We start from the raw sequence: 51,729 nt of genomic DNA on the forward strand, positions 1-51,729 counted from the left end.
TTCTCTCAGGATTTCAAGACGGTTGGGCCCGTCCAGAGAGATAATACCTTCTTCGTCAAACGCGTTGGTAACATGTGTATTATGAACGATCATTCCCAGAATATAAATGGGTCTTGGCAGGTCAGAACTGTTGGCAGCCCGTTTTGCAATTACCATTGCATCCACGACACCGTAGCAGTATCCTCTTGGGGCGATCTTAATTACTTCCATAACAGCCTCCTCTGAAACTGATTCTATTTCATCCATATTTTCTGTGATTTTAAACGCAGACCATCACACATAAAACTACATTACTACATTGGTATGCTAAGCTTATTATACTATCTCACAAGTTGAATGTAAAAGAGGAGGCAGTTCCGGATTTGTTACACATAAAGTTTCGGCGGAGGGGTCATTTCTTTTTCTTCTTCCTCGCTGTCCCGGTGCTGACTTGTTTCGTACGGAAATTGTGATGTTTTTGACGGTGCTCTTGATCCGGTTGAAGCAGGGGCTGCGGATAACATTTTCAGAAAGAAAGGAAGCTGCCGTACGAGCGGATAATACTGTTTAATATAGGGCGCAGCTGTCTGTGCAAGGCGAAGCGCCTGCTGAACCCGTGGCAGAAGAGTCTCCAGTGCCGGCATTCTTTGGGTGAACTGCTGAGGAAGAGCATCCGGAGCTCCTCCGGCATATGGATAACGATGCGGTGGAGGTGGAGGAGCAGGCGGGTGGTGCGTTAACGGTGCATGTGGATACTCATGAAAAAAATCAGACATACTGTTCATCCTTTCTATTATTGTACAAAAAGCTGCGGCTGTGTTTTTGCCCTGTTTATGATAAAATATGAAGGCATAAAGACAGTTGTGCAAAAGAAGAAACGAAGAACATTTTGTATCATGGAAGGCGGTAAGACATGAAAGGATTTAAAAGGTTTGAACTGCCCCCGTTTTTATTGGAGGCGCTCGAAAAACAGCATATCCATCAGCCGGCCGATATTCAGGAAAGGCTGATCCCGGCTGTTTTGAATAAAAGGGATGTTATAGGACAATCCCAGACTGGAACAGGAAAGACGCTGGCCTTTCTGCTGCCGGTTGCAGCCCGTATCGATCCAAAGAAACATCATGTGCAGGCCGTCATTCTTGCTCCGACAAGGGAACTGGCCTCTCAGCTTCATCAGGAACTCAAGAAACTGCTGGAGGTTGGAGAAGGCAGCGATATTTCCGCCAAAACGCTTATTGGAGGGACGGACCGCCAGAAAACAGTAGAACAGTTTCAGCATCCGCCTCATATCGTGACTGCGACGCCTGGACGGCTGAAAGATATGACAGACAGCGGCGTGGTGGATGTCAGTAAAACGGAAATGCTTGTCGTGGATGAAGCCGACCAGATGCTCGACATGGGATTTATTGAAGAAATTGATCCGGTAGCTTCTAAAATGCCGGAAACCCTTCAGATGTTGGTGTTTTCCGCCACCATTCCGGAGGCACTGCAGCCATTTCTGAAAAAATATATGAGCTCGCCCCGGCATGTCCATGTACATCCGGAAGAAGCGTCGCCGGCTGTCATCGACCATTATTTCATCCCCGTCAGGCATCGAAACCGGACGGAGCTCACGATTGAGCTGGCTCTCAGGCTGCAGCCTTATTTTGCGATTATATTCACTTCCACGAAAGAAGAAGCGGATGAAATGGCCGAAGCAATGAGCATGAAGGGCATTCATGCAGACACGCTGCACGGAGATATCAGCCCGCGCCGACGTAAACAGGTGATGCGCAATGTCGATAAGCTCGACGTGCAGTATCTGGTAGCAACAGACCTGGCGGCAAGAGGGATGGATATTGAAGGAGTTTCCCACATTATTAATCATTCCCTTCCCAAAGAACTCGGTTACTACGTGCACCGGGCAGGCCGGACCGGACGAGCCGGGGCGGACGGAGAAGTGTACACGCTCGTAGATGAACAGTCCGAATATCCCCGCGTGTCGAAATTACAGGATCAGGGTATTTCGTGTACCTTTATTGATTTTAAAAAAGGAGAATTCACCCTGCTCGACAATCCGTTGAAAAAGGCTGCGAAAAAGAAAAACAAGTCGTCAGACACAGATGCTGCGGTGAAGAAACCGAAAAAAGTGAAACCAGGGTACAAAAAGAAAGCAGCACAGCAGCCCGCAGGCAGACAAAATAAAAAACGCAGAAAATAAGGAGGACAATCACGGTGTTACTAGGATCCCACGTGTCCATGAATGGAAAGAAGATGCTTCTCGGGTCAAGTGAAGAAGCATATTCCTACAATGCTTCGGCCATGATGATTTATACCGGGGCCCCGCAGAATACTCGTAGAAAAGCAATTGAGGATTTAAACATTGAAAAAGGCAGGGAGCACATGGCTGAACACGGCATTAAAGAGGTTGTCGTACATGCTCCCTACATTATAAATATAGCCAATACCACTAAGCCGGAGACCTTTCAGCTGGGTGTGGACTTTTTACGATCGGAGATAGAACGGACAGAAGCGCTTGGGGCAGCGCAGATTGTGCTTCATCCTGGATCCCATGTCGGAGAAGGGGCGGATAAAGGAATCGCAAAAATCATTGAGGGATTGAATGAAGTAATTGACCCTTCCCAGAATGTTCAGATTGCGCTGGAGACAATGGCTGGTAAAGGTTCTGAATGCGGTCGTACATTTGAAGAACTGGCGGCGATTATAGACGGAGTAACCCATAATGAAAAGTTATCCGTCTGCTTTGACACTTGTCACACCCATGATGCCGGTTATGACATTGTTCATGATTTCGACGGTGTATTGACATCGTTTGATAAACATATCGGTATGGACCGCCTTAAAGTGCTGCATGTGAACGACAGTAAAAATGAAAAAGGGGCAGCTAAAGACCGTCACGAAAACATAGGTTTTGGCTATATCGGTTTTGAAGCACTGAAAGATATCGTGCATCATTCCGAGTTCGACAGCATCCCAAAAATACTGGAAACACCATATGTCGGCACGGACAAGAAAAATAAAAAGCCGCCTTATAAGCACGAGATTGAAATGCTCACTGCGAAATCGTTTGACGAAACGATGAAAGATGAACTTCTTTCACAGTAAGCACAAAGAGCCGGGGCGTCCCCCTCCCGATAAGGAATACCCTTCCTATTGGGAGCTTTTTTTATCAAAAATTACATCTGCCTGCCCTCTAAAGCAGAGCGGCACAGGGCAGCTGATGTTGTGCTGTTTGTAGATAGGACTTTTACTGATTGTACGAAAAATACGACTGTGTTTTACGTCATATACTGATGATAAAGCTGTTTCACGGCCTGAAAGGTTTCAGGTGAAACATTCTTCTGAATGGCGTTGAAAACAGGCTGGTGGGTTGATGCATCATCGATACTCCATGGATGGGTCTGGACTGTATGAAGTATGACGGCCGCCTCTTTTGGCGTCATGGGGACACCGTACACACGGGCATATTGAAGAATGTCTTCCGGGCGCATCTCAGCTATTTTATACTTGATCCACTGCTCTTTGAAAGCATTCATGTTTTACATCCTTCCTGCATAAAATCTGATAAAGAACTGCTTCTATATCTATGCAGAATTCTCGTGAATGTCACCGTATAAGTGAACCATCCATGAAAGCAGAAGTTTTTCCGATATAGGAACAAGAAAAAAATGACCAAAAAATGTAGCAATTATTGAAAATTTTAGTATAATTGAAAATAGGATCAAACATGGAGGGGCACCAGGGGAAGCATAGATGGTATGGAACTGGTTTAATCAAGGAGGGGTACCATGAATCAATCACTGCAGACCGTTGCTACAAGTGATTTTCAGGAAAAATTTCAGGCACTCAGGTCGGATGTAATGGAACTTCTATTGTCAGAGAGTGGAATGATTCTGTCCGTTAATGAAACAGCAGCCGCGTATTTTTCAGAGTACGATTCTTTTTTCCGTTATGTACCAACGAAACGCCGGCAGCAGGCAAAACAATTTCTTGAAGAAGTCAAATACCGGGGATGGTGCGAGGAAGTCCCGGTGTGTCACTCTTTCCGGCAGGACAAGCAGTATATTCAATACAATGGGGAATGGTCGGAAGGTTATATCCTGCTCAGCGGACGAAATATATCCAGAACCAGATTTTCCATTGAAACGTCAGAGTTACTGCAGCAGTTTGAGCATGCAGGGGCCATTATTAATGCGGATATGTATATTGAAATGTACAATGAAGCTTTTAATCACTACATTCATCCTGAACCGGAAGTGGGAACTGTTTCTGAGCGAAAGGCGGGGCATGAAAGTCCATTGCATCCATTGGCAAAACTGGAGGTCGTGCCTAAGCTCGTCGAAGAAGTCCTCGAGAAACAGAAGCCTCTCGAACTGGAAGTGAAAAATGACCAGGCGGAAAACTGGCTTTATTTAAAAGGAATCTATTTAGCGGAAACAGACACTGTGCTTCTTATGATATATGACCTGACATATGAGAAAAAGTACCACCGCCTGCTTACGTATCAAGATCAAATGGAATCGGTTTCCTACTTGTCAGCCGGAGTGGCACATGAACTCCGCAATCCCTTATCCGTCATAAAAGGATTCCTCCAGTTATCATCTCTGACGGAAAGTTTTTATAAGTATTCGGACACGATATTATCTGAAGTGGAGCGGATGAATGAAATTATAGACAATTTTCTTTCAGTCGCCCGCAAAAAGGTTCAAAAAGAATGGAAACTTCCATCTGACCTTCTCGATAGTGTCATTGACATGATGCGCTCGGAATGCTTGATGCAGGGAGTGCTGTTTCATTACGAGGTCGAGCCGGTTGAAGGGGTTATAGAGGTGAACGAGTCCTCTTTTAAACAGATTATTCTGAATGCTCTTCGAAATTCAATGGACGCGTTTCCGGAAGGGCAGAAAAATAATGAATTCTCTTTAAACAGCTTCGAAGAAAACGGCCATTTGATTATTCAGCTGAAAGACAATGGCTCCGGTATTCCGGATCATGTTCTTGAAAATATCGGAAAACCATTCTTCACAACCAAAGAAAAGGGAACCGGAGTGGGTATTCCGTTATGTAAAAAGATTATGGAGGAACATAACGGCACGTTCGAGGTGGAGAGCGGGCCTGGAAAAGGAACGAACATAAATCTGTCTTTCCCTCTTTATCACAGGGAATAAAAGAAGAGCTGTCCCTTCAGTGTCCGGGACAGCTCTTCTTTTGTATTTGATAAAAACAGACAGCAGGGAGGGGACACCGTTAAAACGTTTCAAACAGGCAGGAGCCGGTTTTGTTGACGAAGTCGTAAAAAGATAGCACAATCAAAAATTCCGGCTTCCGCAGGACCTCCATGTTTAGGACATAAAATGTGGGGGTAATACGGGCAGGGTCGGCTTCAAAGCACTTGTAAAATGAAACGGAGGTGGCATCACTGAAACACGTATCTTTAACATGGACAACCTTTCTGCTTCTCCTTCTTTTTCTGATGACTGGATTTGATCAATCCCATTTGAAAGAACTGAAGGGGAAGAGTGCGGAACTGGAGAAGGCACAAATGTTGAACGATAAAGCGTCATTTCTGACTAAATCCGAAGAGCTGTCCTGGGATGCAGGATACCACGAGTGGAATGATGCGAGACAGGCGGCGGAAATACTGAAAGAAGAGAGTGGTGGATCTTTCCAAATCGATTGGGGAACTTATATGGTATATCAAGCAGAAAAGAAAGACATCCCGCCGTCTCTTGTGTTTGAACTGCTGAAAGTGGAAACCGGCGGCACGTTCGATCCAAAACTGACAGGCCCACCTACAAAATACGGACATGCCTATGGTCTGGCGCAGTTTATGAAAAATACCGGGCCGTGGATCGCGGACATGGCTGATCTGCCGTATTCGCATTCGATGTTATTTGACCCATTTTATTCCATTCAGCTTTCCGTTGAATATCTTCATTATCTGCACGGAGAATACAGAAACTGGAACCAGGCACTCACGGCCTACCACCGCGGAGTCGGCGGTCTTGAGGAGTATGAAGAAAAACACGGCCATGCCCGGAGTTGGTACGCAGAAGAAATTCAAAATAAAGCAGACCAGCTTGGAGACCTCACAGAAAAGGGGCAGCCGTAATGCAAAAAGGACCAGCAGTCATTGAAACTGCTGGTCCTTTTTGATTATAATCTGTATCTATTCGTCTTGATGATCAATAAAACGGGCGGCGTGTTCAAACAGCCTGAGCTGGCTGTTGACAGCCTCCTCATTTTCTTCCCGGGCCACGTAACGGTACTTGCCGTTACTATCTTGAATCCGGGCTTTTTCATTGTCATTTAAGGTAATCTCAAGTACAGTTTTCAGCCGCGCTTTCAGTCTGTCATCCAGTATCGGAAACATGATTTCAATACGTTTTTCCATGTTTCTTGTCATCCAGTCTGCCGAAGAGAGGTAATAGGACTCTGTCCCGTTATGATGAAAATAAAAGATGCGGCTGTGTTCGAGAAATCTTCCGACAATACTGCGGACATTAATGTTGTCGCTGATGCCTTTGATACCCGGCCGCAGGCAGCAGATTCCGCGAACAATCAGATCGATTTTCACACCGGCGCGGGAAGCTTCATACAGCTTAAGAATGAGCGGCTTATCGGTAAGAGAATTCATTTTGGCAATGATGCGTCCTTCGCCGTTTTTTTCGTGAAAAGCAATTTCTTCATCCATATGCCGCAAAAGCTCGTCACGGATCTCCATCGGGGAAGTGGAAATATGGTTCCATTCCGGCTTCGTACGATAACCACTCAGGTAGTTGAAGAAGTTTGTCGCATCTTCCCCGACATCTTCTCTTGATGTAATCCATCCCATATCAGTATACAACTTGGCGGTGGAATCGTTGTAATTTCCGGTTCCTAAATGGACGAAGCGTTCAATGCCGTGGGACTGTCTGACAACAAGTGTAATCTTGCTGTGGGTTTTCAGCCCGGTTATCCCGTAGATAACATGCACGCCTGATTTTTCCAGCTTTTTGGCCCATTGGATGTTATTTTCTTCATCGAACCGGGCTTTTAGTTCCACCAGCACTGTTACCTGCTTGCCGTTTTCTGCAGCTTCGGTGAGGGCATGGACAACCGGGGAATCCCCGCTCACCCGGTAAAGCGTCTGCTTAATGGCGAGAACAGCCGGATCTTTTGCTGCAGCGGTGATAAAGTCAATAACGCCCTGAAACGACTCATACGGGTGATGCAGAAGAATATCCTTGTTTCTCGCAACATTCAAGACGTCCTCTGTCTCATCTATCAAATCTTCGGGAGGCTGTGGAATTAATGTTTCGTAAACGAGGTGTTCCGATTCTTCAGCCATTTGACTGTACAACTGAAAAAGGAACGTTTGATCGAGCGGACCTCTCAGCCTGTACACGTCGTTTGGGTGAATTTCAAGTTCCTCTGTCAGATAGTGGAGAATTCTTTCGTCCATTAAACCGATTTGGTATTCAAAGCGGACGGCAGCTCCCCATTTTCTTTTTTTCAGTTCTTTTTCAATTTCGACGAGCAGATCCCGGGCTCCTTCCTCATGAATGGTGAGATCAGCGTTTCTGGTAATGCGGAACGGAGAAACAGAAATTACTTTATAACCTACAAACAGTTCCCCGATAAATTCGCTGATCACATGTTCAAGCATAATTAACTGTTTCCGGTTGGGGGAAGTGCCGGGCATTTCAATATAACGGCTCAACACGGCAGGAACCTGAACGATGGCGATCTGTTCATTATGTACCTGATTGGTTTCCTTTAACAGCACAGCCAAGTTTATGGACTTGCTCAGCAGGATAGGAAACGGGCGGTACGCATCCACTGCGAGAGGAGTGAGTACAGGAAAAATATACTCCCGGAAATAATTGCGGAGATACCCCATCTGTTCCGCGCTTAATTCTTCCATTGTCAGAAATTCAATGTGCTCCTGATGAAGAAGAGATGTCAACGTTTCTGTAAAAAAATTGTCCTGAAGATGGGTTAGTTCCCTTGTTTTTTCGGTGATTTTTTTCAGCTGCTGTTTCGGCGTCAGACCCGCCTTGTTTTCCGGTTTATTGTAGCCGGCTGCCACTTGATCTTTCAGACCGGCAACCCGGACCATAAAAAATTCATCCAGGTTGGAACTGAAAATAGCGGAGAACTTCAAACGTTCAAGCAGGGGATTTGTCTCATCCAGTGCTTCTTCCAGCACTCTTTCATTAAAAGCAAGCCAGCTCAGTTCCCGGTTATTATAGTAAGCAGGGTTATTCAAATCCGGTTCCAGCTGTGTATCAGAAGTCATCATTTGTTCACCTATCCTTACCATACATCGTTCAAGTTTATTTTAACATTAAAATGTAAAGGATTTATTAAGCTCACTTATAGGATAGAAATGAAGTGTAATTTTTCGTTTTAAAATTTTCTCCACGTGCTTTTTGTACTTCTGGCTTTTCATTTCTTCAAAGTAGCTGTAAGTCCCTTCCCTGCATCCTATGTATAGATCGATCGATTTACTATCATTTTGTACTGCTGAAACTTCCTGGACGACCTGGCGTTTTGTCCGGTCCAGGGCATACGACAATTTCAGAATACTTCCGAGAAGTTCATAACGCTTAAATTCTTTTTTGGAGACATAGTTCTGAAAAGGGGGGGACAGGCGTTTCATCCACGATTTTGATTTAAAAGAAGCAATGAATGCCATAGCGAGCCTTTCAGAATGGGGGATACCGTCAATAGAGCGGTTCGTCAACACGTAAAATGTATGCTGGCTGCTCGTCTCGTTACTGATGAAATCCCCGATATACAGCACCCGCGCACTTTTTTTCAGAAGGGGAACATTATCTGGGCATTTCAGTTGTTCAGGGATGCTTTCTTCAAGTTGAGCATACAACGTACGGGCGAGACTTCCCACTTCCTGGACGTACTCTTCGTTCATCTCAAACTCCCGGCTCAGTTGAAAAAAGCTTTCTTCCGCCACTTCCGGAAGTGCGTGCAATGCATGTTCGCGCAGCAGTTCTTCAAAGAACAATCCTTCACGCAGCCCCTTGCTGCTCATCATGAAATATTCAGACTGGAGATAGGAAATCAATTCATGAATGACCCGCACGGCTGGAATAATGACGTCTGCCCGGTCTTTAGAAAGACCTTCCATATTTTCCCGCTGCTTAAACCCGGATTTTTCGAAGTTCTGCAAAACATCCTTGATATCAACAGCTGTCATTTCATACTGGTGCAGCCCGGAGAGAGGGTAGTCACATTGCGCTTGATGAACAAGCGCCATGTTTCTGGCACTTCCGCCTATTCCGATGACAGGAAGGCCGGACGCATCCTGAAGCCAGGGCAGGGATTTAAACTGCTCGAAGAGAAACTCGGAAAGCTGTTTTAAGTCTTCTTTCTGTGGATCCCGGCCGGGGAAAAAGTTTTGTTTTAACGTCAGGGCACCAAATGGGAAGCTGTGTGTGTGGATCAGGGTTTTATTTTTAAAAAAAGTGATTTCGCTGCTTCCGCCACCGATGTCTATGGAGATTCCATCTTCTACAGCAGTGGAATTAACAACGGCAAGGTACCCGTAATACGCTTCTTCATCTTCTGTCAGAACGCGGATGTTCATCGAGGTGCCGGCGTGTATGTAATCCAGAATGTCCTGTTGATTGGAAGCATTCCGCACCGCTGCCGTCGCCACCGCTTTGACACGATCTACACCATGGTGGGTGATGACTTCTTCGAATTGACGAAGAGATTCTTTCAGAATATTCATACCTTCTTCGGTAAGATTGTTAAAGCTGTCGATATGGTTATTCAATCTTGCTACCAGTTTCAGGTTCTGCAGTTCTCTTGTTCCTTTTTTTTCATCCAGTTCATTAATCACAAGGCGGATGGAGTTGGAGCCAATATCAATCACCGCTACTTTTTCTTTCGTTGTCATCATATGTCCGAAATCGCTCCCTATTATTTAGATCATTGTAATTTTATGATAAACGGTGCAAAGAAAAAGAACAAGCACGATAAATGTGATATAGTTTACAATGAAAGCACGATAATGTATACTTACCTTTATGTAAATCGTAATAATTACGATTGTTATAATAAGGGAGGATTCCCGCTCATGGACGATAATCGTATCAATAATATGATAAATATGAACAATATAACATTTCAAAGAGGATATCAAACGATTTTAAACGGTATTGATTTATCTGTGGATAAGGGAGAATTTTTAGGACTTGTAGGGCCGAATGGTTCAGGAAAATCGACCCTGATTAACATTATGCTCGGACTGGTTGAGCCTGATGCAGGGACCATATCGTTGTTTGAGCAGCCGCTGACAAAATTCAGGCACTGGGAGAGGATTGGTTATGTACCGCAGAAAGCAGCCTCCGTTAACCTGGGATTTCCCGCAACGGTTTATGAAGTCGTCTCCATGGGGTTGTTTTCTAAAGTTGGTCTTTTCCATTTTTTAAAACGGCACCATAAAAAGAAAATTGATGAAACGTTGGAGCAGGTTGGGATGCTGGAGTACAAACACCGTAATATTGGAGAATTATCGGGGGGGCAGCAGCAAAGAGTGTTCATCGCCCGTGCATTAGTCAGTGATCCGGACGTTTTAATTCTGGACGAGCCGACAGTTGGTGTAGATGCTGCTGCCGTGCAGCATTTTTATCAGCTGTTGTCACGTTTAAACCGGGAACAGGACCTTACGCTGTTACTGGTAACTCATGATGTAGGGGTCATGACAAAGTACGTAAGTCATGTGGCCTGCCTGCAGCAGACTCTTCATTTTCACGGTTCAGCAGAAGATTTTGAAGATAGTGACCTACAGTCAATGTATGGAGACAATATTGAGGTACTGTCCCATCAGCACGGGGGGCACGGTTAAAAATGGAGGTCTTTATACAATATGATTTTCTTCGGTATGCGCTGATTGCTGGAATATTGATTGGATTCACGGCACCGGTTTTAGGGGTTTTAATCGTGGTGCGCCGGCTTGCCCTGCTTACAGATGCCTTGTCGCATATCACCTTGACCGGTATTGCTTTTCATCTGTTTTTGTCTCAGACGCTTTCCATTCTAACAGGGATCAGCCCGGTATATATGGGTATGGTTTTTGCAGCTTTTGGTTCTATTCTGGTGGAAAAACTCCGCACGGCATACACCGCTTACCAGGAACTGGCTGTTCCGATTATTTTATCAAGTGCTATCGGACTCGGCGTTATTTTCATTTCTTTGGCTGACGGGTTCAATCAGGATTTATTCTCGTATTTATTTGGAAGCATCATTGCTGTCAGCAAAGGAGATCTTGGAGCGGTTACAGGGATCACCATTTTTGTAACGATTGTGCTGATTCTGTTCTATAAACAATTTCTTTTTATCGCATTTGATGAAAATCAGGCGCGTGTCAGCGGCATTCCGGTGAAAAGCATGAATCTGCTGTTCATCATTATGACAGCGCTCGTTATTGCCACGTCCATGCAGCTTGTCGGAATTCTTCTCGTCTCGTCTTTGATGACGCTTCCTGTAGCAGCCGCGCTTCAGGTGGCTGAAAGCTTCCGGCAGATGTTTGTATATTCCGTTATTGTCGGTGAAGCAGCTGTTTTGAGCGGCATGGTTTCAGCATTTTATCTGGATGTTTCATCCGGCGGAATGATCGTATTGGCCGCCCTTGTGCTTCTTTTTGTTTCCATGATGTACCGTAAGGCATCTGGCAGAGCTGTTTTTCATCCGGGACGTCAAAAGGAAGCAGCGGTGGAATAAGTTGCAGTTACAGAGACTTTTCTTATACAATAATGACAATGAAGATGTGATAACATGATGGACCTTACATTTTTGGAACGGGGAATGATTGCGGCTCTTTGTATCGGAATGATTGCACCGCTTCTTGGCACACTGCTTGTGGTACGGCGCTCTTCGATTATTGCCGATTCCCTTTCGCACGTGACGCTGACCGGTATTTCCGCGGGAGTGCTGATTGGTGGAACATTTGAATTTTTACCTGTACATCCGCTTTATGCAGGATTTGCTTTTTCTCTTGCAGGTTCGCTTTTTATCGAGAAATTAAGACAGGAATATGCATCGTTTCAGGAGCTGGCCGCCCCGATTATTTTATCTGCGGGTATTGGATTGAGTGCGGTTTTTATGAGTATGGCACCTTCGGGGCAGAATGAGTGGTATGATTATTTATTCGGAAGCGTTGTATCGGTCGGGGAAGGAGATCTTCTTTTTATACTCATCACCTTCCTCGTCTCGGTTGTATTGTTTGTCGTTTTCTTCAAAGAGCTGGTTTTTGTTTCTTTCGACCAGGAAGGAGCCGCGGTATCCGGAATCCATATGAAAACCATCAATTTTCTGTTCTCATTTTTGACGGCATTGGTTATCTCCATGTCCATGAAAGTTGTTGGAATTCTGCTGGTTGGAGCACTTATTTCACTTCCGGCCGCTGCGGCGCTGCAACTGGCTAAGAGCTTCCGGGCCCTTGTTCTGTGGAGTATTATTATCGGTGAGACGGCCGTTATATCAGGCGTCATTGGTTCGTATCATTTAAGTCTTGCGACCGGCGGATCCATCGTCGTATCTGCAGCTCTGATTCTTGGAGCTGTTCTTCTATGGAAGCCGCTGTCACGTATTTTCAGCAGGAGGAATCCATTATGAATGTAGATCAGGCACTTTCCCTTTTAAAGGAAGAAGGATATAAATTCACCGGCAAACGCGAGCAGATGCTTTCTGTTTTTGCTGAAGAAAAACGTTATCTGTCCGCCAAAGAAATTCTTGCCGCTCTACAGGCTGACTATCCCAATGTAAGTTTTGACACAGTGTATCGTAACCTGTCCCTTTTTGAAGAGATGGAGATTCTGGAAGTGACAGAGCTTGATGGAGAGAGACGTTTTCGGTTTCACTGCTCCACAGATCATCATCACCATCATCTGATTTGTCTTGACTGCGGAAAGACCAAACAGGTTCATGCCTGTCCGATGGAATGGATTAGTGGCAGAAATGACGAAGAATTCGAAGTGACTGGTCATAAGTTTGAAGTATATGGCTATTGTGCAATGTGCTCTGATAACAAATCTGTGACATCCTGATAAATAGGGATGAAATGGTTTATTGAAGTAAAGAGAACGAAAAGAGAAAAGGGAATGACCACGATTTGACCACCAAAGGGTGTTGTGGTCATTTTTGATTCATCGCTCGTTCGAATTCATTGGCGGATTCTTCTTGTAAATTTTCCGTGACATGGCTGTATAAATCGAGCGTGATATCTATGCTTTTATGGCCAAGTCTTTCCGATACAACTTTTGGATGCTGCTTTAATTCCAGGCTGATTGTGGCATGAGTGTGGCGTAAATCGTGCATCCGGATACGGGGGAGTCCCAATTCTTTGGATAGCTGGACGAGACGCTCCCCGGCGTGCCTCATGGACATAGGTTTACCGTTATAGCTAAGGAATACAAGGTTATCGTCTTGGTGTCGTTCTCCTAACTTCATCATAATCTGTTTCTGCTTCAATAATTGACTGTTCAAAACGCTCATTACGTGGTCAGATGCCTTGATGGTTCGCCGGGATCCGTCTGTTTTAGCATCTTGCAGTATATGACCTTGACCACGTGCCCACGCCATTGTTCGATTGACCTGTATGCGATTGTTTTCAAAATCAATGTCTTTCCACTTCAAGCCATATATCTCACCTTTACGCATGCCTGTCCATATCGCGAGGACGAAAACAGGGTAGATAATGGTGTTTTCTTTGGCGTGGTCAAGAAACTGTTTGGATTGTTCGAGCGTCCAAGTCTGCATTTCCTTTCGCTTTCCTTTCGGTGGCGTCACTTTGTCCATGACATTTTTGGATGCGACCTCCCACGTGACGGATTTACTGATCAAAGCTCGTAACACATTGTGGATGGATAAAATGTACTTAGGAGTGAGCCCTTCTTTCAGCATACGATTGTAATACTTCTGTATGTCGATGGGCTTTAACTCATCGACATAAGCATGTCCAAAAGCCGGGATCAACCTATTATTAATAATGCTTTTGTACACGGAGAAAGTAGAAGGGCGGTAGTTCATTTCCTCCATTTCAATCCAATCTTCCACAAAATCCTTTAACATCATCTTTTTGGTGTCTACAAATTCATCATGCTGCAACAAGTGAATCATGTCATTCATGGCTTTTTCGCAGTCTTTGCTGTTCTTAAATCCGCCTTTGGTCTTTTGCTTTCGCTGGCCGGTAGAGGGATCCCGCCCGATATCAATAGTGAACGAGTATGATTTCCCACGTTTCCGTACGTAACCGCGCATATTATTCCTCCTATAGTAATTTTTCACGGACGTCTAATTGCATCACCTCCTCCAAAGCGTCCATATACACGGCCAGATAATCAATATCCTGCAACTGATCATCCGGGATTTCTAAATCATCGCACAATTTCAGTACGTTTTTGGTGCTGACGCCGAAACTGTTATCCTCGCAGGGGTCTCGAATCAATTCTCCAATGGTTATCGTCAATACTTTCAAATCTTCATGCAAATCTTCTGGCGGTATTTCTTCAAAAGGCCCTTGCAGCTTAAACCACGTGGCGTGATCGCTTAAGTCAGCAGGGAGAAACACCATCTGAGGATACTTCCCTCCGTCAATTTCTTCATAGAAGACTTTCATAATCAATGACCTCCTGCCCCGTTTGCTTTTTCAGTTTATTCATAATCCGCCAGGTCTCGCTTGTCCATTTATCAGGATCGTAGCTTGTCCGACGGCTCTTCTTTTGATTGCTGACATAAGACTGTACCTGCATGTCCTTACGTCGCAACTGCTGCAGACGGTCTTTGACAATCAAAATAGGGAGCTCAAAAGCACGGGAAGCCTCGTGTATATTATCATACTGACGTATTAATGGCTCTGGCATGGAGGCGTACAGGCTAAACCAAAAAACCTGTTCTTCCTGCAGGCGTTTTAAACCAAATGGAATGTCACGTTGATCCCCTACATGCTGAAAGATGTGCCCTAACTCGTGAAAGAAATCCTTCCGTCGATACTCAATAGGCATGTTTTCTTTTAGGAAAATGATAGCACAGTCATCCTCATACACAGCTTTACTACGGTACTTGGTAGGGACGATGTGGATATCAAACACCTCGCACATCCCCTCTATCGACAAATCTTCTACTGCAGTAATCCCCTTTGCTGCATACATCTCATTAACCCATGATTCCAGCCTCGTTTCAAACATATATCCCCCTCCTTAAAAACATATGTTCTCCTTTTATTTGAAAGAAAAAACCCTTTGCGGGTTATTCCTTTTTAAACTGTTCTTTCATTTTTCGGTACTTTGCCAATTCCTCTTTTAAATATTCTTCTTCGTCATCAGACAGACTGTCGCCGCCATCGCTAAACATAATGTTAGGCTTGGATTCCATACCCAGTAGATAATCACTTGTGACCTCCAAGAAATTAGCAATCTTAGTGATCTCTTCATCAGAAACTGGTCGCCTTCCATTTTCTATTCGATTCATAACACTTTGGTTTATATCAACTTTGTCAGCGAATTGCTTTTGCGTTAGACCTTTAACTTCTCTCAATTGTCTAATCCGTTCGCTTGTGTCCATAACGTTACCTACCTTTTCTGATATAGCAACTTCATCTTAGCACGTTTCTAAAACAGAAATAAATATTAATTTCTAAAATAGCAATAAAAGTTATTGACATTGCTGAAATAGCAATATATAATGAAATTAATCAATTGCTGAAACAGCAATAAAAAAGGAGGGTGACAATGAATTATTTCAACCTACCGGGTATTAAATCCCGTCGCGAACACCTAAACATTTCGATGCAGGAAATGGCTCGCGAACTGGGATACAAGAACGCTTCAACGTACATGAAATATGAAAACGGGACGTATTCCTTTCGTGCACATCATGTCCCTATTCTATCGAAAAAACTGGATATGTCTATAGATAATCTCTATTTTTTTAATCAAGAAATTGCTAAAACAGAAATTTAATAAAGGAGGATCGTTCATGAATAAACAAGATTTCCCGCTGGTCATGGGGACGAAAGATGTTCAGGAAGTATTGGGCGTGGGCTACACCAAAGCAAAAGAAGTGATGCGGCAGCGTGATGTACCTTCTTTCCGTGTAGGCCGGTACAACAAGATTTACCGCGAGGACTTTTTCGCTTGGCTGGAAAATCAAAAGGAGGAATCCCCATGTATGTAGTCCACCGCGTCGCAGAACTCTTGGTCCTATCCCAGCACCGCCCTTTGACCGAGCACGAGCAGAAGGAATGGCGCGAATCCGAGCAATTCCTCATCAACCGCGAATGGAACCTTGCCAAGCTGAAAAACTTCTCGGAAATGGCGCACATGACGGATGACACGGAATGGCAACACGAGATTTGCGAAAAACTCGAACGAATGGAGGAAGCGCAATGAATATGGAGCAGAAAGTTGAAGCGCTACAGAAGGAAATTGAAGAACTGACGGGGCAACATCCGCACATCGAAGTTATCTTTCACGATATCAAGAGCGAGGAATCGGCGCAAAAGGCAGCTGAAATCATCGAAAACGAAACCGGGAGAACAAAAGAAAGGCTGAGCAGAGGCGGATACAACTGGTTCGATTTTGAAAACAGCGTTTTAGATGATATTCACTACACTGCATTTTTCAAGGAGGGATACCATGCTGGAAAACCCGATGCTCCAACCACTCCCGTGGGAACACGAGCCGATTGAATGCTACTGGTGCCAGCAGCACTACGACCGCGAGCTGATTGACCGCGACGGGCTGTGCGTCCATTGCGCGGAAGATGACGTTGACCCTGTGCTACACATTTTGAATGGAGGAATGAATCAATGAAATTGTACGAATTAACTGACAGCTACACTCAGATACTGGACATGATCGAGGAAGGCGCTGACCGAGAATCTTTGAAAGACACACTGGATTCTATCGAGGAAGCGGTAGAGGAAAAAGTAGACCGCATCGGTATGGTGATGAAAACACTGGAAGCCAGTGAAAAAGCCATCAAAGAGGAAGAACAGCGACTCTCTCAGCGAAAAAAGCATTACCAAAGCGAACGAGAGCACTTAAAAGACTACTTGGAACACCAACTCACCACCATGGGAAAAACGAAGGTGAAAGGCACGATGTTCACCGCAGGTATCCAAAAGAATCCGCCGTCGGTAGATGTCATGGAAGAAGAACACATCCCGAAAAAGTACTACATTGAGAAGCCGCCGCAACTGGACAGAAAAGCGCTGCTGGATGCGGTCAAAGGCGGCGAGGATATCAAAGGCGTGGCGATCAAGCAAACAGAAGGGATGCGGTTACGATGAAAGTAGAATTTCCCAAATTGATAAATAACAAAAATCAATTAATCGACTTGCTTGAAGAAATATTCGATGAATCAAGGTATTTAATGTCAGAGAACAAGGATTTAAAAGAAGAAAACGAGATCATCCAGCAAGCGAATGAAGAATTGAGACAGCGATTGGAGGAAGAAGAATGAGTGAAGAAAAGAAGCTATTCGAAAAACTACTAAACGTGCAAAAAGAATTAAAGGCTCCTAAAGCTCATTTCAACTCTTTTGGAAAATACAAATATCGCTCTGCAGAGGACATATTGGAGTCTGTGAAGCCTCTGAACGCTGAAAATGAACTGCTGCTCACAATCACAGATGAACCTCTATTAGTCGGAGACTGGCACTATATCAAGGCGACAGCTACGATTACAGACGGCGTAGAAACACACACAGTCACTGCTTATGCCAGGGAGTCGCTAACTAAAAAAGGGATGGATGAAAGTCAAATCACCGGAACAGCTTCGTCTTATGCAAGGAAATACGCATTGAATGGATTGTATCTCATTGATGACACAAAGGATGCAGATACAGACGAGTATCAGAATCAAAACAATAAATCGAAAACGAATAACTCAGCTCCAATGATAACAGCCGAACAACGCAAAGAACTTGTGACCAACATCAACTGGCTCGTCGAAAACCGGGGTGAAACGCAAGAGAAATGGATCCAAGCACTCGGCGTGTCAGAGTTGAACAAACTAACGGAATCGCAGGCGAAAGAGGCAATTGAGAAAGTGAACAATTGGGTTGAGCAGGCGAAGAAATCAGCATAAAAAGAGAGCTGCGCACAACAGCCCTCCACACACCTAAAAAGGAGCGATATAAATGATTGTAACACAAAGTGGACTGACTGGATATGAGGCAATTAAAGCAGCAGTCGAGGAAGGTAAGAAGATAAAACAAAGCTATTGGAATGACGGCGTGTACATTGCACACGAGGAAGAAGATAGTGAAATTATCGCCTTTTCCCTCAGCGGAAGGTTAATGCACAGTTTAAAACTGGATGCGCTGAACGAGAAAAACTGGCAGGTTGTCGAAGAAGAACCATCATTCCAAATTGACGATTGGGTTGTCTATGACGGCTCGCTACAAAAGTATATCGGAAAAGTCATGAATATTGAAGCTAATTTTGATGTACTGACTGACTACAGATCAGCTGGCGGAGCACCGCAATATTTTGGATATAGCGAGCTACGCCACGCCAGCGAAGAAGAAATCGAGAAGGAGAAAGAACGGCGGAAGTGGAGAGGTGTTGGAAGAGAAAAAGACGAGTATAAAGTAGGCGATATTGTTATTAATCTCATTTCCGGTAGCGTGGACGAAATAACAAGCAAGTATGTATCTGGGGGATGGGGTATACGACGAACTTTTGGGCCTATGTACAATGATTCTATCACTCTCGTAACTCCAGTAGAACATCGCTTCGATAAGGCAGGTGACAGCCAATGATCCCCCAACTCTACCTTGTCAGCATCCGTCTCATCGACCGCATCGAACAAAGCTGCGTAGACTACCAGCATTACTACATCACGTATGCGCTCACACGCCAATCTGCGGAAGAAGAAATACGCAGCCGTCACATCTTACCACCGCATCAAGCCATCTACATCAACGTGCAGGAGTCACAGATCCCTGCCGATATATCACCGGACATGGAAGGGGCGCGATACCATGAAGCACCTTTCTAAAATCAGCGGCACAGAGTGGGCGGTGCTGGCTGCATTCATCGCCTCTCTCACCTTCCTCATACTTGTGATCGAATGGACATCTTGAAGCTATACACGACGCTGAATATAGGATCTGTGTTGATATTTCTAGCAATCTACTTTTTAGCGAGAAGATAAAACGAAAGGATGAACAAAATGATTCACAAAGAGGATTTAAAGGATTATCTTGCGGAAAGCGAGAGGAAAGAACACGAAAAGAAACTAGAAGAATTCATAGACAAAGCAATAAAAAGAAACGCCTTGGCAGGGAACACGACTTTTCATATAAGCACAGGAGAGTACACACAAGACGGCAGTAGAAAAACGCCATTCTATGATATATGGAATACAAAAGGGCTATCTATGGAGAACAGGAGAATTGTTCAAACTAGGATCATCAGTAAATACAGAGAAAATGGCTTCGAAGTGGTAGAAACGTCTATTGACTGTGGGTGGCACAACCAATATGAAGCCCTGAAATTTAATAATATAGACAAACTTGTCACTGACGAATAGCGAGGCGATAGCATGGGACGAATACAGCAGGCTGACCGTGAATTCTCGGCGCACAAAGACAAGCTGCGGCAACTCTTTGAATCCGGCGCCCTCACGATAGACAACATGCAAAGCTTTGAATACCACGCTCACCACTGGTTTAAATGGGGCGCGGAATGCAAGAAGGCTGGACTGTTTGAGGATGAGAAGCAGCAGGATGATGTCGGCGAAATGGACTTGATTGAGCTGCTTAGTAGCGAATAGGACGGAATATGTGAACGGAGGTAAAGATATGCGGGCGACATCATTATGGAATGACTCTTTTACTATTGAGTACGCCGATAAAGGCAAAGTGATTGAGAAAATTACATTCAAAGGGAGTCTTAGAGGAGCTATGCGCCACGTATTACACAAATATGACTATGGATGCGCTGATTTTTATACCTCTGACGGAAAATGGCTGAAAGAAATAATGTGGTGAACATTTCGACCATTATGCAAAGGAGTTGTGGAACTATGGATTGGGATATCATTTGTCCACATTGTCACCAAACCAACCCGCCTTTTCTTGATGAAAACAGCGAGCAGGAAAATGTGAAGTGTGTCTGCAAAGATTGTGAAAATCCCTTTTATGTAACGTTGAAAATACACTTGGATTATCGAACAGGGAAGAACCCGCTATAACGTAAATCTATGATTACACGCACAAAACAGGGGCACACGCTGCCCCTTTTCTATAAGGAGGCCACTATGACACCACTCGAACAAATCCAGCGCCAAGCCGAGGACATCGACACGTACCGCACCCTGCTGCATGACATCCTTGCGTGGATGAAGACGATGCCGTCACCGCCGCCCGTGCTGTATATGAGAATCCGGAATGAATTGGAGGATGACACATGAAGCGTTACTTCTACATCACCCCGGAAGACTATGAGACAGCCGCGTCCAATGGCATCAAGACAGCCACCCTGCACACCCGCGTACACCTCAACGGCTGGGATATTGACCGCGCTGTCACCCAGCCGGTGCGCCGAAAACGAAGTCATGGCGACTGGCCTAAAATAGCGGAGGCAAACGGGATATCCAAGCACCGGTATTACACCCGTGTCTATCATGGCTACGCGCCGGAACGTGCAGCTACCATGCCGCCCCTCACTTTGGAAGAGAGAGTGGACAAAATGACGAGAGACCGCCGCCGATTTACGGACGAGCAAATCAGACGAGCGAGGGAACATGGCGTGTCACGCCGATTACTGCAACAGCGTGTGGTCAAGCAGCACTGGGACGTAGAGCGAGCTATCACAGAGCCTGTAAATATGAGGAGGGAGAAAGTATGAGAACGCACGAATACTGCGCCATCTGCGGCGAAGAATTAGAAGCTGAATACGTGGACGTCGGCATAGGCTTTCAGCAAGTGACGGAAGCCGATTGCCCGCGTGGGTGTATAGATGAATAGGAGGGATAGCATGAACGTCTATGACATGTCTTCGACAGAAGCAGAGATATTGCTTGGTATCAAAGTAGGGTAGCTTAGCTGCCCTTTTCTCAGCACCTTAAAGCGAACACACGTGCTTCCACAAAATGGTTTTACGACAAAAATAAGGAGGGTAACCGACTATGATGTGTCGATCACCCCCGACTGCTGCTTATCCATGATTTAGTCCTCCAGATGATTGTCTTAGGTGTTGTCGTCATCACCTTCCAGATCATCAAGTTTGTTTTCTAGTAAATGTTCAATTTCCTTTGCTACAGAGCGTTTGTTTCTTTCAGCTTGTTCTTCGATTTTTTCAAACAGATTTTCGTCCATCCGCAGTGTAAATCGTTTTCTATCAGCCATTGTCTCTTACTCCTTTTTTCGTTTATGTGGTGTCTGTTTGATACCATGTTACATCAAAAATATTATTTTGTAAACAGGTTGACGTCAGATTTATGACATGGTACATTATCAATACAGGAGGTGACGTCACATTGAAGACAAATGATGACCGCATCAAGTTCTCTCTTCGTCTCAACCAAGAGATTAGTCAGAAGGTTGAGGAAGCAGCCAAACGAGAGGGTGTTTCCAAGAACGTTCTGATTAACCGTCTCCTGCTAGAAGAGGTTCAACAAGATCAAAAAGATGCCGGTGCATAGATTGTACTGGCATCGCCCCATAGGAGGGAGGTGGTACATCATTTAATTCGGACGTTCTTCTGTTTGATTGGACAAGCTGAAAGATTACTAACTAAAGGAGGGTTGAACATGGAAAAGCAGGTTGTGGAATTGGACGACATGCCAGCAGGTACGGTCATTGAGACCAGTGACATGATGATTGTGGGGAAGGGACAATAAAAAATCCCGCTGCGGCAAACAGCGAGATCATGCGCTCGTTAAATAATTGGTAACCCTATTATATCACGGGTTCATAGCGGGCGCAACCCTTTTTCAGAGGGGAGGAGAACATGAAAGAGGCATATTATTTTTCACACGACCAGAACGCACGAAGAGACCCTAAGATATTAGCCATGAGAAGCGATTACGGCAGCGAAGGTTACGGACGGTATTGGATGATAATCGAAATGCTGTCAGAGCAAGAAGATTACAAACTAAAGCATGCCAAATGGGTAACCAATGCCATTGCCATGGAGTTGCTATGCGATGCCAATAGCGCCGAACAATTTCTAAATGACTGTGTTAATGAGTACGAATTGCTTCAATCTGACGGTGAGTTTTTCTGGAGCGATTCCCTTATAAGACGCATGGAAGTGAAGGAAGAGAAGCGACAAAAGAAAGTGGAAGCTGGCAAGAAGGGCGCAGAAAAACGTTGGCACAACAGTGATTCAGAAGGCAAAGGAAAGGAAAGCGATGGCAGTGCCATAGCAGATGATGGCGGCGCCATAGCACAAGATGGCAAAGGAAAGGAAAGTAAAGGAAAGGAAAGTAAAAGAAAATATAGAGATTACGTCTATCTCACCGACACGGAATACGGAAGACTCGTCAAAGACTATGGGGAAGAATTAACGAACAAAAAGATCCGGGATTTAGATGATTATATCGCTATGAAGAAACCTGGTTACAAAGATCACAACAGAGCTATTCGTAACTTCATAAGGAGAGATCAAGAGGACGGCGTCCTCCCGAAAGACTTAAAGGAACAGAAAACAGACAAACCCAAAACCGAAAAAGAAGTTCTAGAGAATCGGTATCGGGAAGTGCAGGAGGAATTGAACAAAGGATACGATTACTTTTTCGATCGCGCCATAACCGATCATTGGGATGACTTGAAACAGGAGGCGGCAGAGATTGAACAACAACTTCGATCTAATTAAAAGCGCAGTCAGTCTCCTTGACCTTATCGGGGAGGATGTGGCTTTAAAGAAATCCGGGCGGATATATAAAGGTGCTTGCCCTTTTCACGATGACAACACGCCTAGTTTTGCGGTGTACGAGCAGGATAACCGATTCCATTGCTTTGGGTGTGGGGAAACCGGTGATGCGGTGGACTACGTGATGAAAAGCCGCAGCTACCCTTCGCATCTCGAAGCCATGCAGGAACTGGCGCAGCGGTACAACCTTCAACTACAAGACGTAGACACCGAAAGCATCAAGCGCAAGAACGCCAAGAAGAAAGAGGAAAAGGACGAATTTATCGGTTACTATCGTCGCCGTGCGGAAGCAGCGCGCTACCTCGAATCAAGAGGATTCACAGACGGCGAGTTGAACAGCAAAACATTCGCCCTCGGCTATGACGATCAGGAAAATGCTCTTGTCATTCCGTTCATGAACGCATATGGCGAGGTTGTCGGACGGGTTCACCGGTATCTGGAAGAGGACGCGCAGCCGAAATACAAAAACAGCGCCGAATCCGAGGTTTTCCAGAAAAATGAGATGCTTTTCGGATTTGATAAAGCGCGGAAAGAAGTTGCCCAACAGGACGATGCGCTGTATTTGGTAGAGGGCTACTTTGACTGCATGGCGATGTATCAGATGGGGGTCGGCAAAACTGCCGCCTATGCGTCCGCACATATCACAGACGGGCAAGCCCATTTAATTAAGCGCCATATCAAGTCGGATGTGAAGATTTACCTTATACCGGACAACGACGACAGCGGCTGGAAGTCCGTGCGGAAGAACCTGCGCACATTGCGGAAACAAGTAAAAAACCGTGTATCGGTCGTGACTCTGCCGGACGGTATCAAAGATGCGAATGACCTTCTGCTATCGGACTATGAATTGAAAGATGCGCAGATAGAGTCTTTTGAAAAATACTTGCTGCGCGAGGACTTGGAGAACTGCCTTGAAATTGAAGATGAATACGATGTTGCTTTCGATTGGGCGAAAAAAACCCCGAACGCCATGATACGCGGCGATATGGCCGAGTACCTGGCTGAACGGTGGGATAAGCCGATAGCGACCGTCAATGACTTCATGAAAGGGCAGGTAAAGCTGAATCATGCCAGTAAGCTAAAGACCGGAACAGAGGCATATATCAACCTTGTCGAGCGCACGCAGGATAAGACACCGAAAATCAAGACAGGGTTAAAGCCTATCGACATGATGACATCCGGCATGATGAAAAAGGAAGTCTGCTTCATTCAAGGAAAATCTGGATCCGGGAAAACGACCATGCTGCTGAATTGGATTTACCACGCGATTATGCATGAAGGGCGCAATGTCTTGTTCAGCACTCTTGAAATGCCGGCGGAGTCCATTATCGGGCAGTTGATTCAACGCCATAACAGCGAAACTAAAGGCAAAATGGAACAGCGAGCCGATGAAGGCAGTTTTGATGAAGGCGTGGCGGAGTTGCTAGATACCATTGACAAGCGCATGCGGATGGTGGACGAGGACAGCCAGAGCGTGGAAGACATCGAGCATTTCACCAATGAAGCCAACGTAAACGCCTTTGACGAACCAGCGGACATTATATTCATCGACTATTTCCAATATCTGAAGATGAATGAAGGAGCAAACAGTTACGAGCGCACGTCCGAAACCGCAAGGGCGATGAAAGGGCTGGCGAAGCGCCTGAATGTACTGGTTGTGGTTTTAACACAGGTGAACCGTATGTCCGGCGGTGGCGGATCCGGTAAGACGACGAAAGAAAGCAGCAAGGACACCAGTTCCATCGAGGACACCAGCGATTACTTGTTAGGCATATACCGACCAGCCAGCGACCCGAACCTGACAGAAGATGAAAAACAGGCCATTCAACATGAAATGTACTGCCAAGTACTGAAAAATCGGTTCGGCGCAGAAGCAGATGTGAAACTTTGGTTCGACGGAATGACGAAAAAAATAGAAGACGGAAAGGGGCGCTTTTGATGGAATTTTATTCGCTCGAGAAGTCATATGTTCATTTCTTTATGAGAACTGTCCTTCGTTCACATAGAGAGAGTGCAACAGAACGGATACAGGCCATGGATCAACTGGATAAACTCACCGAAATGATAGGTCATTTCGATAGCATAGAAGAATTGCAAAAATATTTAGGAACTAATAACGGGAAGATGCAGCGTGAGATTGAGGCAATGACAGATGAGGAATGGGAAGAATTCTTGCTTAGGTGAGAAAGGGGCGGTTCTAATGCACGACATAGCAGCGCACAAAGAAAAGATACTCCTGCAACGGATTCTCTTGAATAAATTACGCGCCGGAGAGTTGGATGAATCCATCGTCCTCCGGTTGACAGACCGCATCGGGCATGAGTGCTACGAAGCCGGAAGGAGGGTGCGACGGTGACCAAACAAGAGCGAGTGGACGAAGCCATCGACGACACGCTGTACCAATTCTACGCCGGTACGCTGACAGAAGAAACGCTGGAAGAAAACCTACAGACGGCGAAGAACCTTTCCTATGAAATGGGGTGCGACGAGTATGAAGCTAGTTGACTACATCAACGCACAGGAGGATGGCTACACCGACGAGCAGATAGCCGAGGCAGCGGGGATGACGCTGAAAGAATTGCATGACTGGAAAATTCAGCAGGGCTTTGAAGTACCCCAATCGCCTGCAGAAGAACGCCTGCCGAAAGAAGATTATCTGGCTCACAAAGACGACGGATGGCTTGACGGGGATATCGCCAAGAAGTACGGCATGGCACGCACCACCATCAGCAACCTGAAAGCAAGGTGGGGTATCCGGCCGGGGAACCGGGAATCGACACGAATCAAGCGGGGCAATCCCCTGACGGAAAAAGAGAAAAAGGCGACGCTGACACGCGAGAAATACCTGAGTGGCAAAGCGTACGGCAAGACCGATGCCGCCATAGCACGAGAATACAAAATCAGGCCCAAGAGCCTGCACGAGAAGAAGAAAAAGTGGATGGCAGAAGAACCGCTGGCAGACGAGAAACGCCGATACGCTGTCAAGAGTGAGCGAGCGCATGTTTGACGGCATCCGCAATCCGAAAGTGGAGCATCAGGACTATGTGAGCGGAGAGGTGACGACATGGTACATGACGGAGGAACAGATGAAAGAAAAATGGGGCGAGCGTTTGGAAGCGACGGAAGAAAACTATAACACGTTGAAAGAAAAAGGATTGCTCGACAAGGATATTGCAGAAAGGTTCGCGATAAAACCGCCGATTCTATCGCAGAAAAAGAAGCAGTGGCGCGAAGAAAGATGGGCGAGAGAGGACGCCGAGAAGGAAGACCCAGTGGCAGAGAAAGTCGATGAACGAGAGGTAGAGAGCGTGGACGAGACGGCGGAGGGATCGACGGACGATACGGATTGGGTGCAACGGTATGAGGATATGAAAAAAGAACGTGACGAATGGATGGAAAAGCACGAATCAACCGTGCAGGACTATGACTTGCTGAATCAGGAGTTTAGCGACATGGAAGTACGAGCGTTGCAAGCAGAGGACGAACTCGAACGCTACAAAGAAGCAGCTGAGGGGCAGACGGAAGTATTCAACCGCACCGGGCAGGCGTACAAGGAATTAGAGAAAGAACGGGACGAGTGGAAGCGAGAGGCGGAAGCGAAAGACAAACTGTACACAGATGCGCTGACAGATTATGCGTTAGTAGCCGAAGAACGGAAAAAGGAACTTACCTTCCGTCAAGCGCTGGAAGAAAAGGTGGAGTATTACGAGAACGGCAACGCCAGCCGGATGCAGAAGGAGAACGACAACTTCCGTCAAATCATACGCAGCATGGCTGAGGTGATATGAGTGATACCCAAGCCGAGCCAGCAAAAGAAACCGCGCATCGTGCCCAAGCGAAAAGACCGAGCGCAGATTGACTCCAAGAATTACAACCGCGCTCTTGAAGAATACGGAGCGTACTGCCAAGTGTGCGGCGACCCCAATATCGACATGCACCACCGCACGTTCCGGTCGCAGGGAGGGCGCAAAGGATACCGTAATCTTGTTCCGTTATGCCCTACCCACCACAGAGAGGCGCACCAAAGCAGAGAATCAGCAGACTACTGGCGAGAGAAGGCAAGGCAAAAATACGGCGAGTATTACGACTGCGATAAATACGACTTGTGGGAAATGGATGAAATCGAGCAGCCGAAAGACGACTTGTTTGAGCGATTTATGCAGAGGGAGGAAACAGCCAATGGGCATTAAAATGGAACTACACCATGACCATTTTCAAAATTTTAAGAGGTACAACATTCCGAGGGCACAACTTGTTATAGCGGATATTCCTTACAATTTAGGAAAGGACGCTTACGCCTCGAGCAACCAATGGTATGTCGATGGAGATAACAAAAACGGAGAAAGCGAGCTGGCAAACACCTCTTTTTTTAAAACAGATGAAGATTTCAATATTGCTGAATATATGCACTTCTGTTCCAAGTTGCTGAAGAAAGAGCCGAAAGAGAGAAATCAAGCGCCGGCCATGATTGTTTTTTGCTCATTCCAACAGATACCAATGGTTCAACAATACGGGGAAAGATATGGGTTCAAAAAATCATACCCGTTGCACTTCATCAAGAATACGAGTTCGCAAGTGTTGAAAGCAAACATGAAAATCGTAGGAGCTACAGAACATGCCGTAGTTTTGTATCGTGATAAGCTACCGAAATTTAGAAACGGGAAGACAGAAACAACAAAAGGTCAAATGATTAAAAATTGGTTTGAGTGGAAGCGAGACAGCGCCAAAGAGTACCCCAAAGCGCACCCTACACAAAAGCCTGTAAGCATATTAAAAGAGTTAATTGAGATTTTTACAGACGAGGGTGATGTAGTAGTTGACCCATGCGCAGGAAGTGGAACGACTTTAAGAGCTGCGTACGAACTGAATCGAAATAGCTTTGGTTTTGAAATTGAAAGAGAGTTTTATAACGCGGCGCTGGAAACAATTATGAACCCCAATAAAATAAATAAGACGGAGCAGTTAAGCCTTGAAAATCTGCTTGCTGCAGAACAAGCGAAGTGAGGCGATTGAATGAGTTACGTACTGCAAGTGAAAGAGCCTTATATCGTAAAAGAAGCAATGCTGAAAAACCAAACACACCAGTCTTTTAGGTGGAAAGATGTTGCTATTTGCGATGGAAAAGAAGAGTTGATAGCTTTTGCTGGACATCATTACAAAGATCCTCGTGAAGAATGGAGAATTGAAGAAAGACATTGGTGAGGAGTGATCCGATGAAACGCTACGTCCAGGAGAAAACGGAAACCCGACCGGACGGAGAACGGCTGCAGGTCGTGGAAGTACACAAGAGCCAGCCGAAACACTTTTCTTATATCGTATTTGAGCGAAAGTAAAACTCACCCATCATCTATCATACAGCAAGGAGGGCTTACATGCTACACGCAGAGCCATTGGACACTCAGCGCTTCAAATTGACCGAGAACGGTGCTTACGTCGGTATGCTGTTCCCGATGCTCGGACGGTGGGGCTACAAGCTGTACGACGGGTACGAAGGCACAGCGCAGACGGAGTTTGAGGCACGCAGCCATATTCAGGAGAGATTAAGGAGGACGAGAGGATGAACAACGTCAGCATGACGGGGCGAGCCGTCCGCGATATAGAGCTTAGGTACACCGGTCAAGGCAAGCCAGTAGCCAACGGAACGATGGCGGTACAACGGAATTTCAAGAATCAGAATGGCGAGTATGAGGCTGATTTCGTGGACATTCAGATTTGGGGCAAAACCGCAGAAGTAGCAGCTAACTATATTTCCAAAGGGCAGAAGTTTGCGGTAACAGGAAGAATTCAGACGCGCATGTACGAGAATAAATACGGGCGCAATGTGAAGTCTACAGAAGTCAATGTGAATGATTTAGACCTGCCGGAGAGGAATAATTCGAGCGACAATCAAAACAGCACACAGCAGTCGCAGGGTGGCTCAGATGACCCATTCGCTGGCGAGCAAACGGATATAAGCGACTCAGACCTTCCTTTCTAAAATATGGAAATTACGAGGTGGGGAAATGGATAAATGGGAAACGCTCCGCATGGTCGTACAGGAAAACAAAGAGCGCACATTCAGCGCCGACATGCAAGAAACGATGAAAGACAAGCCGGACAAGAAGCGACAAGACGCACTTAAAGCCTCGTATCAAGCCTTCGACACAATAGCCAAGAGCATGGATGAAATAGACGAATATGCGGAAGGGGAGGAACAATGAATCCCTGCAAACGAATGGAAGTACACATTACTGCTTATGCCGACAATGGCGAAATCATTGACTTTGCGGAAAACGGAAACGAAGGGGAGTGCACAGGCGAAGAAGGAAATTGCGGGTGTGACGGAGTGAAGGGAGTGGGGAGATGAAAGAGATCAGATTGACACAGGGGAAAAGCACAATTGTAGATGATGCGGATTACCCTTATCTCTCTCAATTTAAGTGGCACTATTGTTATGGATATGCCCTTAGGTATGATAAAGACCATTATGCCAAGACAGGGGTGAGTAAAAATATCTTTATGCACCGTGAACTCGTTAATACACCAGAAGGGTTAAAAACAGATCATATTAACGGGGATAAATTGGATAACAGAAAGGAAAATCTTCGAATTTGCAACTCTGCCCAAAACGCCGCAAATAAATTGACAACGAAACACAAGTCTACAAGCAGTAAATATAGAGGGGTTATGCTCCCTAAAGGAAGAAGGAAATGGGAGTCTTATATATATTCGAAGAGAAAAAGAACAAGACTAGGTTTCTTTGAAACAGAAGAAGAAGCGGCACTTTCTTATAACTTGGCTGCCAAAAAGATATTCGGAGATTTTGCCAACTTCAACAAACTTCCGTGTTCTAGATTGGATGTAACTGCTGCTTCTATAAATAAAAATGGAGAAATCTTAAGTGAAGCGAGAAACCACCATATCTTTGATGAATGCAACGGTAAAGAAGGAGATTGCGGGGCGATTCATGCTGAGGAAGCCTTAGTTGATAAATTAACAGTTAAAGAAAAATCAGGTGTAGAAGAAGTGAGGTTATCTCACAGCCCCTGCCTCCGGTGCGCCAAGCTGCTATATGTGGCATTGCCAAGACTACGTCGGGTGATGTACTGGGACGAATACCGCAAGACGGACGGAATCGAATACCTGAGACGAATGGGAATCGAAGTTAGGAGGATGGACATTGAATCTGCCACCACTATTTGAGAAGCAGAGAGAACTGGACGAGAAGATTGTACGAGAGAAGGGACTGGAAGGCGAGGACTTGCTGCCACGGAAGATACTATCACTACAAGTCGAGCTGGGAGAACTGGCAAACGAATGGCGCGGATTTAAGTTTTGGAGCGCTAGACAAGAGCCTGTAACGAAAGTGGAGCATCTTTGCCCCTCTTGTGACACTACGGGGTACGACAAGATAAGCGAGGGGCATTATGACCATATGGTTCCATGTATTGAGTGCGAAGGCACAGGGAAGTTAGGCGAATCCAACCCGATGCTTGGAGAATACGTGGATTGCCTGCACTTCATCCTGTCGATTGGGATTGAGTTGTTCGATGTGACGCCAGAAAGACCGAAGCCGTTTGAACCGGGAAATCTGAATATTACAGGGATGTTTAGCGGGCTGTTCTTGTCCACCGGAGAAATGTTCCGGATGTTGTATATGGGAGGTCGTGACCGACTCTCGGATGAATGGCACCGACTCATCAATGCGTTCATCCTTCTTGGCGAAGAACTTGGATATACAGAAAAAGAAATAGAACGAGCTTACATGGATAAAAATTCAGTGAACCACGATAGGCAGGTGCAGGGATATTGATCGTCAACGTCAACCGGCACACGATGCCTGAAATGCTCCGAGCCTGCCAAGAGTTGGAGGCGCGAGGGTACGAATGTATATCAAAAATCCAAAAGAAGCGAGCGTACGCCAAGCAGTTTGACTACATCAAGCGCGGTCATTTTGATTACCGCGACACCGAAGAAATGAATCTAGGCTATCACGCGGCGTATAGAGCATATGGCAAAGAAAAAGTGGGCTGACGCGGTTCGGGAGCAGCATGCCCCAGTCGAGGAAGAAGTCAGGAAGCCGGGGAAATGCGACTGCGGCAATACCCGGTTCCGTCTCCGGCTGGAAGAAGGCAAGCTGATACGGACGTGCAGTTGTGGCAGAGAGGAGCGTTTCTGATGGGGAAGATAGCAAGCAAGAAAACAGTAGTGGACGGCATTGAATTTGATTCTGCGCTGGAAGCTGAATATTTCGAGCATATGAAAGAGCAGCCGGACGTGTTGCACATCACCCTGCAACCCTCCTTCACTTTGATAGAGCCATTTTATGTGACATGCGGACGGTGCGACAGCGGCAAAGTGACCAGCACCAAGACAGGGAACAAGGTGCAGTGCCCGACATGTTCCGGCACAGGCAAACGAAAGCGCAAGGCCATGACATACACCGCAGATTTTGCCATCCATTACAGAGACGGCACAGAGGAAATCGTAGACGTCAAAGGCTATGCCAATGAGCGATTTAACTACATTCGGAAAATATTTGAGTGGAAATACGGACAGGAATTGATTGTGGTGAAAAAGCAGAAAGGGGAGTGGGTGCGGAAATGATAGCGGCATTAAAGATGGTCGATGGCGAAAAATTTTATGTCAAAGGAGATGCCGCCTGGAATTTAAAAAGGCTCATTGTCAAAAATGGTGCTGCTTATGATGTCGGCTGGGCTGCGGCAGAAAACAAAGAGCGTGGAGAAGTTGCCGTCAATATGAAGAATGTATCCTACATCGAGTTTAGGGGAGTGAGCGAATGACGATTGTTGCTGCAGTAGTAATGGCTGTTGTTGGTTTGTTGGTCGGAGAAGGTGTCGTGCTGAGTGTTGTGTGGCTCATAAACAGTCTATCAAGCCTTGACATTGCTTATTGGATACCCGGCGTGTTTGTCTTTGTCCTCTGGATACTCGTTGTTACGGCATGGTTCTTGATTGTCGCAAAGGCAGGTAAAGAAATAGCTGAAATGGACAAGGAGAATAAAAAAATGGAGGAAGAAAACCGAAGAAGGCGGCAAGAGCTCATGGAGAGCATTGAGAGAAAGAGAGGCCGCTGATGAATCAGATTGAATACCAGCGCTCTGTGATAAGGGAGGAAATGCACGATGGAGAAACCGGAAGAAAAATTGATGGCCTTGTACAGCCAATGCGAAAAGCTGGACAACGCTCTACCGGCAGACCTCCTCAAAAAAATGGAGTTGTACGGGCAGATATTCGAGCTGACGGGTAAACTCCACGCTATGGCGCTAGGCGACTGGAAGCGAGCAGAAGCCATCCGACGGGAGAAGCTGGCGACCTCCTACAAGGCGGCAGACGGCACAGTGAAGGATAAGGAAATGGAAGCTGAGGCACAGGCGGCGCAAGCAAGGCAGGCCGAAGCAGACGCGGAAGAAGAAGCGACACGGTGGAGGAACGCGAAGGACTCCACATCAGAGCAGATACAGCTGTTTAAAATCATGCTGCGGGATATGAAGGATTTGAACAACGGGAAGATATAACGCCTCAGACGGATGATGCGAAAGGAGAATTTTAATGGATTTATATAAAGTCAGTTACTTTGTTTGGGGTCACCCTGCTTTTGCGATAGTCTCTGCTCGGTCGGAGGATGAAGCTATTAGCTATATAAACAGAGACTATGAATTAGAAGATAATTTTCATGTTAGAAAAGTTTCGTTCTACGACAGCAAACCGGGCATTAAGGAAAAAGTTTTTGAGCCTTAATATCGCATACCGACGAGTATCACCACTAAATAAGGGGAGGCAAAACCCATGAAACACAAGCCGGGTGACCGGTTACGCCGAGTGCTGGACGAGCAGGTGGGAGAAGTCCTTGTCGCGGAACACAAGAGGTGGATGGCAGAGGGGCAGCTGAAAGAGACGGAATGGTACTGGATGAAGTTTCCGCAGGGTGATTACCGGTGGATGCAAGGACACCAAGTGAAAGCCTACTACGCACCGATGACACCGGTGAAGCTGGAGGACGAAGCGCTGTGTGACATGGTGATTATAGATGCCTGCTTGAAGAATCGCGCGTTCGAAGCATTGAGGGGATATGCGAAAGGAGAGGGGGAGGAAGCATGAGAGATACCGGAAAAGATGAGTATATGGAAACGGCGTACCGAGACATTGATCCCGGGGATATATTGGGACGGCACATCCGTAGTGCGGCATTAGATATATCAAAAATGGTGGCTAATAAAAATGCGGATTATGGCAGCAGTTTCGAGAAAACACTGAACGAATACGGAGATAAAGCGCTGATTATCAGGCTATCTGACAAGCTGGAACGATTGAAAACACTAGAAGCAAGCGACATGCAGTATATCGATGACGAGCGAGTGGAGGACACGATACAGGACATAGCAGGGTACTGCATCCTGCGGCTGGCATTAGCAAGGACAGACCAATGAACACGGCACAGACGGCGATGCTGTTGCTGTCACTGCTGCTTATTATATTTGTGACGGATAAGGGGTGAGAGGGTGCGAAAGCCGAAATATTTGAAAGAACGGTATCTTGTTTCGTTCATCTTCAAAAAGGGTTCGGAGGATGGTTTTGGTAGCAGGATTTTCGAAAGAAGAACACCACTTCCTCCCAAAGCAAAGGGAAGGGTGGAGGAGCAGATAGCCCAAGAAACAGGGTGTGATCAAGTCGTTATACTGAATATCACGAAGATGTAGAAAGGGTGAGAGGGTGGACTATTTAAGAGGGCACTCCATCGAGTATGACGGGGAGAAAATGGTATATAGCGATACAAAGGAAATGGTATCAGGGAATTATCCGACAACGTGCGGGCATTGCGGTCTTGCGGAAACACCAGAAGGACACGACGGCTGCTTAGGCACGCTGGAAGGCATTATGAATGCCTGTTGCGGACACGGCGGAAAGCATGAAGGGGCCTACATCCAATTTTGGGATAGGACTTGTGTGCGGGATGAGGATGCTTTGACTATTGTGGAGATTCTGAAAAGGAATGACGGCATCGAGTAATAGAAAGGGTGAGGGGCATGGTCGGAGAAAAGATGCAGAAAATCACCATGAGACATATAGAATCGTACGTGTACGCCTTGCGTGACCTCGACCGGGAAATCAGCCAACTGCGTGATGATATCATGGCGGGAGAATCGGAAGAGGATGAAAATTGGGGTGGCGGTACCAATTCCGTCCGTTCCCCGTCACGCCCCACAGAAATGACGGCGGTGAAGCTAACGACCAGCAAGCGACTGCGGAATTTGAAAGAAATCCGACACGCTATATCGAGCGCGTATCAGGAAATGAATGCCGATGCGCAGGACGTGATTCACTACCGGTACTGGTACAACCGCCGGCTGGATTGGAATGAAGTGGCATGGCGCACACACCTTCATGAGCAGACGTGTTACAAATACCGCCGGGAATTCGTGGAGAAGATTGCCGACAAGATAGGGTGGGCGTGAATCATATAGTCACCATATAGTTACGGCAGGGTATTCCGAGATATAATGCTAGTAGGTGGAAATACACCGAAACGGGATCGACAGCTACGTGCTGCCGTTTGTAGGCATTGCGGCAGCTTCTCTGCTTTCTCTTGCTGTCTGAACCTTCTGCAGAGTGCAGACTGCGGAAGGATTCACCAAAGGCATCTGTCTAGCAGGTGTCTTTTTCTATGCTGACAGCAGAGCACAGACAACCACGGAGGGGGAAGCCTCCGGCTCTGCTGTGAGTGTAGAAGGGTAATAAGGGAGGGGAAAGCATGAGGAAGTATCAAAAATCTAAAGGACAGAGTGAAAATGAAGTATTGGCGACCCTCACGTTTTACAAAGAGGGCGGTTATGATCTCGAAACGCCGGACGGGGAATACATCAAGGTGAGTGAGTTATTCGGCGCTATGGAACATGCGAAAATGAGTATATACGAAGAAGCTGAGGACGATTAACCTTCAATTTTGCCACGATATCCCTTATACTGGTACCAAATACCATAAGGGAGCGATGACATGGGATTTTGGGAGAATGTAAAAAACGACTACCGGGAAGAGAAGGAAAAGCAGGACGCCAAGGAGCAGGCTAAGGACGAAGCGCGGCAGAATGAATCCGAAAAGGAAAAGCTGGCTAAGACGGCTAACTTTGCGATAAAGGGTGCGGCGATATGGTACCTGGCTCCGTTTATCGCGATAGCAGGTGTTCTTGCCATCATGGTTGTCGTGTGGATCTGGGGCATGATCTTTTGATCGACTTCAACATAGAAGAAGTCTACAAGGATGATGATATCGTCAAGTACCGCATAAGCTGGCGGTTCGGGGACGAGTGGAAGGAAAAATGGGTGACATATTCGAGGGAAGATGCCGAGAAAGGCGAGAATGGTAAGGAAGGGTGATTGTATGGATGCATCAGAATTATTTTACTCGATCATTGTAGGTGCAGGGTTGGCGATTTTCCATGGCTTATTTTGGTTGATCGTTACGACGAAATTCCCGAGATTCCACCAAGCTATTAGAGATTTTTTCGGACTTAAAAGCCCCGACGGACTTTTGAAGGAAATCATGCGCATGGATGGTGTATCAGACACAAAGAAGAAAGGGTAACGCTGCGTGCGTTGCTCTTTTTTATTGGAGGGAGGGCTTATGTGATATGGCTGAGTTGAACACAAAACAACAGCGCTTTGCTGACGAATACATTGTCTGCGGGAATGCCACTGATGCCGCAATTAAAGCAGGTTACAGTGAAAAGACAGCTTATTCGCAAGGTCAAAGGCTGTTGAAAAAAGTTGAAGTTCAAAAGTATATACAGGGGGCTATGGAAAAGCTTCAGGATGAAAGGATACTCACACAAAAAGAGGTGCTTATCATTTTGTCGGATATAGCCCGCGGTGAAGCGAAGGAGTATAAAGAGGTTGTCACTAAAAAAGGCGAGTACGTGGACAATCCTAACAGCGACAAACAACAACTTGTATATAATGAGTATGCTGAGATGATCGCTCTGCCTACAAAAAACAGCGACCGGAATAAAGCTGCTGAGTTGATAGGCAAACGATATGGAATGTGGACCGAAAAGCAGGAAATCGAACACAGTGGCGCTGTCCAGTTTGTTGACGACATTGGTGATGACGATGAAGGTTAAACTATCCGAGCTGATACCGGAAGCCTTTCATCCAGTGTGGAAGGCGGCGCTCAACCCGGATATTCTGAACGTTGTCTGCAAAGGCGGACGTGGTTCCGGGAAGTCATCGGATATTGCGCACATCATGGTGCAGATGCTGATGCGTTATCCTGCTAATGCGGTGGGGATACGGAAGTTTGACAACACCATCGAGTTGTCGATATTCGAGCAGATTAAGTGGGCGATTGAAGAACAAAAGGTGTCGCACTTATTCAAGATTAATAAGTCGCCCATGAGAATCACATACGCGCCGAGAGGCAATTATATTGTCTTTCGAGGGGCGCAGGAACCGGAACGCATTAAGTCGCTTAAATCGGCGCATTTTCCCTTTGCATTTGCATGGATAGAGGAAGTCGCCGAATTCAAAACAGAAGATGAGATAACGACCATCACCAACTCCCTGTTACGGGGACAGCTGGAGGGTGGTCTTTTTTATAAATTTTTTTACAGCTACAACCCACCGAAGCGCCGTCAGTCATGGGTGAACAAGAAATACGAGACACAATTCCAGCCGGATAACACGTATGTGCATCATTCCACGTACTTGGATAACCCGTTTATTTCTGAGGAATTCCATCGGGAGGCGGAGGCAGCCAAGGAACGGAACGAGATGAAATACAAGTGGGAATATCTCGGTCATGCGATCGGTTCCGGCGTGGTGCCGTTTGACAACCTCGAATTCCGCACGATCACGGACGAGGAAGTCCAGCGCTTTGACAACATCCGGCAGGGGTTGGATTGGGGGTACGGGAATGACCCTCTTACTGTGGTCAAATGGCACTATGATATGAAGCGCCGCACGCTTTATGCGCTGGATGAAATATACGGAGTGAAGCTGTCTACTCGCTATGTGGCAGATATGATGAGGCAAAAGAATATGGATCTTGTCACAACGATTGCAGATAGTGAAGAACCACGCTCTATCAATGAGATGAAGCAAGAGTACGGGATAGGGCGCATGAAAGGCGCGAAAAAAGGACAGGGCAGCGTAGAACACGGCGAAAGGTGGCTGGATGACTTGGACGCTATTGTGATAGACGCCAACCGCACACCGAACATCGCCAAGGAATTTGAGAACATTGATTACGCCGTAGACGCGGACGGCAACCCAAAGACAAAGCTGGAAGATAAAGATAATCACACGATCGACGCCACTCGCTATGCCATGGAAGATGACATGAGGCGCAAGGCAATGACATTTGGAAACTAGGAGGTGGAGCCATGTATCCCCATACCCCAACCGAAACGGAACGACATATTGCGGAAATGGAAGCGCAGGGCTGGTCGCAGGCGGCTATCATTCAGGAACTGATCGACGACCATAATACCGAACACATGGAAGAAGGGGTGCGGTACTATTTCCTGCAGAACGACATTCTTAAGCGCGAAATGTACAAATACGATGACAACGGCAATCCCTCCGTGGACAAAGAGGCAACGAACAACACTCTTCCGTCCGGCTGGCATAAGCTATTGGTGGACCAAAAGACGGCGTATCTTGTGGGGGATGAAATCACCATCGGCGGTGATGATGAAACCGCCATAGAGGTTACACAGGAAATGCTGGGCGATGAATTCCATGACATTATGCCGGAACTGTCGAAGAACGCGTCGAACAAAGGCAGGGAATGGCTGCATGTCTATGTAGACGAGGACGGCGCGCTGGATTACATGCGGGTGCCGGCGCAGGAAGGCATCCCGATATACGATAACAACAAACGGCAGAACCTCGAAGCGTTCATCCGGTATTACAAAGTGGACGAAGACACGATGAAAATAAAATTCTATGACCGGGATCAATGCACACACTACGAAAATGTCAACGGTCAGGTGGTGCTGGACGCCACGGAACCGGTGAATCCGGAGCCGCACTTTCAGTATGTATCGCAGAATGAATCAACAGGGCTGGGGTGGGGCGAGGTTCCCTTTATTGAATTTGCAAACAATGAAGAACGATTCTCTGACCTCATCCTCTACAAAAAATACATCGACGCCTACGACTGGGTGATGTCGGACACCACAAACAGCTTGCAGGATGTGCAGGATGTCTTCTACCTCATACGGGGCTATGAATCAACCAATCTCGATTCGTTTGTAGACAACATACGCCGATACAAGGCGGCGAAAGTCGGGGATGAAGGCGGCATCGAACCCATACAGGCGGAAGTGCCTATCACCTCGATTGACAGCCAATTAGACCGGTTCATTCGTAATATCTATCACTATGGCATGGGCGTGGATACGGACGTGGACAAATTCGGGAACGCACCATCCGGGGTATCGCTCAAGAACCTGTATCAGTATTTAGATATGAAGGCTGACATCATGGAGCGCAAATTCACGAAATCCCTGCGGCGGCTTGTGTGGTTTATTGCAGAGTATCAGACCGTCACTCCGGAAGGACGCCCATTCGACTACAAGAAAGTTACGTTTACGTTCAACAAGTCCATGCTCACCAACGAGGCAGAGAACGTCACCATGGCGAAAGACAGTCAGGGCATGATTAGCCAAGAGACGATAATGGAGAATCATCCGTGGGTGACGGACGTGCAGCGGGAAAAAGAACGGCTGCAGAATGAGCAGGACGAATACGCACGGAACATGCCGCCTGTAGAGGGTGAAGGCAATGAACCAGGAAGAGATTGAGGAATATCTCACCGAAATGCTGGAAAAGTCCGAGCGAGAGATTGACCAGGTCTTTGCCGGACGGTTGAAATCCTTGCTAGATTTACTCGGCAAAATGCACCGAAAACATGGTGACGGTGAAGCTATCAGCCAAACGGAGATATACAAGCTCAATCGCTTCGAGAAGGAAATGGAGCGCATCAAAGAACAGCTTCACAGCGACTATACGAAGCTGTATCAGGAAATCAACGCGCTCATGAAAGCCCAGTACCTGCAGAATTATTTACGTTCCGGCTACGTCTACGAAATGACAGCCATGATGGATATGGGCTATCAGATACCGGCGGCTGAGACGGTGAATCAAGCGATCCTGAATCCAATCAAAGAGCTTACGCTGTCGTCGCTCATGAACCAGCACCGAAACGAGATTATCCGGAAAATACGCGTGGAACTCGGACAGGGCATACAGGCCGGAGAAAGCTACAGTCAGATGGCGACGAGGCTTGAAGATGCAGTCGGTTTCAGCAGGAATAAAGCCCGGCGTGTGGCTCGGACGGAATCTGGGCGAGCGCAGACAAACGGGCGGCTGGCAAGCGGAGAACAGGCACAGCAATACGCCAATCTGGAAAAGACGTGGATGGCGGAACTGGATACACGCACACGTACCGCGCACCGAAAGTTGGACGGACAGGAAGCGAACGAGGACGGCAACTTTGAGTATCGGGGCATGGAAGCGCCGGGGCCTTCAAGGTGGAACATCCCCTCTATGGACATCAATTGTCGCTGTGACATCTTCTACAAGGTGAACGGCAAGACGCCGGATTCCCGGAGAGCAAGAGACTACACCGATGCGAAATACCAGCAGCGGCTTGCGGATCGCATGGACGAGCTGATGAACAATGAAGGACTGACGGAAAAGCAGGCGCAGGATAAAGCCAAGCGGCAGATATACCCGCCGAACAAGGTGGTCAACTGGACAACGTATGAAGACTGGTACGATTCATTGAAGAAAGCGAGTGGATAACATGAGATACGACATTGAACACAACGGCGAGTGGGTGCCCCACGTAAAAATCATGGAGGATGAACAACAATTCGCCATGGCACCTGTGAATGACATAGAGGGCGGCACAGAGATGGATTACACGAGCGTGAAGGTATATGCCAAGGAAGCGCCGGAATATCCTTTGCAGGCAGTGCAGTCTTTCGTGAAGGAGGGATAGCATGAACGACTACATGTATCATGGCTTCCCGGCAAAGGTCATGAGCGGCGATAAGTTGAGAACGGAAGCAGCGGGCAACAGGTTGGAGGAACAACTGACTGAGGCAGACGCCAATTCAGGGACGCTGACATTTGCCGAGGAAATTGAATCCATTGAGATTTATAACACCGACGATACGAACGACGGGATTTTCACGGTCAACGGCATTGACATAACAGTCCCGGCAGGTAAGACGTATCAGTCCAGGGTAGGCGGTTCTCCGTCCGACACTGTGACCGTCTCAGGGGCTACAACGTATATTGTATCAAGGTACGAGTAGGAGGGTGACACATGGGCTACAACGTACCGGGCGTTCCAGTTACTATTGATGTTGGAAGTGGTAGTGGTGGAACGGTTGATTGGAATGATGTGCAAAATAAACCAAGTTCCTATAGTTCAACGAACCACAATCATGATGAGCTGTATTACAAAAAACAGCAAGTGGATGACGAATTTTCGGCATTAAATCAGTACCAGGTGAAGGCGACATCTACCGATGGCACCCCCGGTTATCTTGACGAAAAATTAGATTCCATAACCGTAGTGATTGTGAACGGCAAGATGGTTGTTAAGTCATTAGATGGCTTGAATATAGGTGTGGCTGATATAAACACCTTATTAAGCGGTGCAGATGGCAACTATCAAAATCAAATTGATAATATAAACGATACAATCACCGGTATAGCAGGTGGAATGAAGTGGTTCGGTAAGTTTGAGACGAAAGCGGACTTAACATCGACAACCACGATGGAAAACGGAAGCACTGCTGTTGTTTTAGCAGATGAAAGTCGGAACGATGGCAGAAACTTATATGTCTATTCCTCTGATATAGGATCATGGGATTACGTGGGGCCGTTTGAATTTGCTGATGATTTTATAGCACTATCTGACACGCCAAGCAGCTATGTCGGACATGACGGCAAAGTCGTGAAAGTTGATGAAGTTAACGGCCAGTTAGTTTTTAATTATCTAGATTGGTCTGAAATTCAAAACGGGCCATCCAGCAGCCCGGCGGATATCGATGAAGCTGCAGCTCAACGTCACGAACATACGAATAAACCTTCTCTCGATCAGATTACTGTGGAGAATGGAAGTTTGTTCATAAACGGTGTTGAGTTTGTGCCGAAAAAACAGACGCTTTACGCACGTAGAACAGGGAACAATCAAAGTTTACCTAACGGTGAAACGCTAGTGTTCAACACTAAAGTTTCAGGCGACATTGATTACAACGAATCCACCGGAGAATTTACGCTGGAAGCAGGAAAAACGTATTCTATCACCGCACAATTCCATTTTTATTTCGGTGATGACTGGACGATGATAAATCTGGTTTATGCCGATACCGAAGAAGAACCTTCGGAAGGAGGCGCACAAGCCACTTTAAACGCAGTTAATGCAGGCAACGCGAACAACACAGGTAACATTTTATCAGCGCTAATCACACCGTCCTCAACAAGAGCATTTAAATTAAAGAAAAGCGACACGCAGGGCAATAGTGATGACACGTTGAAAGGCGACAGAAACAGTTCCAGCCTAAAAATCATAGAAGTTTAGCCAGCGTCTCTTTAGGCGCTTTTTTTATGTCCTCAGTAAGACGTTAAAAGGCTGATGCCGCAGTTATGCGTCAAATAACTATCCTATCGTGGAGGCAGAGCCACGTCACCAAAAATGTAAGGAGAGATTGATAGATGAAACGAGACTTTCTAACAGACATGGGACTTGAATCCGAGCAAGTGGACAAGATCATGGCGGAGCATGGCAAGACCGTCAATGAGTACAAAGAGAAGGCGGAGAGTGCCGATCAGCTCCAACAGCAGGTGGATGACCTCGGCCAGCAAATTGAAGACCGAGACAAACAACTGACTGACCTGCAGAAACAGGCGGAAGGTAATGAGAGCCTGCAGCAGACCATCCAAGATCTGCAGAAGGAAAACGAGGATGCCAAAGAACAGCACAAGAATGAACTCGAAAAGCAAAGGAAAGAATCTGCCTTAAAAATCGCCTTAAAAGATGAAGAAGCAAAGAATCCCACAGCAGTAAGGGCGCTTTTGAATGAGGAAACGATCACGCTTGACGGGGAAAAACTCATCGGCTTGGACGAACAGTTGAAAGCGATAAAAGAAAGTGATCCGTATATGTTCGGTGAAGAAAAACCTCCGGGTGTCACAGGCAGAACGCCGCATCAAAGCGGAGGCGGGGAACCGCCGAAAAAGAAATTCAGTGAGTTGACCACCCAAGAACGCATGGAGATGAAAGAGAACGACCCCGAAGGCTACAAAAAGGCACGAGAAGCCTATATGAACAAATAACAAGGAGAGATGTTAAATGGCATACACAACGTTTTCAGGCGTAGAATTCGACCCGGAAATTTTTCAGGAGTACATGGAGGAACTAAGCCCGGAACCGGCTGCGTTTATTGATTCCGGTATCATCCGGCAAGACCCAGGCATTCAGATTACAGACGGAAATGTGACGAGCGTTCCGTTTTACAAGCCACTGACGGGTAACGCTCAGAACTATGACGGTACAGACATCACCGTAAACGATATTGCTTCCGGCAAACAGACGGCTATCGTCATCGGTCGTGCTAATGCATGGGGAAGTCAAGACCTTGCGGCAGAACTGGCATCCAAAGACCCGATGATGTCTATTGCGTCCAAAGTAACGCAGTATTGGAGAGAAGAGTGGCAGCGTATTCTTATCCTGCAACTGAACGGCATTTTCGGCGCGTCAGCATTTAGCACGCACGTCCATGATATTTCCATTGAGGACGGCGACAATGCGACAGAGGACAACAAAATCGGCCCGGACGCCATTATCGACGCTACCCAGAATACCATCGGTGACAACGCAAGTAAGATTTCTGCTATCTCCGTTCACTCGAAGGTGTACGCTCGGATGCAGAAGCTGAACCTCATTGAATTTGAACCGTATGGCGATCAAAACACAGTCGTACCGGTATTCCTCGGAAAGCGTATCATTGTCGATGACGCGCACACCGTAGAAGCTGGCGGCACATCCGGTAACAAATACACGTCCTACCTATTCGCCCCCGGTTCCATCGGGCGAGCAGACGGCAGCGTGAAAGTACCAACAGCAACCGAGCGTCAGGAACTGTCAGGCGGCGGACGGGAACACCTTGTCAATCGTCAGCGTCGGGTTTATCACCTGTATGGCTCTCACTTCACGCAGTCTTCTCTTGCTGGCGTTTCTCCGACGGACGCTGAACTGTCGGATGGAACGAACTTTGACAAGGTATACGAGGACAAAAACATTCCGGTCATCAAACTTGTAACGAACGGGTGATGGTATGAAAAACGTCATTGTGGAACAGGAAGGGAATGCTTATATTGTCGAGAGTGCGGAGGGGGATACCCTCCACGCTCGGCAGTATGTGTTCGATACGAAAACAGAAAAGTTTACGAAGTTGGATGAAAAGGAAATCACAGGTGACTATGTTGTGATATCGCCTGAAATTGTACGGGTGAAACACAAGCAAGAGGTGAAAGCTAGTGGCAAAACCCAGCAGAGGAACACGAAAAGACAAGCGTCTCAAAAAGAACAAAAAGAGTAGGTGACGCGCATGGACACAACCACAGCCAAAACCCTGCTCATGATATCGTCCACCAAGTACGATGATTACCTGGACGCTGTGATTCCCATGTTCGAGGAAAAGGTCAAGCAGTACGCCAACAATCGCTTTGAACAGGATGACGGCACCGAGAAACTCCCGCCGGACTTGGAGCAAACGCTTGTGAAGTGGATCCAGCATGACATGAACAACCGCGCCGGGTTGGAATCGCGGACGATGGGGGATGTCAGCTACAACTACAGTAACGAGATGCCCGACTTCATCCGCCGCGATATCGCACCGCACAGGAAGGTGAGTTTTAAATGACGGAGGAATTCCCGCATACGATTACTTTCCAGAAGCCGACACGTACAGGCGATGGAGGCGGTGGTGGAGGCGAAATCACATGGGAAGACGCCTTTACGACAGAAGCCCATGTCCAGCCACTCAGCAGTAATCAAATCGCACAGAATCAAGCGTTGGAAACGCCGGTGGATCATCGGGTGTACTATCCTGCTCGAAATGATGTGAAGCCGGATATGCGTGTCCTGCACGGTGAAAATATATTGGATGTACAGTCGAAGCCACTCGATCAGGGCGGCCTTGACGAAATCCACATGCTGAGGTGTCAGATGCGATGATAACCAAACGAGGGGATATTACATTCGAGAAAGCCATTGAACGCTTTGAACAGCAGATCATTGACGAGGTGAAACGGATTGTGGCTGAGACGACAGAAATCATTGTGTCCGAGGCCAAAGCCCTTGCTCCTGTCGATGAAGGAAACCTCAGACGGAGCATTGAGCCGGAGTATGACAATGACGGATTGTCCGCCATGATTACAGTCGGCGCGGAATACGGGATAAAACGTATGTCCTCCCTGTTGGTAACAGCAGGGTAATAAACCGGGCAAAATCGGGGGAAATCTTGAAATCAAAGGGTTGATTAGAATTACGGTACAGGTTATAATATCAGTAGGGAGATGATATTATCGTTGATCGTAATTCTGACGGCCAATTTGTCAAAGGGAAAAATATCGTTGATTTATCAGGTGAGAAATTCGGTCGACTGACTGCAGTTCAGCTGTCGGAAAAGAAAGTAGGAAGAAAAACGTACTGGGATTGCATTTGTGATTGCGGGAACGAAGTAACTTTAAGGAGCGACACTCTGCAATTTCAAACGCGGTCGTGTGGGTGTTTGAGAGACGAAAAGTCGGCAAAGAGAGTAGTCAAAAACCACAAGCACAAAGGCAGCTATACTGAATTACACAATCGTTGGTCGGCGATGAAAGGGCGTTGTTACAACCCTAATAATAAGCGGTATAACCGATACGGCGGTCGCGGAATTGAAGTTTGTGAAGAATGGAGAAACGATTTCTACGCATTTCGCGAATGGGCTTATGACAACGGATATAGAAAAGGGTTGTCGTTAGAGCGAATTGATATAGACGAGAATTACACACCTGATAACTGTAAATGGATTAAGGTTAATGAACAGGCAATAAACAGAAGTACAACGATATGGATTGAATGGGAAGGCGAGACATTAAACCTATCCCAATGGGCGGATAAGTTAGGTATAAACAGAGGGACATTGTACTCTAGGTACCACAGGAGTGGAATGGAACCGCCTGAACTCTTTGAACCAGTCAAGACGACCCCGAGGTAACTTGCTGGATTACGAAAGGCTAGCAAGCACCGTAGAGCGTAGAGATTGAATAAATATAATATCTCCAAGAGTGTCCGGCAACCCATAGAGGTTGTCTTTTTTATGGGTTGAAAATGTACGCCGAACTTCATGGTGACATGAAGAAGCAAGGGATAAAAAGCCTTTGCGATAACAATTGATACGTCAACTATGGCACGGGCATCTACGCTCAGGAGGGGAACGGGCGCAAAACACCGTGGACGTACTACAGCGAAGCGCTGGGGCGCTTTGTGACCACGGAGGGAATGCCGGCGCAGAACTTCTGGGAGCCAGCCATAGAATCCGGACGCGATCACTTTGAACGAGAAATGAACCAGTTAGGAGTGTGATAGATGAAAACCGCACTCTGGGAAGTACAGACAGCCTTTTACAGCGCTCTGACAGCGCACCAACCTCTGATGGATAAAGTCGTCGGTGTCTATGACACGGCTCCAGAAAGCCCGGAGTACCCTTATGTAACAATCGGAGAGCCGACGGTCAGCCCTTTCGACAACAAGGTCACCAACGGGGAGAACATCGTATGGGTGCTGCACTGTTGGAGCCAGTACAACGGTAAAAAAGAAGCGATGGAAATACTCAATCTCATGAATGAAGCATTTACAGAGCAACCACTCCAAATCGGGGGTGGTTTTTTTGTGCAGGATTTTAAGCGCGACAGCGGCAACGCCCTGCGCGTGATAACAGACGTCGACGGGCAGACGCGGCACGGTATCCTTCGTGTCCGTCTGTATGTCACACAATAGGAGGGATAACATGGCGCAACTGAGCGTGCAGAAACTGAGCCTTTCCGGGATTTCACCGTCGTTCACAGCAGCGGCATCCGGCGGCGATACATTCAAGAACTACGGCAAAACCATCCTGCATGTCAAAAACGACGGATCGTCCGAGGTCACAGTCACCGTGGCATCCAATCCGTGCGAGTACGGCGAAAATCACGACGTTGAGGTTTCTATTCCAGCCGGGGAAGAACGGCAGATAGGCAACTTTGACCAGAATCGCTTCAACGATGACGGATACCTTGTGAGCGTGTCCTACAGCAGTGTATCCAGCGTCACTGTAGCGGCTATTCAATATTAAGGAGGCTAACTCATGAAAGAGGGTAAAAATACAATCCTACTGGTGCAACCGGTAGATGCAACAGACGGATCCATGGTGGTGGCTAACCTCACAGAAAACAGCTACGCCATTGAGAACGAAATTATTGACGAGCAAACAAAAATGGGCCGCATCGTGGCTTACGGGCAGAACTCGGAATCCTTTGAGATGACGGCCTACGGCGAAAAAGGCGATCCCGGCCAGAAGGCTGTGCTGGACGCTATCAAGAACAAGGCCAAAATCAAAGTATGGGAAGTTGACCGCGTAGCCAACAGCACAGACGCCTACGACGCTACCTTTGCGACATGCATTGTGGAATCGGCGGAGAAGACGAACCCGACCGACTCTTTCCAAGAGGTCACAGCCACACTGCAGGTAGACGGACAGTCCCATGAAGGTGAACTGACATCCCTGCCATCCGGCGCGACAGATGATTCCGGCGGCGGCTCGTTCGAGGAACCGACAACATCCGCATAAACCAGCAGGGGGTTAGCTACGGCTGACCCTCTTTTACTTACATTATAGGAGGAATAAAAATGGCATTTCTAACAATCGGTGATAAAGAGTACGAAGCGAAAGTGACCTTCAAATTTGACCGCGTAGCTAATGAAAAATACGCCTCCAACGAGGACGAGATGAACGGATTCATGAGCATTTACCTCGGCCTGCTGCAGTACGATAACAGCTCCATCCTCAACTTTTGGGACTGCGCGCTGGCTCACTTGAAGAAGGATAAGCCGTCCAAAGAGGCAATCGAAGAAGCGCTGGAAGAACGCATTGAACAGGACGGAGACACCGACGCGCTGTTTCGTGAAGCCTTTCAGGCGCTGGACTGGTCGGGGTTTTACAAGAAGCAAGTGACGTCTATCTGGCACGAATTTATGAAACCGACGGAAGCGGCGAAGGACGAGACGGACGAGCAGAAACAGAAGCGGGAGGAACACGAGGAAATGGCGAAAATGATGCGGGAGAGACGGGCGGAACTGACGGCGTAGGCTACGGCGATATCATTCAATCGGCGGCGCGGCATATGGCCGTCTTTGACACGGACTTGATTTTTTCGTGGTCGCCGTGGGAGTACGAAATGATGATGAAGGGCGTCCAGCATAAAGAGATTGACCGGTATGACTTTATGGCGCAGTCGGCGCTTGCACGAGAGGGCGCACACCGCGCCAAGAGGCCGCGTCTCCATCAAATATTCGATGCCAAGAAAGCACGGCGTCGGCTGGAAACCGGCATCAAAGAAGAGGAAGAAGAAATCAAGCGCATGATCGCGTTGAACCGGACATTCCAAGGATTCCAGCCGGATTTCAGGAAGAAGGGAGGGAGTTAGATGAACGAACGATTGCAGGCAGCGGTCGGGGCAAGGATTGGCGAATTCAAGCGCAAGATGAAAGAGGTCAATGCCATCACCAAACAAACGGCGATGGGGGCCAGCAAGAAAGTGGACGCCGATACATCGTCCTTTCAGAAGAAGATGGCGGCGGCCTATGCCACGGCAAAGGCTTTCCCTAAGACAATCACAGTCGAAGTCGAAGCGCGCGTCAATCGGTTCCACGGGGCGATGTCACGACTGGCCAACGTCATACGCAGTTTTAATGAAGTCACCGCCAACATGATAAGCGGCGGCCTTCTTACCTTCTTCCCGGCATTGGTGCCAGTTATAGCCTCGGCAACTGGGGCGCTTGGCGCGATGGGTGTTTCCCTCGGCGTGGTATCTGGTGGTTTGGCTGGACTGGGAAGTTCGGCTGGTATGGCCGGTGCTGGATTTGCCGGTCTTTTGACGGTGCTGACACCAGCGGTTGCCCGTATTACAGAGGCGCATAAAGCTATCATGGAAGGGAATCGTGTGCTGTCCAGTTACGCCGGGCCGATGCAGTCTGTATTGCAGCAGGTATTCAACCTCAAGAACCAATTCAGCCAGCTGCAGGAGTCGGTTCGACCGGATTTGTTTGCCGGACTGACGACAGGACTGGAAGTAGCACAACTGGCACTCACAAGGCTGACACCAGGCATACAGAACATTGTCCAAGTATTCCGTGACCTCATGTCCACGTTTCAAAACACCGTGAAGAACGCTTCGGATGTCAGGGCGGCATTCCGTTGGTTCAACGACCGCGCGCCGGAAGCGTTCAGGAACTGGGCGAAAATCGCCGGGAATGCAGTCCGCGGCGTGGTGAACCTCCTACGTGCGTTTGACCCTGTGGCAAAGTCCATGGAAAAAGGGCTTGGCAGCATGACACAGCGCTTTGCGGAGTGGACAGCCAGCCTCGGGGAATCCCAAAAATTCCAGCGTTTCATTGATTACGTGCAGACAAACGGGCCGAAACTCGTGTCCATCGTCGGCAACGTCACACAAGGGCTTGTGGGCATGTTCAGCGCCTTTGCTCCGATGACGGGCGATATGCTTTCCGGATTGCAGAAGATGACCAAGCGATTCAAGGAATGGGGGCAGTCGCTCTCGGGCAACAAGCAATTCCAGCAGTTTGCTGACTACATCAGGACGAACGGGCCGAAAGTCATTGACCTCATCGGCAATATCGGAAATTTCCTCGTGGAGATGGGGAAAGCCATGGCACCCCTCGGTTCTCAACTTCTTGATATGGCGAACGGTTTCCTGAAATGGCTCAACAGCATGATGGAGTCTAACCCTATGATCGGGAAAATCGTGGCAGGCGCTATCAGTTTGACGGGGGCTATCAAAGCCTTGACGCCTATCATCGTTGCAGTCCGGGCGTTGTTCGGGGGCGCGTTCGGTAAGATGCTCACGAAGTTCATCCCATTCCGAACACAGCTTGTCGCCGGGCTAAAAGTGGTCGGCAAACAGATAGGGGCGTTTATGAAGCGAATCCCTATCATGGCCGCAACCCTTATCAAGAACTTTGCCAAGATGGCGGCGCGTGCCACTGTATGGGCGGCACGCATGGCGGCGCAGTGGGTGATTGCCATGGGGCCGATAGGTTGGATTACCACGGCGGTTATTGCACTTGTGGCGCTTATTATAGCGAACTGGGATAAGGTCAAAAAGTGGACGAAGAAAGCATGGACGGCTGTATCGACAGCGGTGTCCAATGCCGTTAATAAAGTTGTAAGCTGGGTTAAAGACCGGTTTCCGGGCGTCTACCAGAACATCAAGAAATACCTGAACATGGCGGAAAAGATTATCAAAGAGGTATGGCGCTACATCAAAGAGACGTTCCAGAATGCCATTGACTTTGTGAAAGCATTGGTCAAAGGCGACTTCGAGGGCATGAAAGACGCTATAAAGTCGCAGATGGAGAACGCCCGAAAGGCCATATCAACCATATGGAGCGCAATCAAGAAGTTTTTCGGCGATATGCTGAGTCAACTGTGGGATAACGTCAAAGAGACATTTACGAGCATCAAAGACAGCATTCAGGAAAAATTGAAAGCGGCTCGCGATGTTGTGCAGTCCGTGTGGCAGTCGATTAAATCACGTATTGAAATGCGACTGATACGGATTTGGAACCAGGTCAAAATGAAATTCAATCAGATTAAAACGAGCATACAAGATAACCTGGAACAAGCGAAAAGTACGGTGCAGTCCGTATGGCAGACGATTAAAGCGTATGTTCGCGGGAACGTAACGAAGATATGGAATATTATCAAAGATAGGTTCCGCAGGGTCGTTAATGCTGTCCGCACCAAAATGAGCGAAGTGCGGCAGTGGATTGAGGACAAGTGGAATGAGGCCAAGTCCTTCCTGCAAGGAATCAGCTTGATAGACATTGGCAAGAACATCATAGACGGTTTAGTACAAGGAATTAATAATGCTCTTGGCTCGGTCAAATCAGCCGTATCCGGTCTGGCCGACAAGATACCGGGCTGGTTGAAAAGCAAACTCGGCATTGCCTCCCCGTCCCGTGTCATCGCGAAACAGGTCGGGCGGTGGATTCCTCTTGGCCTGCGGAAAGGCATGCAGTCCGAGGAAAAAGCCGTCGAGAAAGCCGCGGACGAGATGGGAGAGAAAGCCATTCCGGATATGTCCGGGGGACTGGCAAGCAATGAGCGATCCGTCCGGGAATTCGGCGACGAACTGGTGAAAATCAATCAGCGCACGCAAGACGAGATCCAGCAGGTCAAGAAAGAAGCGCGGCAGGACGACAGCACCGGGCAACAGGACGTGCAGAAAGAAATCGAGGGCATCCTTGACCAGCGGTTGAGCGATGTGAAGTCCTTTATCTCGAACAAACAGAGTTTGGAACAACTGTCCGTCAAAGATGAAGTGGCGATATGGAAACAAGCCACCGACGCCTTTGAAGATGGCACCGACCGCAAACGAGAAGCACACCTTGCGCTACGGGACGCCAAGCGTAAAGTAGACAAGCAGATGCTGCAGTCTGAGATGAACTATCTCGACCGGAAGAAAAAGGCGGGCGAAATATCGCTTGCCGATGAAGTGCAGATGTTGAATCAGTTAAGCACCAAGTATGCGGAGCATTCCGATAAATACCAGCAGATACAGGACAGGAAAACGAATACCCTGCAGACCATCAACGACCGGCTGACATCAATCAACGATGAGTACCTGAAAAAGACGAAGGAAGTCAATCAGGAACTGAAAGACGAACAGAAAAAGCTCACGCAGGAATACAAGAAAGCCGTACAGGACAGAGCGGATGCGCTGTATTCCACGACAGGGTTGTTTGACGAGATGACGAGCAACTTTGAAGGTTCCGGCTCCGATCTCATGAAGAATCTGCGCGGACAGGTGCAGGGCTTCAAGCAATGGTCAAAAGATCTTGAGCAATTGTCTCAACGCGGGTTGGATGAAAGTCTGATCGCAGAATTGCAAGAAATGGGGCCGTCAGCACAGAAAGAAATTGCCGCCCTGAACAAAATGTCCGATAAGCAACTAACAAAATACCAAAACTTGTGGCAGGAGAAGTCTCGTCTGGCTCGTGTGCAGGCGGAAAAAGAACTGGAAGGCATGCGCAAAGATACGCAGCAGAAAATCAATCAGCTTCGCACACGAAGCAAAGAGCAACTGGAACAGCTCCGTAAAGAGTGGGTGAAGAAGGTTCAGGACGTAACCAACGGAACCTCTGAAGAACTGTCATCACTCAAACAAATCGGCGCGGATTCCATTCAAGGTCTCATGAACGGCATGGACTCCATGGAAGGGCGTCTCATGCGGAAAGCGCGCTCGATGGCGCAGGCCGTCAGTCGCGAAATCAGCAGTGCGCTGGAAGTACGCTCCCCGTCTCGTGTGACCATGAAAATCGGCGAATACACCGGGCAGGGACTGGCGAAAGGTATGGACAAATCCCTTGCCGGTATCAAACGCACATCGCAGGATATGGCGACAGCCGCCATGCCGCAGATGCAGATGCCGAGTGTAGGTTCTGTTCAGCCGAGCACATCCATCGGAGAATTTTCGGCGTCAGACGAACGCAAGCAGCATGTCACCGTCATGCTG

The 51,729-nt window shown here is 47.2% G+C and carries 83 protein-coding genes (2 of these 83 only partly in view); 73 read left to right on the forward strand and 10 right to left on the reverse strand.

Annotated features, from left to right (window positions below; genetic code table 11):
* Together ACFSUB_RS01675 and vrrA are read right to left on the reverse strand one after the other, a co-directional pair.
* Positions 1 to 210 carry the beginning of a 4-hydroxy-3-methylbut-2-enyl diphosphate reductase gene (locus ACFSUB_RS01675; protein ID WP_380711448.1) on the reverse strand. Its footprint begins 738 nt before the window's first position, so only the first 210 of its 948 coding nucleotides appear in the window; the start codon lies at positions 208 to 210; its stop codon lies off the left edge, out of view.
* Positions 211 to 365: 155 nt separating this feature from the next.
* Positions 366 to 755 carry a VrrA/YqfQ family protein gene (gene vrrA / locus ACFSUB_RS01680; protein WP_380711449.1) on the reverse strand — a complete coding sequence of 130 codons (390 nt, stop codon included), beginning with the start codon at positions 753 to 755 and terminating at the stop codon, positions 366 to 368.
* Between the two features lie 137 nt (positions 756 to 892).
* Here vrrA and ACFSUB_RS01685 point away from each other — a divergent pair, with 137 nt between their 5' ends.
* Together ACFSUB_RS01685 and ACFSUB_RS01690 are read left to right on the forward strand one after the other, a co-directional pair.
* Positions 893 to 2,179 (forward strand): DEAD/DEAH box helicase, encoded by a 1,287-nt coding sequence (locus ACFSUB_RS01685; protein ID WP_380711450.1) that lies wholly within the window; start codon positions 893 to 895, stop codon positions 2,177 to 2,179.
* 14 nt (positions 2,180 to 2,193) lie between these two features.
* Positions 2,194 to 3,084, forward strand: coding sequence for a deoxyribonuclease IV (locus ACFSUB_RS01690; protein WP_380711451.1), 891 nt, complete (start codon positions 2,194 to 2,196; stop codon positions 3,082 to 3,084).
* A gap of 173 nt (positions 3,085 to 3,257) precedes the next feature.
* Here the strand turns inward: ACFSUB_RS01690 and ACFSUB_RS01695 are convergent, their stop codons facing one another.
* Complete coding sequence (locus ACFSUB_RS01695) at positions 3,258 to 3,515, reverse strand: DUF2624 family protein (RefSeq protein ID WP_380711452.1); 258 nt, start codon at positions 3,513 to 3,515, stop codon at positions 3,258 to 3,260.
* 252 nt (positions 3,516 to 3,767) lie between these two features.
* Between ACFSUB_RS01695 and ACFSUB_RS01700 the strand changes: the two genes are divergently transcribed.
* Together ACFSUB_RS01700 and ACFSUB_RS01705 are read left to right on the forward strand one after the other, a co-directional pair.
* Positions 3,768 to 5,147, forward strand: coding sequence for an ATP-binding protein (locus ACFSUB_RS01700; protein ID WP_380711453.1), 1,380 nt, complete (start codon positions 3,768 to 3,770; stop codon positions 5,145 to 5,147).
* A 242-nt stretch (positions 5,148 to 5,389) separates the two neighbouring features.
* Entirely contained in the window at positions 5,390 to 6,091 is a 702-nt protein-coding gene (locus tag ACFSUB_RS01705; protein WP_380711454.1) for a lytic transglycosylase domain-containing protein, read from the forward strand.
* A 57-nt stretch (positions 6,092 to 6,148) separates the two neighbouring features.
* Here ACFSUB_RS01705 and ACFSUB_RS01710 read toward each other — a convergent pair whose 3' ends face one another.
* On the reverse strand, positions 6,149 to 8,263 hold the full coding sequence (locus tag ACFSUB_RS01710) for an RNA degradosome polyphosphate kinase (RefSeq protein ID WP_380711455.1): 2,115 nt from the start codon (positions 8,261 to 8,263) through the stop codon (positions 6,149 to 6,151).
* A gap of 45 nt (positions 8,264 to 8,308) precedes the next feature.
* Positions 8,309 to 9,886, reverse strand: coding sequence for an exopolyphosphatase (ppx, locus tag ACFSUB_RS01715; RefSeq protein ID WP_380711456.1), 1,578 nt, complete (start codon positions 9,884 to 9,886; stop codon positions 8,309 to 8,311).
* Between the two features lie 177 nt (positions 9,887 to 10,063).
* Between ppx and ACFSUB_RS01720 the strand changes: the two genes are divergently transcribed.
* From ACFSUB_RS01720 to ACFSUB_RS01735, 4 genes are read left to right on the forward strand one after another with little or no spacing between them, the layout of a single operon-like run.
* Positions 10,064 to 10,834, forward strand: coding sequence for a metal ABC transporter ATP-binding protein (locus tag ACFSUB_RS01720; protein WP_380711457.1), 771 nt, complete (start codon positions 10,064 to 10,066; stop codon positions 10,832 to 10,834).
* Between the two features lie 2 nt (positions 10,835 to 10,836).
* A complete protein-coding gene (locus tag ACFSUB_RS01725; protein ID WP_380711458.1) occupies positions 10,837 to 11,709 on the forward strand; it encodes a metal ABC transporter permease in 873 nt (290 codons plus the stop codon).
* Between the two features lie 54 nt (positions 11,710 to 11,763).
* A complete protein-coding gene (locus ACFSUB_RS01730; RefSeq protein WP_380711459.1) occupies positions 11,764 to 12,603 on the forward strand; it encodes a metal ABC transporter permease in 840 nt (279 codons plus the stop codon).
* The gene (locus ACFSUB_RS01735; RefSeq protein ID WP_380711460.1) at positions 12,600 to 13,034 is read left to right on the forward strand and encodes a Fur family transcriptional regulator; all 435 of its coding nucleotides are present in this window, start codon (positions 12,600 to 12,602) and stop codon (positions 13,032 to 13,034) included. The genes ACFSUB_RS01730 and ACFSUB_RS01735 overlap by 4 nt, the downstream gene beginning before the upstream one ends.
* Before the next feature lie 88 nt (positions 13,035 to 13,122).
* Here the strand turns inward: ACFSUB_RS01735 and ACFSUB_RS01740 are convergent, their stop codons facing one another.
* The 4 genes from ACFSUB_RS01740 to ACFSUB_RS01755 all read right to left on the reverse strand — a co-directional run bounded on the left by ACFSUB_RS01740 (position 13,123) and on the right by ACFSUB_RS01755 (position 15,549).
* Positions 13,123 to 14,247 (reverse strand): site-specific integrase, encoded by a 1,125-nt coding sequence (locus ACFSUB_RS01740; RefSeq protein WP_380711461.1) that lies wholly within the window; start codon positions 14,245 to 14,247, stop codon positions 13,123 to 13,125.
* Between the two features lie 10 nt (positions 14,248 to 14,257).
* Positions 14,258 to 14,605 (reverse strand): hypothetical protein, encoded by a 348-nt coding sequence (locus ACFSUB_RS01745; protein WP_380711462.1) that lies wholly within the window; start codon positions 14,603 to 14,605, stop codon positions 14,258 to 14,260.
* Positions 14,589 to 15,173, reverse strand: a complete 585-nt coding sequence (locus tag ACFSUB_RS01750; protein ID WP_380711463.1) for an ImmA/IrrE family metallo-endopeptidase — start codon at positions 15,171 to 15,173, stop codon at positions 14,589 to 14,591. The genes ACFSUB_RS01745 and ACFSUB_RS01750 overlap by 17 nt, the downstream gene beginning before the upstream one ends.
* A 61-nt stretch (positions 15,174 to 15,234) precedes the next feature.
* Entirely contained in the window at positions 15,235 to 15,549 is a 315-nt protein-coding gene (locus ACFSUB_RS01755; protein WP_380711464.1) for a helix-turn-helix domain-containing protein, read from the reverse strand.
* Positions 15,550 to 15,716: 167 nt separating this feature from the next.
* On the opposite strand from ACFSUB_RS01755, the gene ACFSUB_RS01760 reads away from it, so the two are divergent.
* The 15 genes from ACFSUB_RS01760 (at position 15,717) to ACFSUB_RS01830 (ending at position 20,964) form a co-directional block, all read left to right on the forward strand.
* Entirely contained in the window at positions 15,717 to 15,947 is a 231-nt protein-coding gene (locus tag ACFSUB_RS01760; protein WP_380711465.1) for a helix-turn-helix domain-containing protein, read from the forward strand.
* 16 nt (positions 15,948 to 15,963) lie between these two features.
* Positions 15,964 to 16,161, forward strand: a complete 198-nt coding sequence (locus ACFSUB_RS01765) for a helix-turn-helix domain-containing protein (protein ID WP_380711466.1) — start codon at positions 15,964 to 15,966, stop codon at positions 16,159 to 16,161.
* Positions 16,152 to 16,376 carry a DUF7667 family protein gene (locus tag ACFSUB_RS01770; protein WP_380711467.1) on the forward strand — a complete coding sequence of 75 codons (225 nt, stop codon included), beginning with the start codon at positions 16,152 to 16,154 and terminating at the stop codon, positions 16,374 to 16,376. Before ACFSUB_RS01765 ends, ACFSUB_RS01770 begins: the two co-directional genes overlap by 10 nt.
* Positions 16,373 to 16,675: a hypothetical protein gene (locus ACFSUB_RS01775; protein ID WP_380711468.1), complete on the forward strand. Its 303-nt coding sequence runs from the start codon at positions 16,373 to 16,375 to the stop codon at positions 16,673 to 16,675. The genes ACFSUB_RS01770 and ACFSUB_RS01775 overlap by 4 nt, the downstream gene beginning before the upstream one ends.
* Positions 16,676 to 16,795: 120 nt before the next feature.
* Entirely contained in the window at positions 16,796 to 17,278 is a 483-nt protein-coding gene (locus tag ACFSUB_RS01780; protein WP_380711469.1) for a siphovirus Gp157 family protein, read from the forward strand.
* Positions 17,275 to 17,451, forward strand: a complete 177-nt coding sequence (locus tag ACFSUB_RS01785) for a hypothetical protein (RefSeq protein ID WP_380711470.1) — start codon at positions 17,275 to 17,277, stop codon at positions 17,449 to 17,451. Before ACFSUB_RS01780 ends, ACFSUB_RS01785 begins: the two co-directional genes overlap by 4 nt.
* Positions 17,448 to 18,077 carry an ERF family protein gene (locus ACFSUB_RS01790; protein WP_380711471.1) on the forward strand — a complete coding sequence of 210 codons (630 nt, stop codon included), beginning with the start codon at positions 17,448 to 17,450 and terminating at the stop codon, positions 18,075 to 18,077. The genes ACFSUB_RS01785 and ACFSUB_RS01790 overlap by 4 nt, the downstream gene beginning before the upstream one ends.
* Positions 18,078 to 18,129: 52 nt before the next feature.
* Positions 18,130 to 18,753, forward strand: a complete 624-nt coding sequence (locus tag ACFSUB_RS01795) for a hypothetical protein (RefSeq protein WP_380711472.1) — start codon at positions 18,130 to 18,132, stop codon at positions 18,751 to 18,753.
* Positions 18,750 to 18,992 (forward strand): hypothetical protein, encoded by a 243-nt coding sequence (locus tag ACFSUB_RS01800; protein WP_380711474.1) that lies wholly within the window; start codon positions 18,750 to 18,752, stop codon positions 18,990 to 18,992. The genes ACFSUB_RS01795 and ACFSUB_RS01800 overlap by 4 nt, the downstream gene beginning before the upstream one ends.
* Before the next feature lie 174 nt (positions 18,993 to 19,166).
* The gene (locus ACFSUB_RS01805; RefSeq protein WP_380711475.1) at positions 19,167 to 19,526 is read left to right on the forward strand and encodes a hypothetical protein; all 360 of its coding nucleotides are present in this window, start codon (positions 19,167 to 19,169) and stop codon (positions 19,524 to 19,526) included.
* Positions 19,527 to 19,538: 12 nt separating this feature from the next.
* Positions 19,539 to 19,769: a hypothetical protein gene (locus ACFSUB_RS01810; RefSeq protein ID WP_380711476.1), complete on the forward strand. Its 231-nt coding sequence runs from the start codon at positions 19,539 to 19,541 to the stop codon at positions 19,767 to 19,769.
* Positions 19,770 to 19,797: 28 nt separating this feature from the next.
* The gene (locus ACFSUB_RS01815; RefSeq protein WP_380711477.1) at positions 19,798 to 19,986 is read left to right on the forward strand and encodes a hypothetical protein; all 189 of its coding nucleotides are present in this window, start codon (positions 19,798 to 19,800) and stop codon (positions 19,984 to 19,986) included.
* 269 nt (positions 19,987 to 20,255) lie between these two features.
* Entirely contained in the window at positions 20,256 to 20,408 is a 153-nt protein-coding gene (locus ACFSUB_RS01820) for a hypothetical protein (protein WP_380711478.1), read from the forward strand.
* Positions 20,405 to 20,845 carry a hypothetical protein gene (locus ACFSUB_RS01825; RefSeq protein ID WP_380711479.1) on the forward strand — a complete coding sequence of 147 codons (441 nt, stop codon included), beginning with the start codon at positions 20,405 to 20,407 and terminating at the stop codon, positions 20,843 to 20,845. The genes ACFSUB_RS01820 and ACFSUB_RS01825 overlap by 4 nt, the downstream gene beginning before the upstream one ends.
* Complete coding sequence (locus ACFSUB_RS01830) at positions 20,842 to 20,964, forward strand: hypothetical protein (RefSeq protein WP_380711480.1); 123 nt, start codon at positions 20,842 to 20,844, stop codon at positions 20,962 to 20,964. Before ACFSUB_RS01825 ends, ACFSUB_RS01830 begins: the two co-directional genes overlap by 4 nt.
* Before the next feature lie 222 nt (positions 20,965 to 21,186).
* Here ACFSUB_RS01830 and ACFSUB_RS01835 read toward each other — a convergent pair whose 3' ends face one another.
* A complete protein-coding gene (locus ACFSUB_RS01835; protein WP_380711481.1) occupies positions 21,187 to 21,345 on the reverse strand; it encodes a DUF6364 family protein in 159 nt (52 codons plus the stop codon).
* A 131-nt stretch (positions 21,346 to 21,476) separates the two neighbouring features.
* On the opposite strand from ACFSUB_RS01835, the gene ACFSUB_RS01840 reads away from it, so the two are divergent.
* From ACFSUB_RS01840 to ACFSUB_RS02085, 50 genes are all read left to right on the forward strand, one after another.
* Positions 21,477 to 21,641 carry a toxin-antitoxin system HicB family antitoxin gene (locus tag ACFSUB_RS01840; protein ID WP_380711482.1) on the forward strand — a complete coding sequence of 55 codons (165 nt, stop codon included), beginning with the start codon at positions 21,477 to 21,479 and terminating at the stop codon, positions 21,639 to 21,641.
* 308 nt (positions 21,642 to 21,949) lie between these two features.
* The gene (locus tag ACFSUB_RS01845) at positions 21,950 to 22,816 is read left to right on the forward strand and encodes a Lin1244/Lin1753 domain-containing protein (RefSeq protein WP_380711483.1); all 867 of its coding nucleotides are present in this window, start codon (positions 21,950 to 21,952) and stop codon (positions 22,814 to 22,816) included.
* Positions 22,791 to 24,812, forward strand: a complete 2,022-nt coding sequence (locus tag ACFSUB_RS01850; RefSeq protein WP_380711484.1) for a DnaB-like helicase C-terminal domain-containing protein — start codon at positions 22,791 to 22,793, stop codon at positions 24,810 to 24,812. Before ACFSUB_RS01845 ends, ACFSUB_RS01850 begins: the two co-directional genes overlap by 26 nt.
* Positions 24,812 to 25,057, forward strand: coding sequence for a hypothetical protein (locus tag ACFSUB_RS01855; protein ID WP_380711485.1), 246 nt, complete (start codon positions 24,812 to 24,814; stop codon positions 25,055 to 25,057). The genes ACFSUB_RS01850 and ACFSUB_RS01855 overlap by 1 nt, the downstream gene beginning before the upstream one ends.
* A 16-nt stretch (positions 25,058 to 25,073) precedes the next feature.
* A complete protein-coding gene (locus ACFSUB_RS01860) occupies positions 25,074 to 25,229 on the forward strand; it encodes a hypothetical protein (protein WP_380711486.1) in 156 nt (51 codons plus the stop codon).
* The gene (locus ACFSUB_RS01865) at positions 25,226 to 25,378 is read left to right on the forward strand and encodes a hypothetical protein (protein WP_380711487.1); all 153 of its coding nucleotides are present in this window, start codon (positions 25,226 to 25,228) and stop codon (positions 25,376 to 25,378) included. The genes ACFSUB_RS01860 and ACFSUB_RS01865 overlap by 4 nt, the downstream gene beginning before the upstream one ends.
* Complete coding sequence (locus tag ACFSUB_RS01870) at positions 25,365 to 25,880, forward strand: hypothetical protein (protein WP_380711488.1); 516 nt, start codon at positions 25,365 to 25,367, stop codon at positions 25,878 to 25,880. Before ACFSUB_RS01865 ends, ACFSUB_RS01870 begins: the two co-directional genes overlap by 14 nt.
* Complete coding sequence (locus ACFSUB_RS01875) at positions 25,873 to 26,661, forward strand: hypothetical protein (RefSeq protein ID WP_380711489.1); 789 nt, start codon at positions 25,873 to 25,875, stop codon at positions 26,659 to 26,661. Before ACFSUB_RS01870 ends, ACFSUB_RS01875 begins: the two co-directional genes overlap by 8 nt.
* A complete protein-coding gene (locus tag ACFSUB_RS01880) occupies positions 26,662 to 27,063 on the forward strand; it encodes an HNH endonuclease (RefSeq protein WP_380711490.1) in 402 nt (133 codons plus the stop codon).
* Positions 27,053 to 27,877 carry a DNA-methyltransferase gene (locus tag ACFSUB_RS01885; RefSeq protein ID WP_380711491.1) on the forward strand — a complete coding sequence of 275 codons (825 nt, stop codon included), beginning with the start codon at positions 27,053 to 27,055 and terminating at the stop codon, positions 27,875 to 27,877. The genes ACFSUB_RS01880 and ACFSUB_RS01885 overlap by 11 nt, the downstream gene beginning before the upstream one ends.
* 9 nt (positions 27,878 to 27,886) lie before the next feature.
* Entirely contained in the window at positions 27,887 to 28,075 is a 189-nt protein-coding gene (locus tag ACFSUB_RS01890) for a hypothetical protein (RefSeq protein ID WP_380711492.1), read from the forward strand.
* Positions 28,076 to 28,245: 170 nt separating this feature from the next.
* Positions 28,246 to 28,434 carry a hypothetical protein gene (locus ACFSUB_RS01895; protein WP_380711494.1) on the forward strand — a complete coding sequence of 63 codons (189 nt, stop codon included), beginning with the start codon at positions 28,246 to 28,248 and terminating at the stop codon, positions 28,432 to 28,434.
* Positions 28,431 to 28,850 carry a single-stranded DNA-binding protein gene (locus tag ACFSUB_RS01900; RefSeq protein WP_380711495.1) on the forward strand — a complete coding sequence of 140 codons (420 nt, stop codon included), beginning with the start codon at positions 28,431 to 28,433 and terminating at the stop codon, positions 28,848 to 28,850. Before ACFSUB_RS01895 ends, ACFSUB_RS01900 begins: the two co-directional genes overlap by 4 nt.
* 25 nt (positions 28,851 to 28,875) lie before the next feature.
* Positions 28,876 to 29,073, forward strand: a complete 198-nt coding sequence (locus ACFSUB_RS01905; RefSeq protein WP_380711496.1) for a hypothetical protein — start codon at positions 28,876 to 28,878, stop codon at positions 29,071 to 29,073.
* Entirely contained in the window at positions 29,070 to 29,219 is a 150-nt protein-coding gene (locus tag ACFSUB_RS01910; protein WP_380711497.1) for a hypothetical protein, read from the forward strand. Before ACFSUB_RS01905 ends, ACFSUB_RS01910 begins: the two co-directional genes overlap by 4 nt.
* A complete protein-coding gene (locus ACFSUB_RS01915) occupies positions 29,216 to 30,055 on the forward strand; it encodes an HNH endonuclease (protein ID WP_380711498.1) in 840 nt (279 codons plus the stop codon). The genes ACFSUB_RS01910 and ACFSUB_RS01915 overlap by 4 nt, the downstream gene beginning before the upstream one ends.
* Positions 30,033 to 30,665 (forward strand): dUTP diphosphatase, encoded by a 633-nt coding sequence (locus ACFSUB_RS01920; protein ID WP_380711499.1) that lies wholly within the window; start codon positions 30,033 to 30,035, stop codon positions 30,663 to 30,665. Before ACFSUB_RS01915 ends, ACFSUB_RS01920 begins: the two co-directional genes overlap by 23 nt.
* The gene (locus ACFSUB_RS01925; RefSeq protein WP_380711500.1) at positions 30,662 to 30,886 is read left to right on the forward strand and encodes a hypothetical protein; all 225 of its coding nucleotides are present in this window, start codon (positions 30,662 to 30,664) and stop codon (positions 30,884 to 30,886) included. The genes ACFSUB_RS01920 and ACFSUB_RS01925 overlap by 4 nt, the downstream gene beginning before the upstream one ends.
* A 144-nt stretch (positions 30,887 to 31,030) precedes the next feature.
* A complete protein-coding gene (locus ACFSUB_RS01930; RefSeq protein ID WP_380711501.1) occupies positions 31,031 to 31,459 on the forward strand; it encodes a DUF1064 domain-containing protein in 429 nt (142 codons plus the stop codon).
* Positions 31,456 to 31,656 (forward strand): hypothetical protein, encoded by a 201-nt coding sequence (locus tag ACFSUB_RS01935; RefSeq protein ID WP_380711502.1) that lies wholly within the window; start codon positions 31,456 to 31,458, stop codon positions 31,654 to 31,656. Before ACFSUB_RS01930 ends, ACFSUB_RS01935 begins: the two co-directional genes overlap by 4 nt.
* On the forward strand, positions 31,653 to 31,949 hold the full coding sequence (locus tag ACFSUB_RS01940; RefSeq protein WP_380711503.1) for a hypothetical protein: 297 nt from the start codon (positions 31,653 to 31,655) through the stop codon (positions 31,947 to 31,949). The genes ACFSUB_RS01935 and ACFSUB_RS01940 overlap by 4 nt, the downstream gene beginning before the upstream one ends.
* Before the next feature lie 48 nt (positions 31,950 to 31,997).
* Entirely contained in the window at positions 31,998 to 32,390 is a 393-nt protein-coding gene (locus tag ACFSUB_RS01945; RefSeq protein WP_380711504.1) for a hypothetical protein, read from the forward strand.
* Between the two features lie 34 nt (positions 32,391 to 32,424).
* Positions 32,425 to 32,613 carry a hypothetical protein gene (locus ACFSUB_RS01950; protein WP_380711505.1) on the forward strand — a complete coding sequence of 63 codons (189 nt, stop codon included), beginning with the start codon at positions 32,425 to 32,427 and terminating at the stop codon, positions 32,611 to 32,613.
* A 48-nt stretch (positions 32,614 to 32,661) separates the two neighbouring features.
* The gene (locus tag ACFSUB_RS01955; RefSeq protein ID WP_380711506.1) at positions 32,662 to 32,973 is read left to right on the forward strand and encodes a hypothetical protein; all 312 of its coding nucleotides are present in this window, start codon (positions 32,662 to 32,664) and stop codon (positions 32,971 to 32,973) included.
* Positions 32,970 to 33,302, forward strand: coding sequence for a nucleotide modification associated domain-containing protein (locus ACFSUB_RS01960; RefSeq protein ID WP_380711507.1), 333 nt, complete (start codon positions 32,970 to 32,972; stop codon positions 33,300 to 33,302). The genes ACFSUB_RS01955 and ACFSUB_RS01960 overlap by 4 nt, the downstream gene beginning before the upstream one ends.
* Positions 33,303 to 33,585: 283 nt before the next feature.
* Positions 33,586 to 33,882, forward strand: coding sequence for a hypothetical protein (locus ACFSUB_RS01965; RefSeq protein ID WP_380711508.1), 297 nt, complete (start codon positions 33,586 to 33,588; stop codon positions 33,880 to 33,882).
* 17 nt (positions 33,883 to 33,899) lie between these two features.
* A complete protein-coding gene (locus tag ACFSUB_RS01970) occupies positions 33,900 to 34,328 on the forward strand; it encodes a transcriptional regulator (protein WP_380711509.1) in 429 nt (142 codons plus the stop codon).
* A gap of 296 nt (positions 34,329 to 34,624) precedes the next feature.
* On the forward strand, positions 34,625 to 34,807 hold the full coding sequence (locus tag ACFSUB_RS01975) for a hypothetical protein (RefSeq protein WP_380711510.1): 183 nt from the start codon (positions 34,625 to 34,627) through the stop codon (positions 34,805 to 34,807).
* A 60-nt stretch (positions 34,808 to 34,867) separates the two neighbouring features.
* Positions 34,868 to 35,101: a hypothetical protein gene (locus tag ACFSUB_RS01980; RefSeq protein ID WP_380711511.1), complete on the forward strand. Its 234-nt coding sequence runs from the start codon at positions 34,868 to 34,870 to the stop codon at positions 35,099 to 35,101.
* Complete coding sequence (locus ACFSUB_RS01985) at positions 35,098 to 35,247, forward strand: hypothetical protein (protein WP_380711512.1); 150 nt, start codon at positions 35,098 to 35,100, stop codon at positions 35,245 to 35,247. The genes ACFSUB_RS01980 and ACFSUB_RS01985 overlap by 4 nt, the downstream gene beginning before the upstream one ends.
* Positions 35,248 to 35,251: 4 nt before the next feature.
* Positions 35,252 to 35,455 carry a hypothetical protein gene (locus tag ACFSUB_RS01990; RefSeq protein ID WP_380711513.1) on the forward strand — a complete coding sequence of 68 codons (204 nt, stop codon included), beginning with the start codon at positions 35,252 to 35,254 and terminating at the stop codon, positions 35,453 to 35,455.
* 46 nt (positions 35,456 to 35,501) lie between these two features.
* The gene (locus ACFSUB_RS01995; RefSeq protein WP_380711514.1) at positions 35,502 to 35,990 is read left to right on the forward strand and encodes a terminase small subunit; all 489 of its coding nucleotides are present in this window, start codon (positions 35,502 to 35,504) and stop codon (positions 35,988 to 35,990) included.
* Positions 35,974 to 37,239, forward strand: coding sequence for a PBSX family phage terminase large subunit (locus tag ACFSUB_RS02000; RefSeq protein WP_380713152.1), 1,266 nt, complete (start codon positions 35,974 to 35,976; stop codon positions 37,237 to 37,239). Before ACFSUB_RS01995 ends, ACFSUB_RS02000 begins: the two co-directional genes overlap by 17 nt.
* Before the next feature lie 11 nt (positions 37,240 to 37,250).
* Complete coding sequence (locus ACFSUB_RS02005; RefSeq protein ID WP_380711515.1) at positions 37,251 to 38,675, forward strand: phage portal protein; 1,425 nt, start codon at positions 37,251 to 37,253, stop codon at positions 38,673 to 38,675.
* Complete coding sequence (locus ACFSUB_RS02010; protein WP_380711516.1) at positions 38,656 to 39,678, forward strand: phage minor head protein; 1,023 nt, start codon at positions 38,656 to 38,658, stop codon at positions 39,676 to 39,678. Before ACFSUB_RS02005 ends, ACFSUB_RS02010 begins: the two co-directional genes overlap by 20 nt.
* Before the next feature lies 1 nt (position 39,679).
* Positions 39,680 to 39,877, forward strand: a complete 198-nt coding sequence (locus ACFSUB_RS02015; RefSeq protein WP_380711517.1) for a hypothetical protein — start codon at positions 39,680 to 39,682, stop codon at positions 39,875 to 39,877.
* Position 39,878: 1 nt separating this feature from the next.
* The gene (locus tag ACFSUB_RS02020) at positions 39,879 to 40,196 is read left to right on the forward strand and encodes a hypothetical protein (RefSeq protein ID WP_380711518.1); all 318 of its coding nucleotides are present in this window, start codon (positions 39,879 to 39,881) and stop codon (positions 40,194 to 40,196) included.
* Positions 40,197 to 40,207: 11 nt separating this feature from the next.
* Entirely contained in the window at positions 40,208 to 41,470 is a 1,263-nt protein-coding gene (locus ACFSUB_RS02025; RefSeq protein ID WP_380711519.1) for a hypothetical protein, read from the forward strand.
* A gap of 134 nt (positions 41,471 to 41,604) precedes the next feature.
* The gene (locus ACFSUB_RS02030; protein ID WP_380711520.1) at positions 41,605 to 42,225 is read left to right on the forward strand and encodes a phage scaffolding protein; all 621 of its coding nucleotides are present in this window, start codon (positions 41,605 to 41,607) and stop codon (positions 42,223 to 42,225) included.
* Between the two features lie 16 nt (positions 42,226 to 42,241).
* Complete coding sequence (locus ACFSUB_RS02035; protein WP_380711521.1) at positions 42,242 to 43,222, forward strand: hypothetical protein; 981 nt, start codon at positions 42,242 to 42,244, stop codon at positions 43,220 to 43,222.
* Between the two features lie 4 nt (positions 43,223 to 43,226).
* Positions 43,227 to 43,490 carry a hypothetical protein gene (locus ACFSUB_RS02040; RefSeq protein WP_380711522.1) on the forward strand — a complete coding sequence of 88 codons (264 nt, stop codon included), beginning with the start codon at positions 43,227 to 43,229 and terminating at the stop codon, positions 43,488 to 43,490.
* A 9-nt stretch (positions 43,491 to 43,499) separates the two neighbouring features.
* A complete protein-coding gene (locus ACFSUB_RS02045; RefSeq protein WP_380711523.1) occupies positions 43,500 to 43,814 on the forward strand; it encodes a phage head-tail connector protein in 315 nt (104 codons plus the stop codon).
* Positions 43,811 to 44,128 (forward strand): phage head closure protein, encoded by a 318-nt coding sequence (locus ACFSUB_RS02050; RefSeq protein ID WP_380711524.1) that lies wholly within the window; start codon positions 43,811 to 43,813, stop codon positions 44,126 to 44,128. Before ACFSUB_RS02045 ends, ACFSUB_RS02050 begins: the two co-directional genes overlap by 4 nt.
* Positions 44,125 to 44,388, forward strand: coding sequence for an HK97 gp10 family phage protein (locus ACFSUB_RS02055; protein ID WP_380711525.1), 264 nt, complete (start codon positions 44,125 to 44,127; stop codon positions 44,386 to 44,388). Before ACFSUB_RS02050 ends, ACFSUB_RS02055 begins: the two co-directional genes overlap by 4 nt.
* 1,138 nt (positions 44,389 to 45,526) lie before the next feature.
* Positions 45,527 to 45,937, forward strand: a complete 411-nt coding sequence (locus ACFSUB_RS02060) for a DUF3168 domain-containing protein (RefSeq protein WP_380711526.1) — start codon at positions 45,527 to 45,529, stop codon at positions 45,935 to 45,937.
* Between the two features lie 10 nt (positions 45,938 to 45,947).
* Positions 45,948 to 46,271, forward strand: a complete 324-nt coding sequence (locus tag ACFSUB_RS02065; protein WP_380711527.1) for a hypothetical protein — start codon at positions 45,948 to 45,950, stop codon at positions 46,269 to 46,271.
* Between the two features lie 12 nt (positions 46,272 to 46,283).
* Positions 46,284 to 46,766, forward strand: a complete 483-nt coding sequence (locus ACFSUB_RS02070) for a phage major tail protein, TP901-1 family (RefSeq protein ID WP_380711528.1) — start codon at positions 46,284 to 46,286, stop codon at positions 46,764 to 46,766.
* A 59-nt stretch (positions 46,767 to 46,825) separates the two neighbouring features.
* Positions 46,826 to 47,284 carry a tail assembly chaperone gene (locus ACFSUB_RS02075; RefSeq protein ID WP_380711529.1) on the forward strand — a complete coding sequence of 153 codons (459 nt, stop codon included), beginning with the start codon at positions 46,826 to 46,828 and terminating at the stop codon, positions 47,282 to 47,284.
* 35 nt (positions 47,285 to 47,319) lie between these two features.
* Positions 47,320 to 47,622, forward strand: a complete 303-nt coding sequence (locus tag ACFSUB_RS02080; protein WP_380711530.1) for a hypothetical protein — start codon at positions 47,320 to 47,322, stop codon at positions 47,620 to 47,622.
* On the forward strand, positions 47,623 to 51,729 hold the 5' portion of the coding sequence (locus tag ACFSUB_RS02085) for a phage tail protein (RefSeq protein WP_380711531.1). The gene runs 75 nt beyond the window's last position; the window shows 4,107 of its 4,182 coding nt (coding positions 1–4,107); it begins with the start codon at positions 47,623 to 47,625; its stop codon lies off the right edge, out of view.

Source organism: Salibacterium lacus, assembly GCF_042684865.1.
Classification (GTDB): Bacteria; Bacillota; Bacilli; order Bacillales; family Marinococcaceae; genus Salibacterium; species Salibacterium lacus.

Coding starts and splice junctions, on each gene's coding strand:
- vrrA (WP_380711449.1), bottom strand. CDS start 755: ATGTCTGATTTTTTTCATGAGTATCCACATGCACCGTTAACGCACCAC.
- ACFSUB_RS01685 (WP_380711450.1), top strand. CDS start 893: ATGAAAGGATTTAAAAGGTTTGAACTGCCCCCGTTTTTATTGGAGGCG.
- ACFSUB_RS01695 (WP_380711452.1), bottom strand. CDS start 3,515: ATGAATGCTTTCAAAGAGCAGTGGATCAAGTATAAAATAGCTGAGATG.
- ACFSUB_RS01700 (WP_380711453.1), top strand. CDS start 3,768: ATGAATCAATCACTGCAGACCGTTGCTACAAGTGATTTTCAGGAAAAA.
- ACFSUB_RS01710 (WP_380711455.1), bottom strand. CDS start 8,263: ATGATGACTTCTGATACACAGCTGGAACCGGATTTGAATAACCCTGCT.
- ppx (WP_380711456.1), bottom strand. CDS start 9,886: ATGATGACAACGAAAGAAAAAGTAGCGGTGATTGATATTGGCTCCAAC.
- ACFSUB_RS01720 (WP_380711457.1), top strand. CDS start 10,064: ATGGACGATAATCGTATCAATAATATGATAAATATGAACAATATAACA.
- ACFSUB_RS01725 (WP_380711458.1), top strand. CDS start 10,837: ATGGAGGTCTTTATACAATATGATTTTCTTCGGTATGCGCTGATTGCT.
- ACFSUB_RS01730 (WP_380711459.1), top strand. CDS start 11,764: ATGATGGACCTTACATTTTTGGAACGGGGAATGATTGCGGCTCTTTGT.
- ACFSUB_RS01735 (WP_380711460.1), top strand. CDS start 12,600: ATGAATGTAGATCAGGCACTTTCCCTTTTAAAGGAAGAAGGATATAAA.
- ACFSUB_RS01740 (WP_380711461.1), bottom strand. CDS start 14,247: ATGCGCGGTTACGTACGGAAACGTGGGAAATCATACTCGTTCACTATT.
- ACFSUB_RS01745 (WP_380711462.1), bottom strand. CDS start 14,605: ATGAAAGTCTTCTATGAAGAAATTGACGGAGGGAAGTATCCTCAGATG.
- ACFSUB_RS01750 (WP_380711463.1), bottom strand. CDS start 15,173: ATGTTTGAAACGAGGCTGGAATCATGGGTTAATGAGATGTATGCAGCA.
- ACFSUB_RS01755 (WP_380711464.1), bottom strand. CDS start 15,549: ATGGACACAAGCGAACGGATTAGACAATTGAGAGAAGTTAAAGGTCTA.
- ACFSUB_RS01760 (WP_380711465.1), top strand. CDS start 15,717: ATGAATTATTTCAACCTACCGGGTATTAAATCCCGTCGCGAACACCTA.
- ACFSUB_RS01765 (WP_380711466.1), top strand. CDS start 15,964: ATGAATAAACAAGATTTCCCGCTGGTCATGGGGACGAAAGATGTTCAG.
- ACFSUB_RS01770 (WP_380711467.1), top strand. CDS start 16,152: ATGTATGTAGTCCACCGCGTCGCAGAACTCTTGGTCCTATCCCAGCAC.
- ACFSUB_RS01775 (WP_380711468.1), top strand. CDS start 16,373: ATGAATATGGAGCAGAAAGTTGAAGCGCTACAGAAGGAAATTGAAGAA.
- ACFSUB_RS01780 (WP_380711469.1), top strand. CDS start 16,796: ATGAAATTGTACGAATTAACTGACAGCTACACTCAGATACTGGACATG.
- ACFSUB_RS01785 (WP_380711470.1), top strand. CDS start 17,275: ATGAAAGTAGAATTTCCCAAATTGATAAATAACAAAAATCAATTAATC.
- ACFSUB_RS01790 (WP_380711471.1), top strand. CDS start 17,448: ATGAGTGAAGAAAAGAAGCTATTCGAAAAACTACTAAACGTGCAAAAA.
- ACFSUB_RS01795 (WP_380711472.1), top strand. CDS start 18,130: ATGATTGTAACACAAAGTGGACTGACTGGATATGAGGCAATTAAAGCA.
- ACFSUB_RS01800 (WP_380711474.1), top strand. CDS start 18,750: ATGATCCCCCAACTCTACCTTGTCAGCATCCGTCTCATCGACCGCATC.
- ACFSUB_RS01805 (WP_380711475.1), top strand. CDS start 19,167: ATGATTCACAAAGAGGATTTAAAGGATTATCTTGCGGAAAGCGAGAGG.
- ACFSUB_RS01810 (WP_380711476.1), top strand. CDS start 19,539: ATGGGACGAATACAGCAGGCTGACCGTGAATTCTCGGCGCACAAAGAC.
- ACFSUB_RS01815 (WP_380711477.1), top strand. CDS start 19,798: ATGCGGGCGACATCATTATGGAATGACTCTTTTACTATTGAGTACGCC.
- ACFSUB_RS01820 (WP_380711478.1), top strand. CDS start 20,256: ATGACACCACTCGAACAAATCCAGCGCCAAGCCGAGGACATCGACACG.
- ACFSUB_RS01825 (WP_380711479.1), top strand. CDS start 20,405: ATGAAGCGTTACTTCTACATCACCCCGGAAGACTATGAGACAGCCGCG.
- ACFSUB_RS01830 (WP_380711480.1), top strand. CDS start 20,842: ATGAGAACGCACGAATACTGCGCCATCTGCGGCGAAGAATTAGAAGCT.
- ACFSUB_RS01835 (WP_380711481.1), bottom strand. CDS start 21,345: ATGGCTGATAGAAAACGATTTACACTGCGGATGGACGAAAATCTGTTT.
- ACFSUB_RS01845 (WP_380711483.1), top strand. CDS start 21,950: ATGAAAGAGGCATATTATTTTTCACACGACCAGAACGCACGAAGAGAC.
- ACFSUB_RS01855 (WP_380711485.1), top strand. CDS start 24,812: ATGGAATTTTATTCGCTCGAGAAGTCATATGTTCATTTCTTTATGAGA.
- ACFSUB_RS01860 (WP_380711486.1), top strand. CDS start 25,074: ATGCACGACATAGCAGCGCACAAAGAAAAGATACTCCTGCAACGGATT.
- ACFSUB_RS01870 (WP_380711488.1), top strand. CDS start 25,365: ATGAAGCTAGTTGACTACATCAACGCACAGGAGGATGGCTACACCGAC.
- ACFSUB_RS01875 (WP_380711489.1), top strand. CDS start 25,873: ATGTTTGACGGCATCCGCAATCCGAAAGTGGAGCATCAGGACTATGTG.
- ACFSUB_RS01885 (WP_380711491.1), top strand. CDS start 27,053: ATGGGCATTAAAATGGAACTACACCATGACCATTTTCAAAATTTTAAG.
- ACFSUB_RS01890 (WP_380711492.1), top strand. CDS start 27,887: ATGAGTTACGTACTGCAAGTGAAAGAGCCTTATATCGTAAAAGAAGCA.
- ACFSUB_RS01895 (WP_380711494.1), top strand. CDS start 28,246: ATGCTACACGCAGAGCCATTGGACACTCAGCGCTTCAAATTGACCGAG.
- ACFSUB_RS01900 (WP_380711495.1), top strand. CDS start 28,431: ATGAACAACGTCAGCATGACGGGGCGAGCCGTCCGCGATATAGAGCTT.
- ACFSUB_RS01905 (WP_380711496.1), top strand. CDS start 28,876: ATGGATAAATGGGAAACGCTCCGCATGGTCGTACAGGAAAACAAAGAG.
- ACFSUB_RS01910 (WP_380711497.1), top strand. CDS start 29,070: ATGAATCCCTGCAAACGAATGGAAGTACACATTACTGCTTATGCCGAC.
- ACFSUB_RS01915 (WP_380711498.1), top strand. CDS start 29,216: ATGAAAGAGATCAGATTGACACAGGGGAAAAGCACAATTGTAGATGAT.
- ACFSUB_RS01930 (WP_380711501.1), top strand. CDS start 31,031: ATGGGGAAGATAGCAAGCAAGAAAACAGTAGTGGACGGCATTGAATTT.
- ACFSUB_RS01935 (WP_380711502.1), top strand. CDS start 31,456: ATGATAGCGGCATTAAAGATGGTCGATGGCGAAAAATTTTATGTCAAA.
- ACFSUB_RS01940 (WP_380711503.1), top strand. CDS start 31,653: ATGACGATTGTTGCTGCAGTAGTAATGGCTGTTGTTGGTTTGTTGGTC.
- ACFSUB_RS01945 (WP_380711504.1), top strand. CDS start 31,998: ATGGAGAAACCGGAAGAAAAATTGATGGCCTTGTACAGCCAATGCGAA.
- ACFSUB_RS01950 (WP_380711505.1), top strand. CDS start 32,425: ATGGATTTATATAAAGTCAGTTACTTTGTTTGGGGTCACCCTGCTTTT.
- ACFSUB_RS01955 (WP_380711506.1), top strand. CDS start 32,662: ATGAAACACAAGCCGGGTGACCGGTTACGCCGAGTGCTGGACGAGCAG.
- ACFSUB_RS01960 (WP_380711507.1), top strand. CDS start 32,970: ATGAGAGATACCGGAAAAGATGAGTATATGGAAACGGCGTACCGAGAC.
- ACFSUB_RS01970 (WP_380711509.1), top strand. CDS start 33,900: ATGGTCGGAGAAAAGATGCAGAAAATCACCATGAGACATATAGAATCG.
- ACFSUB_RS01975 (WP_380711510.1), top strand. CDS start 34,625: ATGAGGAAGTATCAAAAATCTAAAGGACAGAGTGAAAATGAAGTATTG.
- ACFSUB_RS01980 (WP_380711511.1), top strand. CDS start 34,868: ATGGGATTTTGGGAGAATGTAAAAAACGACTACCGGGAAGAGAAGGAA.
- ACFSUB_RS01990 (WP_380711513.1), top strand. CDS start 35,252: ATGGATGCATCAGAATTATTTTACTCGATCATTGTAGGTGCAGGGTTG.
- ACFSUB_RS01995 (WP_380711514.1), top strand. CDS start 35,502: ATGGCTGAGTTGAACACAAAACAACAGCGCTTTGCTGACGAATACATT.
- ACFSUB_RS02000 (WP_380713152.1), top strand. CDS start 35,974: ATGACGATGAAGGTTAAACTATCCGAGCTGATACCGGAAGCCTTTCAT.
- ACFSUB_RS02005 (WP_380711515.1), top strand. CDS start 37,251: ATGTATCCCCATACCCCAACCGAAACGGAACGACATATTGCGGAAATG.
- ACFSUB_RS02010 (WP_380711516.1), top strand. CDS start 38,656: ATGAACCAGGAAGAGATTGAGGAATATCTCACCGAAATGCTGGAAAAG.
- ACFSUB_RS02015 (WP_380711517.1), top strand. CDS start 39,680: ATGAGATACGACATTGAACACAACGGCGAGTGGGTGCCCCACGTAAAA.
- ACFSUB_RS02020 (WP_380711518.1), top strand. CDS start 39,879: ATGAACGACTACATGTATCATGGCTTCCCGGCAAAGGTCATGAGCGGC.
- ACFSUB_RS02025 (WP_380711519.1), top strand. CDS start 40,208: ATGGGCTACAACGTACCGGGCGTTCCAGTTACTATTGATGTTGGAAGT.
- ACFSUB_RS02030 (WP_380711520.1), top strand. CDS start 41,605: ATGAAACGAGACTTTCTAACAGACATGGGACTTGAATCCGAGCAAGTG.
- ACFSUB_RS02035 (WP_380711521.1), top strand. CDS start 42,242: ATGGCATACACAACGTTTTCAGGCGTAGAATTCGACCCGGAAATTTTT.
- ACFSUB_RS02040 (WP_380711522.1), top strand. CDS start 43,227: ATGAAAAACGTCATTGTGGAACAGGAAGGGAATGCTTATATTGTCGAG.
- ACFSUB_RS02045 (WP_380711523.1), top strand. CDS start 43,500: ATGGACACAACCACAGCCAAAACCCTGCTCATGATATCGTCCACCAAG.
- ACFSUB_RS02050 (WP_380711524.1), top strand. CDS start 43,811: ATGACGGAGGAATTCCCGCATACGATTACTTTCCAGAAGCCGACACGT.
- ACFSUB_RS02055 (WP_380711525.1), top strand. CDS start 44,125: ATGATAACCAAACGAGGGGATATTACATTCGAGAAAGCCATTGAACGC.
- ACFSUB_RS02060 (WP_380711526.1), top strand. CDS start 45,527: ATGAAAACCGCACTCTGGGAAGTACAGACAGCCTTTTACAGCGCTCTG.
- ACFSUB_RS02065 (WP_380711527.1), top strand. CDS start 45,948: ATGGCGCAACTGAGCGTGCAGAAACTGAGCCTTTCCGGGATTTCACCG.
- ACFSUB_RS02070 (WP_380711528.1), top strand. CDS start 46,284: ATGAAAGAGGGTAAAAATACAATCCTACTGGTGCAACCGGTAGATGCA.
- ACFSUB_RS02075 (WP_380711529.1), top strand. CDS start 46,826: ATGGCATTTCTAACAATCGGTGATAAAGAGTACGAAGCGAAAGTGACC.
- ACFSUB_RS02080 (WP_380711530.1), top strand. CDS start 47,320: ATGGCCGTCTTTGACACGGACTTGATTTTTTCGTGGTCGCCGTGGGAG.